Origin of the sequence: Streptomyces sp. NPDC057702 (genome assembly GCF_042799315.1) — a bacterium.
GTDB lineage: Bacteria > Actinomycetota > Actinomycetes > Streptomycetales > Streptomycetaceae > Streptomyces.
Genome location: NZ_JBHVJC010000043.1, coordinates 1 through 57,671 on the forward strand (window position 1 = coordinate 1; position 57,671 = coordinate 57,671).

44 protein-coding genes and 1 rRNA gene are annotated in these 57,671 nt (G+C 73.8%); 34 read left to right on the forward strand and 11 right to left on the reverse strand.

Going from position 1 to position 57,671, the window contains the following annotated elements:
* Both rrf and ACFVFR_RS27225 read left to right on the forward strand, forming a co-directional pair.
* Nucleotides 1-92 (forward strand): 5S ribosomal RNA (gene rrf, locus ACFVFR_RS27220); the annotation flags it as partial.
* 1,687 nt (nt 93-1,779) lie between these two features.
* Nucleotides 1,780-2,805, forward strand: coding sequence for a hypothetical protein (locus ACFVFR_RS27225; RefSeq protein ID WP_383706431.1), 1,026 nt, complete (start codon nt 1,780-1,782; stop codon nt 2,803-2,805).
* A gap of 76 nt (nt 2,806-2,881) precedes the next feature.
* Here ACFVFR_RS27225 and ACFVFR_RS27230 read toward each other — a convergent pair whose 3' ends face one another.
* The gene (locus tag ACFVFR_RS27230; protein WP_383706349.1) at nt 2,882-4,237 is read right to left on the reverse strand and encodes a DUF1015 family protein; all 1,356 of its coding nucleotides are present in this window, start codon (nt 4,235-4,237) and stop codon (nt 2,882-2,884) included.
* A 78-nt stretch (nt 4,238-4,315) separates the two neighbouring features.
* Here ACFVFR_RS27230 and ACFVFR_RS27235 point away from each other — a divergent pair, with 78 nt between their 5' ends.
* Nucleotides 4,316-5,416, forward strand: a complete 1,101-nt coding sequence (locus ACFVFR_RS27235) for an HAD hydrolase-like protein (RefSeq protein ID WP_383706351.1) — start codon at nt 4,316-4,318, stop codon at nt 5,414-5,416.
* A 149-nt stretch (nt 5,417-5,565) separates the two neighbouring features.
* Here ACFVFR_RS27235 and ACFVFR_RS27240 read toward each other — a convergent pair whose 3' ends face one another.
* Nucleotides 5,566-6,504 carry a siderophore-interacting protein gene (locus ACFVFR_RS27240; RefSeq protein ID WP_383706353.1) on the reverse strand — a complete coding sequence of 313 codons (939 nt, stop codon included), beginning with the start codon at nt 6,502-6,504 and terminating at the stop codon, nt 5,566-5,568.
* A gap of 693 nt (nt 6,505-7,197) precedes the next feature.
* On the opposite strand from ACFVFR_RS27240, the gene ACFVFR_RS27245 reads away from it, so the two are divergent.
* A complete protein-coding gene (locus ACFVFR_RS27245) occupies nt 7,198-7,944 on the forward strand; it encodes a hypothetical protein (protein WP_383706355.1) in 747 nt (248 codons plus the stop codon).
* Nucleotides 7,945-8,063: 119 nt separating this feature from the next.
* Entirely contained in the window at nt 8,064-9,065 is a 1,002-nt protein-coding gene (locus ACFVFR_RS27250; RefSeq protein ID WP_383706357.1) for an ABC transporter ATP-binding protein, read from the forward strand.
* Between the two features lie 481 nt (nt 9,066-9,546).
* On the opposite strand, the gene ACFVFR_RS27255 is transcribed toward ACFVFR_RS27250, so the two are convergent.
* Nucleotides 9,547-9,894 carry an SCP2 sterol-binding domain-containing protein gene (locus ACFVFR_RS27255; RefSeq protein ID WP_383706359.1) on the reverse strand — a complete coding sequence of 116 codons (348 nt, stop codon included), beginning with the start codon at nt 9,892-9,894 and terminating at the stop codon, nt 9,547-9,549.
* A gap of 74 nt (nt 9,895-9,968) precedes the next feature.
* Here ACFVFR_RS27255 and ACFVFR_RS27260 point away from each other — a divergent pair, with 74 nt between their 5' ends.
* The 6 genes from ACFVFR_RS27260 (at nt 9,969) to ACFVFR_RS27285 (ending at nt 19,999) form a co-directional block, all read left to right on the forward strand.
* A complete protein-coding gene (locus ACFVFR_RS27260; RefSeq protein ID WP_383706361.1) occupies nt 9,969-10,577 on the forward strand; it encodes a hypothetical protein in 609 nt (202 codons plus the stop codon).
* Between the two features lie 13 nt (nt 10,578-10,590).
* The gene (locus ACFVFR_RS27265) at nt 10,591-11,514 is read left to right on the forward strand and encodes a TlyA family RNA methyltransferase (protein ID WP_383706433.1); all 924 of its coding nucleotides are present in this window, start codon (nt 10,591-10,593) and stop codon (nt 11,512-11,514) included.
* A gap of 107 nt (nt 11,515-11,621) precedes the next feature.
* Nucleotides 11,622-12,500: an NAD kinase gene (locus tag ACFVFR_RS27270; RefSeq protein WP_383706435.1), complete on the forward strand. Its 879-nt coding sequence runs from the start codon at nt 11,622-11,624 to the stop codon at nt 12,498-12,500.
* Between the two features lie 380 nt (nt 12,501-12,880).
* Nucleotides 12,881-14,629 carry a DNA repair protein RecN gene (gene recN, locus ACFVFR_RS27275; protein WP_383706363.1) on the forward strand — a complete coding sequence of 583 codons (1,749 nt, stop codon included), beginning with the start codon at nt 12,881-12,883 and terminating at the stop codon, nt 14,627-14,629.
* 934 nt (nt 14,630-15,563) lie between these two features.
* Nucleotides 15,564-16,685 carry a glycosyltransferase family 4 protein gene (locus tag ACFVFR_RS27280; protein WP_383706365.1) on the forward strand — a complete coding sequence of 374 codons (1,122 nt, stop codon included), beginning with the start codon at nt 15,564-15,566 and terminating at the stop codon, nt 16,683-16,685.
* Nucleotides 16,686-18,217: 1,532 nt separating this feature from the next.
* Nucleotides 18,218-19,999: an NAD(P)/FAD-dependent oxidoreductase gene (locus ACFVFR_RS27285; protein ID WP_383706367.1), complete on the forward strand. Its 1,782-nt coding sequence runs from the start codon at nt 18,218-18,220 to the stop codon at nt 19,997-19,999.
* A gap of 179 nt (nt 20,000-20,178) precedes the next feature.
* Here ACFVFR_RS27285 and ACFVFR_RS27290 read toward each other — a convergent pair whose 3' ends face one another.
* Both ACFVFR_RS27290 and ACFVFR_RS27295 read right to left on the reverse strand, forming a co-directional pair.
* Complete coding sequence (locus ACFVFR_RS27290; RefSeq protein WP_383706369.1) at nt 20,179-21,864, reverse strand: PucR family transcriptional regulator; 1,686 nt, start codon at nt 21,862-21,864, stop codon at nt 20,179-20,181.
* 10 nt (nt 21,865-21,874) lie between these two features.
* A complete protein-coding gene (locus ACFVFR_RS27295) occupies nt 21,875-23,677 on the reverse strand; it encodes a glycoside hydrolase family 15 protein (RefSeq protein WP_383706437.1) in 1,803 nt (600 codons plus the stop codon).
* Nucleotides 23,678-24,193: 516 nt separating this feature from the next.
* Here ACFVFR_RS27295 and ACFVFR_RS27300 point away from each other — a divergent pair.
* The 11 genes from ACFVFR_RS27300 to ACFVFR_RS27350 all read left to right on the forward strand — a co-directional run bounded on the left by ACFVFR_RS27300 (nt 24,194) and on the right by ACFVFR_RS27350 (nt 37,681).
* Nucleotides 24,194-25,858 carry a CTP synthase gene (locus ACFVFR_RS27300; protein WP_383706371.1) on the forward strand — a complete coding sequence of 555 codons (1,665 nt, stop codon included), beginning with the start codon at nt 24,194-24,196 and terminating at the stop codon, nt 25,856-25,858.
* Between the two features lie 184 nt (nt 25,859-26,042).
* Nucleotides 26,043-26,669, forward strand: a complete 627-nt coding sequence (locus ACFVFR_RS27305; protein ID WP_383706373.1) for an NUDIX domain-containing protein — start codon at nt 26,043-26,045, stop codon at nt 26,667-26,669.
* 86 nt (nt 26,670-26,755) lie between these two features.
* Nucleotides 26,756-27,238 (forward strand): RrF2 family transcriptional regulator, encoded by a 483-nt coding sequence (locus ACFVFR_RS27310; RefSeq protein WP_383706375.1) that lies wholly within the window; start codon nt 26,756-26,758, stop codon nt 27,236-27,238.
* 75 nt (nt 27,239-27,313) lie between these two features.
* Nucleotides 27,314-27,772, forward strand: coding sequence for a carboxymuconolactone decarboxylase family protein (locus tag ACFVFR_RS27315; protein WP_383706377.1), 459 nt, complete (start codon nt 27,314-27,316; stop codon nt 27,770-27,772).
* A gap of 692 nt (nt 27,773-28,464) precedes the next feature.
* The gene (locus tag ACFVFR_RS27320; protein ID WP_383706379.1) at nt 28,465-30,465 is read left to right on the forward strand and encodes a tetratricopeptide repeat protein; all 2,001 of its coding nucleotides are present in this window, start codon (nt 28,465-28,467) and stop codon (nt 30,463-30,465) included.
* A gap of 131 nt (nt 30,466-30,596) precedes the next feature.
* On the forward strand, nt 30,597-31,712 hold the full coding sequence (gene ald / locus ACFVFR_RS27325) for an alanine dehydrogenase (RefSeq protein ID WP_383706438.1): 1,116 nt from the start codon (nt 30,597-30,599) through the stop codon (nt 31,710-31,712).
* Between the two features lie 383 nt (nt 31,713-32,095).
* Nucleotides 32,096-33,214: a ParA family protein gene (locus ACFVFR_RS27330; protein ID WP_383706381.1), complete on the forward strand. Its 1,119-nt coding sequence runs from the start codon at nt 32,096-32,098 to the stop codon at nt 33,212-33,214.
* Nucleotides 33,199-33,783: a hypothetical protein gene (locus tag ACFVFR_RS27335; protein ID WP_383706383.1), complete on the forward strand. Its 585-nt coding sequence runs from the start codon at nt 33,199-33,201 to the stop codon at nt 33,781-33,783. Before ACFVFR_RS27330 ends, ACFVFR_RS27335 begins: the two co-directional genes overlap by 16 nt.
* 678 nt (nt 33,784-34,461) lie before the next feature.
* The gene (locus tag ACFVFR_RS27340) at nt 34,462-35,610 is read left to right on the forward strand and encodes a segregation and condensation protein A (protein ID WP_383706385.1); all 1,149 of its coding nucleotides are present in this window, start codon (nt 34,462-34,464) and stop codon (nt 35,608-35,610) included.
* A gap of 374 nt (nt 35,611-35,984) precedes the next feature.
* On the forward strand, nt 35,985-36,563 hold the full coding sequence (gene scpB, locus ACFVFR_RS27345; RefSeq protein ID WP_383706440.1) for an SMC-Scp complex subunit ScpB: 579 nt from the start codon (nt 35,985-35,987) through the stop codon (nt 36,561-36,563).
* Complete coding sequence (locus ACFVFR_RS27350) at nt 36,563-37,681, forward strand: pseudouridine synthase (protein ID WP_383706387.1); 1,119 nt, start codon at nt 36,563-36,565, stop codon at nt 37,679-37,681. Before scpB ends, ACFVFR_RS27350 begins: the two co-directional genes overlap by 1 nt.
* Before the next feature lie 55 nt (nt 37,682-37,736).
* On the opposite strand, the gene ACFVFR_RS27355 is transcribed toward ACFVFR_RS27350, so the two are convergent.
* The gene (locus ACFVFR_RS27355; protein ID WP_383706389.1) at nt 37,737-38,099 is read right to left on the reverse strand and encodes a DUF952 domain-containing protein; all 363 of its coding nucleotides are present in this window, start codon (nt 38,097-38,099) and stop codon (nt 37,737-37,739) included.
* Nucleotides 38,100-38,333: 234 nt separating this feature from the next.
* On the opposite strand from ACFVFR_RS27355, the gene ACFVFR_RS27360 reads away from it, so the two are divergent.
* The 4 genes from ACFVFR_RS27360 to der all read left to right on the forward strand — a co-directional run bounded on the left by ACFVFR_RS27360 (nt 38,334) and on the right by der (nt 42,486).
* Nucleotides 38,334-39,416, forward strand: coding sequence for a prephenate dehydrogenase (locus ACFVFR_RS27360; protein ID WP_383706391.1), 1,083 nt, complete (start codon nt 38,334-38,336; stop codon nt 39,414-39,416).
* A gap of 136 nt (nt 39,417-39,552) precedes the next feature.
* Nucleotides 39,553-40,269 carry a (d)CMP kinase gene (cmk, locus tag ACFVFR_RS27365; protein WP_383706442.1) on the forward strand — a complete coding sequence of 239 codons (717 nt, stop codon included), beginning with the start codon at nt 39,553-39,555 and terminating at the stop codon, nt 40,267-40,269.
* A 77-nt stretch (nt 40,270-40,346) separates the two neighbouring features.
* On the forward strand, nt 40,347-40,967 hold the full coding sequence (locus ACFVFR_RS27370; RefSeq protein WP_383706444.1) for a lysophospholipid acyltransferase family protein: 621 nt from the start codon (nt 40,347-40,349) through the stop codon (nt 40,965-40,967).
* 58 nt (nt 40,968-41,025) lie between these two features.
* Nucleotides 41,026-42,486: a ribosome biogenesis GTPase Der gene (gene der / locus ACFVFR_RS27375; RefSeq protein ID WP_383706393.1), complete on the forward strand. Its 1,461-nt coding sequence runs from the start codon at nt 41,026-41,028 to the stop codon at nt 42,484-42,486.
* Nucleotides 42,487-42,573: 87 nt separating this feature from the next.
* Here the strand turns inward: der and ACFVFR_RS27380 are convergent, their stop codons facing one another.
* Nucleotides 42,574-42,900, reverse strand: coding sequence for a hypothetical protein (locus ACFVFR_RS27380; protein ID WP_383706395.1), 327 nt, complete (start codon nt 42,898-42,900; stop codon nt 42,574-42,576).
* A 242-nt stretch (nt 42,901-43,142) separates the two neighbouring features.
* The gene (locus tag ACFVFR_RS27385) at nt 43,143-43,925 is read right to left on the reverse strand and encodes a hypothetical protein (protein WP_383706397.1); all 783 of its coding nucleotides are present in this window, start codon (nt 43,923-43,925) and stop codon (nt 43,143-43,145) included.
* Between the two features lie 614 nt (nt 43,926-44,539).
* Between ACFVFR_RS27385 and ACFVFR_RS27390 the strand changes: the two genes are divergently transcribed.
* The 4 genes from ACFVFR_RS27390 (at nt 44,540) to ACFVFR_RS27405 (ending at nt 48,108) form a co-directional block, all read left to right on the forward strand.
* On the forward strand, nt 44,540-45,790 hold the full coding sequence (locus ACFVFR_RS27390; RefSeq protein WP_383706399.1) for a glycosyltransferase family 4 protein: 1,251 nt from the start codon (nt 44,540-44,542) through the stop codon (nt 45,788-45,790).
* Nucleotides 45,787-46,698, forward strand: a complete 912-nt coding sequence (locus ACFVFR_RS27395) for a hypothetical protein (RefSeq protein ID WP_383706401.1) — start codon at nt 45,787-45,789, stop codon at nt 46,696-46,698. Before ACFVFR_RS27390 ends, ACFVFR_RS27395 begins: the two co-directional genes overlap by 4 nt.
* A 111-nt stretch (nt 46,699-46,809) precedes the next feature.
* Nucleotides 46,810-46,980, forward strand: coding sequence for a hydrophobic protein (locus ACFVFR_RS27400; RefSeq protein WP_383706403.1), 171 nt, complete (start codon nt 46,810-46,812; stop codon nt 46,978-46,980).
* Between the two features lie 126 nt (nt 46,981-47,106).
* Nucleotides 47,107-48,108 carry a helix-turn-helix transcriptional regulator gene (locus ACFVFR_RS27405; RefSeq protein ID WP_383706405.1) on the forward strand — a complete coding sequence of 334 codons (1,002 nt, stop codon included), beginning with the start codon at nt 47,107-47,109 and terminating at the stop codon, nt 48,106-48,108.
* On the opposite strand, the gene ctaD is transcribed toward ACFVFR_RS27405, so the two are convergent.
* Nucleotides 48,068-49,762 (reverse strand): cytochrome c oxidase subunit I, encoded by a 1,695-nt coding sequence (gene ctaD / locus ACFVFR_RS27410; protein ID WP_383706407.1) that lies wholly within the window; start codon nt 49,760-49,762, stop codon nt 48,068-48,070. The two genes, ACFVFR_RS27405 and ctaD, sit on opposite strands and share 41 nt — an antisense overlap.
* 559 nt (nt 49,763-50,321) lie before the next feature.
* Here ctaD and ACFVFR_RS27415 point away from each other — a divergent pair.
* Complete coding sequence (locus ACFVFR_RS27415) at nt 50,322-50,537, forward strand: proteinase inhibitor I78 (protein ID WP_383706409.1); 216 nt, start codon at nt 50,322-50,324, stop codon at nt 50,535-50,537.
* Nucleotides 50,538-50,638: 101 nt separating this feature from the next.
* On the opposite strand, the gene ACFVFR_RS27420 is transcribed toward ACFVFR_RS27415, so the two are convergent.
* Nucleotides 50,639-51,658 carry a phosphatase PAP2 family protein gene (locus ACFVFR_RS27420; RefSeq protein WP_383706411.1) on the reverse strand — a complete coding sequence of 340 codons (1,020 nt, stop codon included), beginning with the start codon at nt 51,656-51,658 and terminating at the stop codon, nt 50,639-50,641.
* Nucleotides 51,659-52,287: 629 nt separating this feature from the next.
* On the opposite strand from ACFVFR_RS27420, the gene ACFVFR_RS27425 reads away from it, so the two are divergent.
* A complete protein-coding gene (locus tag ACFVFR_RS27425; protein ID WP_383706413.1) occupies nt 52,288-54,042 on the forward strand; it encodes an MFS transporter in 1,755 nt (584 codons plus the stop codon).
* 200 nt (nt 54,043-54,242) lie between these two features.
* Nucleotides 54,243-55,430: an acyl-CoA dehydrogenase family protein gene (locus ACFVFR_RS27430; protein WP_383706415.1), complete on the forward strand. Its 1,188-nt coding sequence runs from the start codon at nt 54,243-54,245 to the stop codon at nt 55,428-55,430.
* A 229-nt stretch (nt 55,431-55,659) separates the two neighbouring features.
* Here ACFVFR_RS27430 and ACFVFR_RS27435 read toward each other — a convergent pair whose 3' ends face one another.
* Nucleotides 55,660-56,094 (reverse strand): cell division protein SepF, encoded by a 435-nt coding sequence (locus ACFVFR_RS27435; RefSeq protein ID WP_383706417.1) that lies wholly within the window; start codon nt 56,092-56,094, stop codon nt 55,660-55,662.
* Nucleotides 56,095-56,324: 230 nt separating this feature from the next.
* Here ACFVFR_RS27435 and ACFVFR_RS27440 point away from each other — a divergent pair, with 230 nt between their 5' ends.
* Nucleotides 56,325-57,647, forward strand: coding sequence for a DUF5685 family protein (locus ACFVFR_RS27440; RefSeq protein WP_383706419.1), 1,323 nt, complete (start codon nt 56,325-56,327; stop codon nt 57,645-57,647).
* The last annotated feature ends 24 nt before the right edge of the window (nt 57,648-57,671 follow it).

The window sequence follows — 57,671 nt, forward strand, 5'->3', positions numbered from 1 at the left end:
CGCCCGGTCTCATTCCGAACCCGGAAGCTAAGCCTTTCAGCGCCGATGGTACTGCAGGGGGGACCCTGTGGGAGAGTAGGACGCCGCCGAACAATCTTTAGAGGACCCTTGGTCCCAGCGTTCATGCTGGGACCAAGGGTCCTTTTGTTTTGCCCGAAGCGCGCTGCTCAGGTTGGTGCGCGAGAATGACCGCAGTACCCAAAGACAGGAGTCACGCCGATGTCCACCAACTCTCCCGACGATCGATCGGATCGCGGACCGCACCGACGGGATGGCGGAGAGCGACGGGATTCCCGTGGCTCTGGCGGGCCGCGTCGTGACGACCGATGGAGCGGACCACGGCGAGACGATGACCGCGGTGGGCGTCCCGGTGGTGGTGGTTTTGGGCGGCGTGATGAGCGGCCGTCGTTCCGTCGGGATGACCGGGACGGGCGGGGGCGTGACGATCGGCCGCGTGGCCCGCGTTCGGATGACCGCGACCGTGGCCCCCGTCGCGACGATGACCGTGGACCCCGACGTGATGACCGCGACCGTGGCCCGCGTCGCGACGACGACCGAGGCGCCTACCGCCGCGACAACGACCGAGGCAACGACCGAGGTGGCGACCGTGGCGGGTACGGAGCCGGGCGCCGCGACGACCGACACAGCGGCGGAAGCGGATACCAACGCCGCGACGACCGACCCACCAACCGACCCACCACCGGCCACGACCGCCGCGACGACCGCGACCGCGGGCCGCGTCGCGACGACGACCGGGGCGGGTTCCGTCGCGAGGGCGGTCGGGACGGCTTCCGGCGCGAAGACAGCCGTGGTGGCTTCGGGCGTGACGGCGACCGTCGTGGGTTCCGTCGCGATGACGATCGGAGCGGCTTCCGACGGGATCGGGGTGACGATCGCGGTGGGTTCCGCCGCGACGACCGGGGCGGTTCTCCGCGCGGGGACGACCGGGGCGGCTTCCGTCGGGACGACCGGGGCGCCCAGCGTGGGGACGACCGGGGCGGGTTCCGTCGGGACGAGAACCGCGGTGGGTTCTCGCGGGATGACAACCGTGGTGGGTTCCGTCGGGACGATGATCGGGGCGGATTCCGTCGGGACGACCGTGGCGGGCCGCAGCGCGGCGACGACCGGGGTGGGTTCCGTCGGGATCGGGACGAGCGCGGTGGTGGTTTTGGGCGGCGTGATGAGCGGCCGTCGTTCCGTCGGGATGACCGGGACGGGCGGGGGCGTGACGATCGGCCGCGTGGCCCGCGTTCGGATGACCGCGACCGTGGCCCCCGTCGCGACGATGACCGTGGACCCCGACGTGATGACCGCGACCGTGGCCCGCGTCGCGACGACGACCGAGGCGCCTACCGCCGCGACAACGACCGAGGCAACGACCGAGGTGGCGACCGTGGCGGGTACGGAGCCGGGCGCCGCGACGACCGACACAGCGGCGGAAGCGGATACCAACGCCGCGACGACCGACCCACCAACCGACCCACCACCGGCCACGACCGCCGCGACGACCGGTCCGGTGGCGGCTACGGCCGGCGCGATGACCGGTCCAGCGGTGGCTACGAGCGGCGGGACGGGCGTTCCGGCGGTGGCTACGGGCGGTACCGGGACGGCGATCGTCCGGGTGGTGCGCACGGGCGGCGGGACGACCGGTCCGGTGACGGGCACGGCCGGCGCGATGACCGGGGCGGATTCGGCGGACGCCGGGATGACCGGGAGCGGGAGCCCGTACGTCGGCTGCCGATCCCGGACGAGGTGACCGGCGACGAGATCGACAAGAGCGTGCGGCAGGAGCTGATGAGCCTGCCGAAGACGCTCGCCGAGGACGTGGCGCGCAATCTCGTCATGGTCGCGCGGCTGCTGGACGACGACCCGGAGCAGGCGTACGCCTACGCGCGGATCGCGCTGCGGCTGGCCTCGCGCGTGGCCGCCGTACGGGAGGCGGCCGGCTTCGCGTCGTACGCGGTCGGGAAGTACGCGGAGGCGCTGGCCGAGTTCCGGACCGCGCGTCGGATGACCGGTTCGGCCGAGCTGTGGCCGGTCATGGCCGACTGCGAGCGCGGGATGGGGCGGCCGGAGCGGGCGCTGGCGATGGCTGGTGAACCCGAGGTGCAGAAGCTGGACCGGGCCGGGCAGGTGGAGATGCGGCTGGTCGCGGCCGGCGCGCGGCGCGACATGGGCCAGGCCGACGCCGCCGTGGTGACCTTGCAGAGCCCCGAGCTCGCGTCCTCCGCCATACACCCGTGGACCGCGCGGCTGCGGTACGCGTACGCCGACGCGCTGCTCTCGGTCGAGCGTCGGGACGAGGCGCGCGAGTGGTTCGCGAAGGCGCTGGAGGCGGACCAGGGCGGTACGACCGACGCGTCGGACCGGCTCGCGGAGCTGGACGGTGTGGAGTTCGTCGACGCGCTGGAGGGCGAGGACGACGAGGTGCCCGGCGCGGCCGTGGAGCGGGGCCCGGACCGGGACGCCGTCGAGCGGGACGACGACACCGAGGTGAGCGACGAGGCCGCCGCCGGTGACGTGGACGACGCGGAGCTGGACACGGAGCCCGCGCGGGACGAGTCGGCGGGCGCCGCCGACCGGGACGGTGTCGACCACGACGGTGACGTCGTGGCGGACGCGGACGCTGGTGACGTCGAGACCGCGTCGGACAGCCAGGCGCGGGAGGCGGACGACGTGGCCGGTGACGGTGCGCCGGCCGGGCAGGACGACACGGCGCGGGACGCTGGGGCGCCGGAGGGGCCGGAGAACACGGGCACGACGGACGGCGAGGACGCCGGCACGCGGCGGTCCGACGACGCCTGACCGTTCACGTGGCGGCCGGCCACCACGCCGAAGGGCGGAACCCGTATCGGGTTCCGCCCTTCGGCGTATGGGGAGGTCAGCCCAGTTCGAGGCTGCGAAGGACCAGGCCGGTCGCGGGCTTGGGACCGAACGAGGTGGACTTGTGCGGCATGGCGACGCCCTGCTGGGCGAGGTCGCGTACGACGTCTTCCGCGACAGGGTTCATCAGGACGGCGGTGCCACCGTGGCGCTGTGTCTGCTGGACGGCGGCGGAGGCGTCGTGGATGTATCCGATGTTCTCGGGGTTGTCCGGTACCTGCCAGATGCGATCCAGGAGCACCGAGTGCAGCACCGTCGCGTCGAGGGTGCGCCACGCCTCGGGACGGTGGCGCGGTACGGACGCGTCGAGGAGCGTGGGATCAGGGCGGTCCAGGAGGTGGAAGCCGCCGTCGCCGGCCAGTAGGAAGGCGTTGTCCGGGGCGCCGGCCCGCGTGGCTTCCCGGCGCGCCGTGGCCAGGGCCGCCAGAGCGGTGGATAGCGGGCCGTCGACGGGGCGGGTCCGGAAGGCGGTCGCGGCGGCGGCGAGGGCGTCGGCGACGGGCAGCCGTCGCAGCAGCCGGTGGATGGCGCGCACCCGCAGCGGGTAGCGAACGTTGTCCACGAGCAGCACCAGGCCGAAGTCCCACGGCCCCGGGTCGTGGTGCTCGGCCCGTAGCCGCAGGTAGGTGGCCCAGCGGTGATGGCCGTCGGCGATGAGCGCCTGGCGGCGGGCCAGGTCGGCGGCGGCCTCGGCGATCTCGGCCGGGTCGGTGAGCCGCCACAGCCGGTGGGCGACGCCGTCCTCGGTGGTGGTGGCGAGCAGGGGCGGGCGGCGTACGGCGCGCTCGATGACCGCGCTCGCGCCGCTCGTCGCCGCCGGGGCACCGCCCGCGACCGGCGCGTTGGGCGCGCCGTCGTCCGTCGGGTCGGGGTGGTCGCCCTGGTAGGAGAGCAGCAGGGGTTCCAGGTGGGCGGCGGTGGCGCGCATCAGGTCGGCACGGTCCTCGACGACGTGCGGCATCACGTTCTCGTGGGGGAGGACGACGCCCTCCTCCGGCGGGCTCAGTCGCAGGGCGCCGATCAGTCCGCGTTGCAGCAGCCCCGCGTCGCGCTGTTCGTAGACGTACAGCGCGGGGTCCGGGTCTGGGGTCAGCACCCCCTCCGCCTGCCAGCGGCGCAGCGTCCGCGCGGCCTGTGCGTGGCGGGCCGTGGGCTCCCCGGTCTGCGGGAGGATCAGGCGGACGATGTTGTACGGGTCGGCCGTCTCCAGGTGGCGCAGGCCGTCCGGCCGGACGACGACGTCGTAGGGCGGCGAGGTAACGGCGGCAAGGCTGCTGACTCGCTCGGAGGCGTACCGCAGACCACGGAACGGGGCGAGCTGAAGACCTTGCCTGACAGGTCCTGAAATGCTCATTGGGGAATGCTATGCCGCGACACGGGATGCGCGATGATCGGGTGACAAACGTATGAGTCTATGAGGAGCGACGAGTCCATGAGCGAGAGCGTCCGTACTCGGCCGGGTGTCAGCGCGCGTCCCCTACACGAGGCGTACGACACCGCACTCCTCGACCTGGACGGGGTCGTCTACGCGGGCGGCGAGGCCGTCGTGCACGCGGTGGCGTCGCTGGAGACCGCGCGGGCGGCGGGCATGCACCTGGCCTACGTCACCAACAACGCGCTGCGCACCCCGCAGACCGTGGCCGAGCACCTGACCAGCCTGGGCGTGCCCGCGCGGCCCGAGGACGTCATCACCTCGGCACAGGCGGTCGCGCGGCTGATCGCCGAGGAGGTGCCGGCGGGCGCGCGGGTGCTGGCCATCGGGGGCGAGGGGCTGCGGGTGGCGCTGCGCGAGCGCGGGCTGGTGCCGGTGGACTCCGCCGACGAGGACATCGCGGCCGTGGCCCAGGGGCACGGCGGGCCACAGCAGCCGTGGGACCGGCTGATGGAGGCGGGGTACGCGGTGGCGCGCGGGGTGCCGTGGTTCGCCTCCAACACCGACCTGACCATTCCCACGGCCCGTGGCATCGCGCCGGGCAACGGTGCGGCGGTGGAGGTCGTGCGGCTGGCCACGGGCGGGGTGCCGCGCGTCGCGGGCAAGCCGCAGCCGCCCATGCACCGGGAGACCATCCTGCGCACCGGCGCCGAGCACCCGCTGGTCGTCGGCGACCGGCTGGACACGGACATCGAGGGCGCGCACGTCGGTGGCGTGGACTCGCTGCTGGTGCTGACCGGGGTGACCACCGCGGCGCAGCTGTTGGCCGCCGAGCCCGAGCACCGGCCGACGTTCGTCGCGGCCGATCTGCGCGGGATGCTCACCCCCCATCCGGAGGTGCGGTCACAGGGCGCGGCGTTCACGTGCGGGGGCTGGAGCGCGCGCGTGCGGGGCGCGGAGGCGGAGATCGAGGGCGCGGGCGACCCGCTGGACGGGTTGCGGGCGCTGTGCGCCGCGAGCTGGAGCGCGGCCGACGCGGAGCGCGGGCGCGGCGGGGCGCCCCGCCGCGCGGGCGGCGCCGGCCCCGGGCTGAGCGCGGCCCAGCGGGGCAACGACCTGATCAACGCGGGCAAGGCGCTGGCGAAGCTGGGTCTGGCCTGAGCCCGGGGTCACCGGGACTGGCCTGGGCCTGGGGCCACCCGGTTTCGGGCGCGCCCGGCCGGTGACTTCCGGGGCCCGGCCGGTGGGGCGGGTGGTGCCCGCCGGGCCCGCCCCGGGCGGGCCCGGGGCGGGTGTGTGACGGGTGGGGCTCAGGCGTTCTCGTCGCCCTGGCCCGTCCCTTCGGCGGCCTCGGCCGCCTCCTGCTCCAGAAGCTGGTCCTCGGTGGCTCCCAGCCGCCAGTAGCCGGTGAACTTGACCGCCTTGCGGTCGAACCCGCGCTCGCCGACCAGGTGGCGCCGGAGTGCGCGTACGGTGCTGGACTCGCCGGCGATCCAGGCGTACGGGGTGCCGTCGGGCAGCTTGGCCGCGCGGACCGCGTCCAGGGTGCGCCGGCCGTGGGCGGGCGCGTCCAGGTCGGTCGGCGTGGTCGGCGGGAGCTCGTCCCGGACGAGCCAGGTGATGTCCGCGTCGGCCTTCGTCGGCAGCGCCTGGCGGTCCTCGGCGTGCTGGACCTCGATCCACACCTTGGCCGGGGTGCCGGGGGGCAGCCAGGTCAGGATGCTGGCCACGGCCGGCAGCGCCGTCTCGTCCGCCGTGATCAGCGTCCAGGTGGTGGCCGGTCGCGGGGTGCCCTGGGCGGTCGTGGCCGGGACGTCGCCGAGCCCGGGCGGCTGGAAGTCCACGCCGCCGTTGTCCTCGGCGGTCGGGCCGAGCAGGGTCGCCCGGTCGCCGGGGCGCGCGGCGGCGGCCCAGCGGGAGGCGGGCCCGGTGTCGCCGTGCAGCGCGAAGTCGATGTCGACCTCGTCGGGGTCGCGGCGGTGTTCACGCACGGTGTAGGTGCGCATGATGCCGCGTACGGCCGGGTCCATCGCGCGCCACTCGGGGTACCACGACAGGTCGGTGGAGCGCGGCACCACCGGCGCGTCCTGGCCCGGCTGCGGCAGGAAGAGCTTGAGCCGTTGGTCGCGTCCGCCGTTGACGAACGGCGCCAGCTCCTCGCCGCCGAAGGTGATCCGCACGAAGCTGGGGCTCAGGCGCTGGGCCCGGACGACCCGCAGGTCAAAGAAGCTGTATGGCGTGTTCGCCATGCTGGTCCCTTCGGTCATGGAGGCGGGGTTGCCTGGGCGTCAGGTGCTGGGGCACGGGCGTGGTGCGCGGGCGCGGGCGGCGCGCCGCTGTCCGGATTCGGGGGCGCCGCCGGGGCGGAAGTCGGCGGCGTGGCCGAGGTGGGGCGTACGTGGGGGGAGCGGCGCGGGTTCGGCGGCGCCCGCGGGTGTGGACCCGGGCTCGGGCCCGCACGCGGATCTGTGGGCGGGTCTGTGCGGAGGCCCGGGTGCGGAGTCGTGGCTCAGGTCGGGTGCGCGCCGGGTGCGGGGCCGGTCGGTGAGGCGCCGCGTGGGCGTGCCGCGTGGTTCCCGCGCGTCGCGGCACGCGTCCGTGCGACCCCGTCCGCTCCGGTCGCGGCGCGGGCCCCCGGCGGGGCGTTCACCGGTGGCGGGGCGTGGGTCGGTGGCCGGGAGGCGGCGTCGGGAGGGGAGCGGGCCACGGGGGTGGGCCATGGGCGTGCCGTCCTCTCGTGCGCTGGGCCGGGTTCCGCCGCGCCGGCCGGGGCCTCGTTCGACGGGTGCGTGGCCGACGGGTGCCGGCCGGGCTGGGTAGGGTCGTGCCTGGTGAGAGGCCTGTTCGGCGCGACAGGGGACGCCAAACGAGGGTTAGGTTAACCTAACCTAATTGTGGGCGGCAGACCCGGTCGCCCCGTCGCCCCGAAGGTGGAGTCCCGCGTGACCGTGGTGAGCCCCGTGACGGCCGCGGTGCCCGCCGGCCTGTCGCCCCGCCGTGGCGTGGCGCGGACCACCGCACCCGTCACCGCGCCCGCACCGCCGCTGACCACGCCGACGGCCCGTGGCGTCGCCCGGCCCGGCCGCGCGACGCCGGCTCGCGCGCGGCACGCCACCGCGCGCCGCTGCCGCGCCACCACGGGCACGCTGGCCCGCGACGGGGCGCTGCCGCGCACCCTACGCGGCCCGCGCCCGCTGCTCAGCGCCGGCCTCGACCTGGTCGACGTGGCGTCGCGAACCCCCTCCCACGAACCGTCGGCCGATCCCGGCCGCCCTGGGGGCGACGGCAGCGCCCCGGTCGCCGCCGCACGCGCCGTCAGCTCGCTCGACGGGGCCGCGCGTACCGGCCGCGCCCGGTTCGCGTACCGGGGAGCGATGGCCCGAGGCGCCCGACCGACCCGGGGCGCCGGCCGGGCCGTGGCGCGTGCGCGCGGCGCGGCGACCGTGGTCCGCGCCCCGATCGCCACCGCGCCGCCTCCCTCGTACCCGGCCCGCCGCGAACCCCGGGCGTCGGGCCCGGGCCGGTCGCCCGCCGCCCGCCCGGGGACGGCCTCGCCGGTGCCGGCAGACTGGGGTACGCGGTGTGCGCTCGGCGCGCACCGGCCCCCGGCGGGCCCGCCCGCCGGGGTGTTCCGCGTCGGCCGCCCGCCGTGGCCGCTGGTCGCGGAGCGCCGGGCGGGCCGCGTGTGACGGGCGCGGGGCGCGCGCGGGCGCCCGGCGGGACCAGCGGCCCCGACCGCGACGCGAGTATCGGCATCGACGACGACAAGGACACCGAACGGACCGTGGCTACCTCTCCTGAATCCCCCGTGGCATCCTCCGCGCCCCAGCGGCTCACCGGGCAGGACCTCACCCTGGCCTACGACCGGCGCACCGTCGCCGAGCACCTGTCCGTGTCGATCCCCGACCACTCGTTCACGGTCGTGGTCGGGCCCAACGCCTGTGGCAAGTCCACGCTGCTGCGCGCCCTGTCGCGGATGCTCAAGCCGACGGCGGGGTCGGTGCTGCTCGACGGGCAGGCCATCTCGTCCCTGCCGGCGAAGAAGGTGGCCAGGACACTGGGGCTGCTGCCGCAGTCCTCCATCGCGCCGGACGGCATCACCGTCGCCGACCTGGTCGCCCGGGGCCGCTATCCGCACCAGGGGCTGCTGCGGCAGTGGTCGGAGACCGACGAGCGCATCGTCGACGAGTCGATGGCGGCCACCGGTGTCACCGAACTGGCAGGTCGCTTTGTCGACGAACTCTCCGGTGGGCAGCGGCAGCGAGTGTGGATCGCCATGGCCATCGCCCAGCAGACGCCACTGCTGCTGCTCGACGAGCCGACCACCTACCTCGACATCCAGCACCAGATCGACGTGCTCGACCTCTGCGCCGACCTGCACGAGGAGCAGGGGCGCACGCTGGTCGCCGTCCTGCACGACCTCAACCACGCGGCGCGCTACGCCACACACCTGATCGCCATGCGGGACGGCGAGATCGTCGCCGAGGGCGAGCCGAGCGACATCGTCACCGCCGAACTGGTGGAGCGGGTCTTCGGCCTGCGCTGCCAGGTGATCGAGGACCCGGAGAGCGGCACACCGCTGGTGGTCCCCGCCGCCCGACGCCCGCGCCAGCGGAGCGCCGCCGCCGAGGCCACGGGGGCCACGGCCGGGGAAGCCGCCTCGACCGGGTCGGCGACCATCGGGGCGACCGTCCCCGGCCAGCCGGGCGGAACGAAGAGCGCCCCCACCGACGCGCCGGCCGACACCCCGCCCGCCGACCAGCCCGCCGCCGACCGCGTACCGGCCGGCGATCCCACGGCCGGGCGCTGATCGGGCGAGCGGGGAGGGCGAGGAACACCGGGAGGGCCGCAGGCGGCGAGCGGGCGCGCCGACGCGCGTCACCGTGCGCGGCGTCCTGGGGCCGGCGTGGCGGCCTGGCCTGGGTGGGGCGCCGCACGGCGGGGGCGCGTGCCGGGCTCGTATGGCGGGGTCTTCGTGGGTGGGTGCGCGTCCCGCGTGCGGCTGGCGGGCTGATGGCCGCGTGCGCGGTGCGGGCGGGCTCCGGCGCGGGGGTCCGGTGCCGGTCCGCTTCCGCGCGTCGGGGGTCCGGGGTGGTGTGGGCCGGGGGCCGTACGTGGCGCTCGGGGGTGTGTGCGGGACCTCGGCGTTGTCGTGGGCGGCGAGGTGGGTCGCCGCGGGGCTGGTCACACCGGCATGGTCTCGGGTCGGTGGCGCGTGCTCGCCTTCCGCGTGGGGTTGGCCTCGACGTTCTCGCGGGTGGCTGGGGCGGCGTCGGCCGGTGGTGGGGGCGTTACGTCAGGGCGCGCAGGCGTAGCAGGTCGCGGGGGCCGGCTCTGACGCGGAGCCGGCCGCTGGCCCAGGCGCGGGTGAGGGGGAGCCGGCCGTCCACCAGGGCGAGCAGGTCGTCGCTGGTCGTCGTGAGCCGGATCGCCGCGGGTGCGCGCGGTGGCCCGGTCAGCGGCCTGACGTCGGTCAGGCGACCCTCGCTCAGCCGGCCGGCGAACGTCACGTCGAGGTCGGTGAGGTGACAGCTCAGCGAGCGGTCGACCTCGGCGGCCCGGCGGACGCCGCCGTCCGCTTCGGCGAGGCGGTCCGCCAGCCGCTCCAGTGCCCGTTGGCACTCGTGCCTGGTCGCCATCGACGTCGACCGTACCCGAGCGGCGCCCAGCGGGCCGCCGTGGTGACGGCGCGTCGCACGGTAGCGTCGGGGCCATGGATCAGCCGATGTCCAGCGCGCCCACTCCACCGGCGCGGCCCCCCGCCAGCGAAGCGGTCGTACCCCACCCCGGCGGAGCCGCCGCCCCAGCAGGCCCCACCCCGCAGGCCCGGACCGCCGAGCGCCCCGGCGCCGACCCGCCTGCCGGGCCCGCCCCCGGCGCCGAGTCAGCCGCCGGGTCGGCTGCCGCCCCCGCCGTGCCCGCCCCCGCCGTGCCCGGCTCGGTCGTGTCGCGGGCGGAGCCGGGGGAGGGCGCCCAGGGGCCGGACCTGGCGCGGGCCGGGTTGGTCGAGCCCGCCCCCTCGCGATCGGGCGTGGCGGAGTCGGAGCCCGTCGGGCCCGCCCTCCCGCGACCGGCGGAGTCGGCGTCGGAGTCGGCCGAGGCCGCTGCCCCACTCGGTGTGGTCCGTACCCCGACGGGCGTCTCCGAGGTGGACGCCGGGCTGCGGCGGCTCGGTGACCTCGACCACCTGCCCGTCGACGGTCACCGCGAGGTGTACGAGGATGTACACCGGGGCCTGCGCGACGTGCTCGACGCACTCGACCAGCGCCCCGGGCCGGGTCGTCTCGTACCGGCGCCATCCCCGCACGACCACAGGAGCTGAACCGCACGTGGCAGTGAGCCGTCCACGCCGTAACCGACTCGACGCGGAGCTGGTCCGCCGCGAGCTGGCGCGCTCGCGCGAGCACGCGAGCCAGCTCATCGCGGCGCGCCGGGTGACCGTCGGCGGGGCGACCGCGACCAAACCCGCCACCCAGGTCGAGACGAGCGCGGCCGTGGTCGTCAGCCAGGACGACAGCGACCCGGACTACGTCTCGCGCGGCGGGCACAAGCTGGCCGGCGCGCTTTTCGCGTTCAGCGACGAGTACCGCGCCCGCACGGCCCCCGACCGGCCATCCGGCCACCAGCCGGCCGCTCCCGGCCAGCCGCTGGTCGCCGACCCGCCGCCAGCCGGTGACGGTGGCGCGGCGCGTGGGCTGCGGGTGGCCGGCCGCCGCGCGTTGGACGCCGGCGCCTCCACGGGCGGCTTCACGGACGTGCTGCTGCGCGCCGGGGCGGCGCGGGTGGTCGCCGTCGACGTGGGGTACGGGCAGCTCGCCTGGTCGCTGCGTAGCGACGAGCGGGTGGTCGTGCGGGACCGGACGAATGTGCGCGAACTGACGTTGGAACAGCTCGACGACCAGCCCGTGGACCTGGTGGTGGGCGACCTGTCGTTCATCCCGCTGGGCCTGGTCCTGCCCGCGCTGGTGCGCTGCTCGGCGCCCGACGCCGACCTGGTGCTGATGGTCAAGCCCCAGTTCGAGATCGGCAAGGAGCGGTTGGGCAGCGGCGGCGTCGTACGGAGCGCGGAGCTGCGCGCCGAGACGGTGCGCACGGTGGCCGCCCGGGCGGCGGACCTCGGGCTCGGGGTGCTGGGCGTGACGGCCAGCCCGCTGCCGGGCCCGTCGGGCAATGTCGAGTACTTTCTGTGGCTTCGCGCCGGGGCGCCCGCTCTGGACCCGGCGGATGTTGACCGTGCAGTGGCGGAAGGGCCTCGGTGACCACTTCAGAAGCAGCAGCGCACGAGCCGCTGGCCGGCGCGTCCACGCACCCGGCCACGGAGACGGCCGCGCGGACCGCGCCGCCGCCCGAGGCGGGGGAGCGCACCGTGTTCCTGCTCGCGCACACCGGCCGGCCCGCCGCTGTCCGCAGCGCCGAGCTCGTCGTCCAGGGCCTGTTGCGCAACGGCATCGGCGTGCGGGTGCTGGCGGCCGAGGCCGCGGACCTGCCGCTGCCCTCGCGGGTGGAGCGGGTGGACGCCACGCCACGGGTGCTCGACGGCTGTGAACTGCTCATCGTGCTCGGCGGCGACGGCACGCTGCTGCGCGGCGCGGAGTTCGCGCGCACCTCGGGCGTGCCCATGCTCGGGGTCAACCTGGGGCGGGTGGGCTTCCTGGCCGAGGCCGAGCGGGACGACCTGGACCAGGTCGTCGAGCGGGTGGTCACGCGCGCGTACGAGGTCGAGGAGCGGATGACGCTCGACGTGCTCGTCCGCAACGACGGCCACATCGTGCACACCGACTGGGCGCTGAACGAGGCGTCGGTCGAGAAGGCCGCCAGGGAGCGACTGCTTGAGGTCGTCACGGAGGTGGACGGTCGCCCCGTCACCGGGTTCGGCGGCGACGGCGTGGTGTGCGCCACTCCGACCGGCTCGACGGCCTACGCCTTCTCGGCGGGCGGCCCCGTGGTGTGGCCGGAGGTGGAGGCGCTGCTGATGGTGCCGATCAGCGCGCACGCCTTGTTCGCCAAGCCGTTGGTGACCGCGCCCGATTCGGTGCTGGCCGTGGAGGTGCAGCCACGGACCCCGCACGGCGTGCTGTGGTGCGACGGGCGGCGCACCGTGGAACTGCCGGCGGGGGCGCGGGTCGAGGTGCGGCGCGGCGCGGTGCCGGTACGTCTGGCCCGGCTGCACCACGCCTCGTTCACCGACCGGCTGGTCGCCAAGTTCGCCCTGCCGGTGGCCGGCTGGCGCGGCGCCCCGCACTGACCGGCTCCCCGACGCCCCGACGCTCGCGTGGCGGGCGACGTGCCCCGGCCCGGTGCGTACGCGCCCGCCCGCGTCCGTACGCGCGCCCGTACGCACGCTCGTCCGTGGTGCCCCGCCGCCCCACGGCGGGGCACGCGGCCCGTGGGGCGTCGGGTGCGCGCGCACCGCTTCGCCGATCGGTGTGTCGGGCCACTACGCTCGGCTCAAGCCGGAGGCGGGCGGGAGGGGGCGCGAAGCGCTCGCTACCCTCCTCGGTGGACAGAACGACGCGAGCGGGAGTGTGGAGCAGACTCCCCAAAATCTCCCCAGAGGGGCAAGTGAGCACTCGCCGAGAGGAAAACACGCAGGTCATAGCGGGTGCGCGCCCGCATCTCGAGGAGATGCGGATTCAGTCGCTCGGGGTGATCGACGACGCCGTCGTCGCGCTGTCACCCGGATTCACCGCGGTGACCGGCGAGACCGGAGCCGGCAAGACCATGGTGGTCACCAGCCTCGGTCTGCTGCTCGGCGGTCGGGCCGACGCCGCCCTGGTCCGCATCGGCCACAAGTCGGCGGTGGTGGAGGGCCGGATCGTCGTCGCCGACCGGGGGGCGGTCGCCGACCGGGTCCAGGAGGCCGGCGCCGACATCGACGAGGGCACCTTGCTGATCAGCCGCACCGTCTCCGCCGAGGGCCGCTCGCGCGCCCACGTCGGCGGCCGGTCGGTGCCGGTCGGGCTGCTGGGTGAACTCGCCGACGAACTGGTGGCCGTGCACGGCCAGACCGACCAGCAGGGCCTGCTCAAGCCGGCCCGACAGCGACAGGCGCTCGACCGGTACGCGGGAGAGGCGGTCACCGCGCCCCTGGCGGCGTACACGGTCGCCTACCGCAGGTCGCGTGCCGTCGCGGCCGAGCTGACCGAGCTGACCACCCGCGCCCGGGAGCGGGCGCAGGAGGCCGACATGCTGCGGTTCGGCCTGGAGGAGATCGCCGCCGTCGAGCCGCGCCCGGGCGAGGACGTCGAGCTGGCCGCCGAATCGGAGCGGCTGGGCCACGCCGAGGCCCTGGCCTCCGCCGCGAGCCTGGCGCACACCGCGCTGGCCGGTGACCCGGAGGACCCCGAGGGCGTCGACGCGGCCACCCTGATCGCCGGCGCCCACCGCGCCGTGGAGGCCGTACGCTCCCATGACCCCGCGCTGGCCGCGCTCGCCGACCGGCTCGGCGAGATCGGCATCCTGGCCTCCGACGTGGCGGGCGAACTCGCCGGATACGCGGACCACCTGGACGCCGATCCGCTGCGGCTGGCGGCCGTGGAGGAACGGCGGGCCGCTCTGGCCCAGCTCACCCGGAAGTACGGCGCGGACATCGCCGAGGTGCTGGCCTGGTCCGAGACGAGCGCGGCCCGGCTGGGCGAACTTGAGGGCGATGACGACCGGATCGACGAGCTGGCGGCCGAGCACGAGGCGCTGCGCGCCGAACTCGGCGCGCGGGCTCAGGAGTTGACCGAGGCCAGGAACGCGGCGGCCAAGCGGTTCGCCGACGCGGTCACCGGCGAGCTGGCCGAGCTGGCCATGCCGCACGCCCGGGTGACCTTCGCGATCCACCAGAGCGAGGTCGGCGACCCGGGCGAGGGCGTCGAGGTGGACGGTCGGGCGGTCGCCTTCGGGCCGCACGGCGCCGACGAGGTCGAACTACTGCTGGCCCCGCACCCCGGCGCACCGCCCAGGCCCATCGCCAAGGGCGCCTCCGGGGGCGAGCTCTCGCGCGTGATGCTGGCCGTCGAGGTCGTCTTCGCCGGCTCCGACCCCGTGCCGACCTACCTCTTCGACGAGGTGGACGCGGGCGTCGGCGGCAAGGCCGCCGTGGAGGTCGGCCGACGGCTGGCCAAGCTCGCCGAGTCGGCGCAGGTCGTCGTGGTGACCCACCTGCCGCAGGTGGCGGCCTTCGCGGACCGGCACCTGGTGGTCGAGAAGACCCACGACGGGTCCGTGACCCGCAGCGGCGTCCAGGTGATGGAGGGCGAGGACCGGGTCCGCGAACTCTCCCGCATGCTCGCCGGTCAGGATTCGCGACTGGCCCGGGCACACGCGGAAGAACTCCTCGAAACCGCCCGCGCGGCGGCCCGCACCACACGCGGAGCGACCGGCTGACCCGTCCAGCGCCGACCCCGCCCCGCTCCCCGTCGGGGCGGGGCACGCGGCGACCCCGGTCACGCGGCGGGGCCGCTGGTTGGGCGGAACCAGCCGCCCGCCACGCGACGCTCCCCGGCCGTGCTCCGGTGCCGTCCGGCCATACGACGCCCGCGATCGCGCCCCGCGCCAGCCCCAGCGGCGCGTTTCGACCGGGGCGGCGGGTCCGCGGGGTACGTCGCGGCTCGGCCGTGCGGAGTGGGGGCAGGGCCGGGCGGGCGCGGGGACCACGCCTACGGCGACACGCCGCGCCCCTGCCGTACGCCATGCCCCTTCCGCACGCCGTGGCCGGCACACCGTGCCTCCTCGTACGCCCTGGCCGGCACGCGGCGTTCCCGTTCGTGTGCCGTGGCTGGCGGGCGGATCGTGCCCGGTCACACGGGGTGCTGCTCGGGCGGCGAAGGCGGGGCGTGCTTTGGGTGGTGCGGGTCGGACGGAGGTCTGGCGGCGGCCGAGGCGGGGAGCGGGTGGTGACGCCGGGGGCGTCGGTGGATGTGGCGGTCCGGGGCGGTCGGGGTGCCCGCCACGGACGCGAACTCGCTCGTGTGAGTGAATCCGGCACGGCCCGTACGGCACGCGTGAGCAAAAAGGCGGAAACAGTGGTGCCGCGTCGCCGCCCACTGCTGGCATCCTGAGCGCGGCACGTGCCACACGCGCATGCCCACCGCTTCACCCTCGCCCCACCCCGCAACGCTCCCACGCTCACCCCCGCTCCGCGTCCGAACCCCCGTCCGAAACGACGCTGGCCCGGCCCCCGTGTCGTCAGCGTGCTACGCGCATCACTCACCCTAAATCGCCCTAATCCGCCCCCGGTGGGGCCCGCCCCACCACCGCCCGCCCCCGCCACCCCGCCGTGCCGTCCAGGCCCCGCCGCCGACCGAGGAGCCATGCCCGCGTGAGTCGTATCGTGAGCAGCCCCCCGGCACCCGCGACCGGCCCCGGGGCACCGCACGTGGTGCAGGTGCTCGGGCGGGCGGCGTCCGAGAGTGGCGCCCAGGTCAGATCGCTGACGGCCGGACTGGTCGCACGGGGTCTTCGGGTGACCGTGTGCGGACCGCGCTCCGCCGAGTCGGCGCACGGATTCCGGGCGGCCGGGGCGCGGTTCGTCCCCGTGGAGCCGCACGCCGACGCGGCGGCCCTGGCCACGTTGCGGGCCGTGTGCGCGGACGCGGGCGTCGTCCACGCCCACGGCACCGGGGCCGGCCTCCTCGCCTCGTTCGCCGGCCACGGGGGCGCCGCCCCCCTGGTGGTCACATGGCGGGCACGGCCCCCCGAGCGCGGCCCGCGCGCCCGGCTGCGGATGATGGCGGAGCGGCGCGTGGCGCGCGCCGCCCGCGTCGTCCTCGGCGCCTCGTCCGATCTGCTGGACCAGGCGCGCCAGCGTGGCGCCCGGGATGCCCGGCTCGCGCCGATCGCGGTTCCGGCACCGCCCGCGCCGCCGCTGGAGGAGGACCCGCGTCAGCGCAAGGCGCGAGCCGAACTCGGCGCCGTCGAGCGACCGTTACTCTTCGCCGCCGGCCCGCTCCTGGAGCGGGAGGGGTACGACGTGCTGCTGGACGCGGCCTGGGCCTGGCGTTCCCACGAACCCGCGCCCCTGCTGGTCATCGCGGGGGAGGGGCCGGACCGCGCCCGGCTGCGGCACCGGATCGAGGCCGAGGGGCTGCCCGTGCGGCTGCTCGGACATCGGGAGGATGTGGCTGACCTGCTGGCGGCGGCGGACGTGGCGGTGCTGCCGAGCCGCTGGGCGGCGGGCGGGCGACTGGCGCACGAGGCGCTGCGCGCGGGCGTTCCGCTGGTGGCGACGGCGGTCGGTGGCGTGCCCGAACTCGTGGGGGAGGCCGCTGAGCTGGTCCCCAGCGGCGACGCGCGGGCGCTGGCCCGCGCCGTCCTGGGGTTGCTGGCCGACCCCGACCGCCGCCGGCACCTGGTCGCGGCCGGGCGCGCGCGGGCCACGGAGTGGCCGACCGAGGACGACGCGGTCGCCCACGCGCTCGGCGTCTACGACGAGCTGGCCTGACGCCACTCCGCCCGGACCGCCACGCCGCGCGCCGCCGCGCCCGCCGTACGGGCCCACCCGTCGCGGTGGACGGGCGGCGCCCCGCGGAGCCCGCTCCCGCCCTCGGGCGCGCCGGCCCGCCCCGGACGCGCGGCCACCGGCCCGGCGCGCCCAGGGCGTCTCGCGTCGCCCTCCGCTCCGGTCGGTGCCGAGGCGTACACGGCGCCCGTCGTGCTCGGGTCCGCCGTCCGCGGTGGGCAGCCGGACGACTTCGGGGAGTGGGGAGTGAATGGGGGAAGGGCGCGCTTTACCGGTAAACGCTTTACCGGGCGCGCGTCCGCTGTCGGACCCCGGTCGGGGCACGTGAGGGCGTCTGCGATCGTATGGAGGAATGGGCTCCGCACGATACCGCCCAGCGAGATGCCTTGCGGGGGCAATTTCTTGCGTCCTTGCCGACCGAAGGGGAATTCCGTCGCCCGTCGACAATGCGTGAGTGTGGTGAAAGATTCCGCTTTACGGGATTACGGGTGGTGCGGTCGCAGTGCTGCGGGGCGCGACGTCGATCGGTACGCGGCGCGTGCGGTCAGCTGGCAGGCCAGTAGGTCCGAAGTGGCTCTCCGCTTCTCCTGGTTGAGCCACGGGTGACGGGTGTCCTGTTGGTGCCGGAAATGGGGGTGTCAATTCCGCTCCACGCCGGCGGGGCAGATCTCCGGCGTGTGTTTTTCTTCTATACAGTGGGGATTGGGATCGTCGGAACACCGGGGATTGTGCGAATCGCCGCCGGGCGTACTTAATGTGTGAACGCGGTCCTCCCGTAGCGCGGGAAAGTGTGGTACCCATTTGTTGAGAAGAAATCCAATCGCCAATCCACCGAGAAGAAGCGTCCCGAAAACCCCAGTGTTGTTCTCGCCGTACGCCCCGGTCGCGATCCGGGTGAGAGGCCATCACCGCACCGCCCCTGACGTCAGTGCCGGCCCGCGACGCCGCGTGGTTCCGGCGCCCGGTCGCTGACGACCGCACGGCGCGGGTCGCTCGGCGTACGCGTGAGCACCCCAAGGGGCGGGCCCCTGTTCGCCGCCGGATCGTCGCCGCGTATCCGGCGTCGTGTGCTCCGGAGCCGTGACGGACGCCTGACTCCCACCCCGTTCCGCGACCCACGGCTCCCGGTGGGGCCAGGTCGCGGCCCCACCCCACCCCTGCCCCTGTCGACAGACCCCACCTTCCCCGCGTCCCGCCGCGCCCGGAACCCACCCGGCCGGTGTGCGACGTGCCCCTGGCCGGCCCACCCCCGTCCGCCGGGCTCCCCGGACGCCGTCCTGTCCCCGGAGCGGCGGCTCCGCGCCACGGCCAGCCCGGTGACCACGCTCGCCGGGCCGCCTCGGCCCTCGTGGCCGACGCGCCCATGTGGCGAGGGGAGGGGCCGGGCACGAGGGGAAGGCGCCCAGCACGACCGTTCCGCGACCCTCGCGGCCGACCGCCCCTCGGGCGACGTACTTCAGCACAACCCGTAGCACCGTACGAACAGTTGGAACCGTAAGAGAGGCGAGATCCGAATGAAGCCCTATTACGACGTGGTCATCATGGGTGGCGGGCCTGGTGGCTCGACCCTGGCGGCGCTGCTGATGAAGCAGGGAGGGTTGAGTGTCGCCGTGGTGGAGAAGGAGCACTTTCCCCGGGAGCACATCGGGGAGTCGTTCGCGCATCCGCTCATACCGGTGCTGGAGGAGAGCGGCGCCCTCGACAAGGTCATGGCCAGCGACTGCTGGGTCAAGAAGTACGGCGGGATCTACCACTGGCGCGGCGAGCAGCCGCACGTCGCGTACTTCGACCACGCCAACACCGTCCGGGACGGCGTGCACCGGTTCGCGATGCACGTCAACCGGGCTGAGTTCGACACCATTCTGCTCGATCACGCGGCGGAGACGGGTGCGGAGGTCTTCCAGGGCGCGCAGGTCTCCACGTGTGAGTTGCTGCCGGACGGCAGTGGTCGCGAGGTGGTCCTCAAGGACGGTCGGACCACGCGTACGAGCTGGTTCGTGGACGCCTCGGGGCGGCGGAACAGCATCGTGACGAACAAGAAGCGTGACTGGCTCTCGGGGTACCGCAACATCGCCATCTGGCAGCACTACCTCGGCGGCGAACGCGTCCAGACCCTGGAGGGGGAGTGGAACATCTTCCGGGACAAGGACATCTCGCCCATCGGGTGTTTCGCGTTCCGTGACGGCTGGTGCTGGTACATCCCGGTGCCCAAGATCCTCAACGGCGAGCGCGTGGTCACCCACTCGATCGGCATCGTCACCGACCCGGCCATCCTCAAGCGCTCGGGTTCCGACTACACCGACCCCGAGGTGTTCCTGCGCACCGTCAAGCAGGTCCCCGAACTGGGCAAGCTCATCCAGGACGTGCGGCCGGTCGGCGACCGGATGTTGACGGCCACCAACTACTCGATGATCAACGACCAGTTCGCCAGTCTCGACGAGCGCTGGATACTGCTGGGCGACGCGTCGTACTTCGTGGACCCCCTGTTCTCCTCGGGCGTGGCCTTCGCGACCAACCAGGCCGTGGCCACCGCGACCCTGCTGGGCCAGACGGCCGACCCGGACGTGGCCGAGCGGGACGTCCAGGGCATGTGGCGCGACTACGACACCGAGTGGCACGGCATGGCCGCCACCTTCGCGCTCTCCATCGACCAGTGGTACTACGCCATCGGCCAGAACAACCCCGACAGCATCTACTGGAACAGCCGCGGCAAGCCGGGGGCGTTCGGACTCGACCACGAGCAGACCTTCCACGCGCTGCTCAACACCGCCTTCACTCCCGACCTGCTCCAGATCCTCGCCGCCGGCGAGGGCATGGCGGGCCTGGACATCGACGGCCCCTTCATGAGCGAGTACGCCAAGGCGCACGCGCTGGACCTGAGCGCGGAGACCGAGGTGAGTCTGGCGGCCGGGGTCACGGTCACGGCCGGGCCGGGCTTGGATGTGCCCGGGTTCAAGGCGGCCATTCCGCCGGACCCGGATCTGATGAGTGCCGAGGAGCAGGCGGGGGCCGCGCAGTACTGGACCGACCCGGTGCGGTACGCGGACAGCACACCCTCCTCGCTGGGCCGCACGCTGCCCTGCCACCGCTTCTCCTTCCCGGACGACGCGGACCGCGCCCCCGTACGCGGCGTGGACACCTGGGACAGCGCGGCCGAGATCGCCGACCGACTCGGCAAGGGTCCGCTGAGGTGGCAGGACCTCATCCAGTCGCTGGACGGCGGCGGCCAGCGGTTCCTGCGCCGCCTGCTGCACGCCGGCATGCTCGACCTGAGCGGCGCGAGCAAGGCCGCCTAGCCGGCGACCCCTCCGGGCCCGCCCGCGCCGCGAGCCGCCCCGACGGCGGCCGCCGGCCCGGGCGGGCCCACCCCGCGCGCCCTCCTCGACGTCCGCGCGGCGGCCCCGAGCTAGGTGCGGGCCCACCCCGCGCGCCGCCCGGGGCCACCCGGCCGGGCCGCCGGAGCGGCGGTGGCGGGCTAGGGCAGGTGGCGGCGGGCCTGGAGGGCCAGGCTGAGGGCGAGCACGGTGCGTGGTTCGTCCAGGTCGGCGCCCAGCAGGCGGGTGACGCGGGCCAGCCGGTCGTAGAGGGTCTGCCGGTTCACGTGCAGGGCGCGTGCCGTCTCCGCCTTGCGGCCCGCGTGCGCCAGATACGCCTGAAGCGTCGGCAGCAGCGGCGGCCGGGCCGTCTGGTCGTGCAGCAGCAGCGGGCCGAGCATCCGGTGCGCGAAGGCCGCGAGGTCGCCGTGTTCACGCAGTCGCCACAGCAACAGGTCGACTTCCAGGCCGCGTACGTCGTGCCACGAGCGCTCCGGCAGGTCGCGGGCCGCGCTCACCGCCGACGCCGCGTGCCGCAGCTCCGCCCCGACGGCCTGCCAGTCACCCGCGAGGCCGACCACGATCACCGGCGGCCCCGAGCGGGCCGCGCGGTGGCCCAGGGCCGGCGCGCGCTCGGGCCAGGCCCGCTCCACGCCGGCCCGCAGCGCGTCCGCTACCCGCTCGGCGACCGCCGCCCGCTCCTCCGCCCCGCGCAGTCCCACCAGCAGCGGAACCCGCGCCTCCGGCAGTCGTACGCCCAGCAGCACCGGCGCCCCCACGGCGGCCAACTCCGCGCGCAACGCGGCGGCCAGCGCCGCCCAGTGGTCCCCGCCGTCGAGCGGGGCCGCGGTGGGCAAGCCCATGATCACCGGCAGGAGCGGGCCCTCGCCCGGTCGGAAGCCCAACACGCGGGCCTGCGCGGGGGCGTCCGCCGGCGCGATGCGCTCCTCGGCCAGATCGGTGAGGAAGTCGCCCCGGCCCCGCGCGGCGAGCTCCTCCTCCTGCCGGTCCTGGAGCAACACCAGGGCCAGCAGCGCGGCCGTGCGTTCGGCCGCGATCCGGTGCACCGGCCCGAGCGGCCCGGCCGTCGGCAGCACCACCAGGCGGGCCCGCACCGCGCCCGGTCCGGGGCCTCCGCCGGGTACCTCGACCAGCACGCTGCCGGCGGGCGGGTGCGGCGCCTGCTGCCCACGCGCCGTGTCGCCGGTGGCGCCGGGGCGTCGGGCACGCAGCCCGTCCCAGATCTGGAGCGGGTCGGCCAGCTGCGGCCTGCCCGTGGGGCCCGCCGCGTACAGCAGCCGCCCGTCCACGGTCTCCAGGAAGACCGGGTTGTCCGCGAACCGGGCGAACCGTCGCAGGATCTCCGGCACCCCGCCGCCGCGCAGCCGCACCTCCGTGCACTGTCGGTGCACCTCGTCGGCCTGACGCAGCAACGCGTAGTGCGCGTTGACCAGTTCGGTGTGGATCTCCTCGGTGACCGCCACGAACGGCACCTCGCGGTGGAGCTGGACCAGCGGCAGACCCAGCGAGCGGGCCGTGTCCACGACGGCGGCGGGCAACGCGGTGAACCGCGAGCCCAGCTCCACCACCAGCGCGGCGATGCCGCGCTCGGCCAACGTGCGGACGTAGGCGCGCTGTTCGGCCGCGCGGCGGCCCAGCCCGATCCCCGTCGTCAGCAGCAGCTCGCCCCCCTTGAGCAGGGTGGCGATACGCGGCGTCTCGCCCGCGTGCACCCAGCGCACCGGGCGGCCCAGCTCCTCGCTGGCGGTGAGGATCTCCGGCAGGCCGCGCCGCAGCGCGGGCAGCTCCAGCGCCCGCGCCACGGTGATGGTGCCGGGCTCGGACACCGCGCCGGGCTCAGCCGCCGTAGGCTCCGGAGGCCGTGAGCCGCAGCGCCGTGTCGATCAGCGGCACGTGGCTGAAGGCCTGCGGGAAGTTGCCCACCTGGCGCTTGAGCCTGGGGTCCCACTCCTCGGCGAGCAGGCCCAGGTCGTTGCGCAGGGCCAGCAGGCGCTCGAAGAGCTTGCGGGCCTCGTCCACCCGGCCGATCATGGCCAGGTCGTCGGCCATCCAGAACGAGCAGGCCAGGAAGGCGCCCTCGTCGCCGGGCAGGCCGTCCAGGTTGTCGTCGCCGCTGCTGGTCGGGTAGCGCATGATGAACCCGTCCGGGGTGGACAGTTCGCGCTGGATGGCCTCGATGGTGCCGATCACCCGCTTGTCGTCCGGCGGCAGGAAGCCCATCTGCGGGATGAGCAGCAGCGAGGCGTCCAGCTCCTTGGAGCCGTAGGACTGCGTGAAGGTGTTGCGCTCCTTGTCGTAACCCCGCTCGCACACGTCGCGGTGGATGGCGTCGCGCATCTCGCGCCAGCGCTCCAACGGGCCGTCCACGTCGCCCGCTTCGATGAGCTTGATGGTGCGGTCCACCGCGACCCAGGCCATCACCTTGGAGTGCACGAAGTGCCGGCGCGGGCCGCGCACCTCCCAGATGCCCTCGTCGGGCTCGTACCAGTGCTTCTCCAGGTAGCTGATCAGCTTGAGCTGGAGGACGCTGGCGTAGTCGTTGCGGGCCAGGCCCGTCATGTGCGCCAGGTGCAGGGCCTCGGTGACCTCGCCGTAGACGTCGAGCTGGAGCTGACCGGCCGCGCCGTTGCCCACCCGCACCGGCTGCGAGCCCTCGTACCCCGGAAGCCAGGGCAACTCGGTCTCGCCCAGCTCCCGTTCGCCCGCGATGCCGTACATGATCTGGAGGTTCTCCGGGTCGCCCGCCACCGCCCGCAGCAGCCACTCGCGCCAGGCCCGCGCCTCGTCGCGGTAGCCGGTGCGCAGCAGCGAGGACAGCGTGATGGCCGCGTCCCGCAGCCAGGTGAAGCGGTAGTCCCAGTTGCGTACGCCCCCGACCTCCTCGGGCAGCGAGGTCGTCGGCGCGGCGACGATGCCGCCGGTGGGCGCGTACGTCAGGGCCTTGAGCGTGATCAGCGAGCGGACCACGGCGTCCCGGTAGGGGCCGTGGTAGGTGCAGTGCTCCACCCACTCGCGCCAGAAGTCCTCGGTCGCCTCCAGCGCCGCCTCCGGCTCGGGCAGCGCGGGCGCCTCCCTGTGCGAGGGCTGCCAGCTGATCGTGAAGGCGATGCGCTCACCGGGCGAGACGGTGAAGTCGGAGTAGGTGGTCAGGTCCCTGCCGTAGGTCTCCGCGCTGGTGTCGTGCCACACCGAGTCGGGCCCGGCGACGGCCACCGTGCGTCCCTCCACCTTGCGCACCCACGGCACCACGCGGCCGTACGAGAAGCGCATACGCAGCTCGGAGCGCATCGGGACGCGCCCGCTGACGCCCTCCACGATGCGGATGAGCTGCGGCGCGCCGTCGCGCGGCGGCATGAAGTCGATGACGCGGACGGTGCCGCGCGGGGTGTCCCACTCCGATTCCAGGACCAGGGAGTCCCCGCGGTAGCGGCGCCGGTCGGCGTGCGGCGCGGCGGCGTCGGCCGGGTGGGCCGGGCCCAGTCGCCAGAAGCCGTGCTCCTCGGTGCCCAACAGCCCCGCGAAGATGGCGTGGGAGTCGAAGCGGGGCAGACACAGCCAGTCGGCACTGCCGTCCCGGTTGATCAAGGCGGCGGTCTGCATATCGCCAATGAGTGCGTAGTCTTCGATGCGCCCGGCCACGTGCATCCCCATTCGAACGGCCAACTCGCCCCGCAGGGCATCTTGCGGTCTTGCGGTTTTGGATCTTGGACGAGCTGGTGCTCCGGAGGCAAACGGGGTTTGGTGCCACACCGGTCGGCTCGCAGCGTGCGTCCGTGCAGGATACGTGCCACGGGCCTGATCCGTGGGAAGAGTCCCACATGGTGGCCGCTCCCTGGTGCGCCGATCGGGTGGTGAGGTATTGGGGGGTGCGGACACCGTGTGTGCGCCGTGTGCGCCCCTTGTCGAGGGCCGGGGCACTCGCGCAGGTCAGGGAGTTCCCGGACAGTCTGTTCCGGAAGCGGTGGCGGTGCCTTCGGGAGCGGCGACCCCGGCGCGCTGATAGCCTGGTATCCCGTGGAAACCGGTGGGAACCCCAGCGACATTTCGGGTGACCCCGGACCGCAGCGACGGCTTGGCCCGACTTCGGGACGCCGCCGGCCGCACCTCACCTCGCGATCCCACGGGAGCCCCCTCTTGGCACTGCCACCCACATCCATGACGACCAAGCACATCTTCGTCACCGGGGGTGTCGCCTCCTCCCTCGGCAAGGGGCTGACGGCCTCCAGTCTGGGTGCGCTGCTGAAGGCGCGGGGCCTGCGGGTCACCATGCAGAAGCTCGACCCCTACCTGAACGTCGACCCCGGCACGATGAACCCGTTCCAGCACGGCGAGGTCTTCGTCACCAACGACGGCGCCGAGACGGACCTGGACATCGGCCACTACGAGCGCTTCCTCGACGTCGACCTCGACGGCTCGGCCAACGTCACCACCGGCCAGGTCTACTCGCAGGTCATCGCCAAGGAGCGGCGCGGCGAGTACCTGGGCGACACCGTGCAGGTCATCCCGCACATCACCAACGAGATCAAGCACCGCATCCGGCGCATGGCCACCGACGACGTCGACGTGGTGATCACCGAGGTCGGCGGCACGGTCGGCGACATCGAGTCGCTCCCGTTCCTGGAGACCGTGCGCCAGGTGCGCCACGAGGTCGGTCGGGACAACGTCTTCGTCGTCCACATCTCGCTGCTGCCCTACATCGGCCCCTCCGGCGAGCTCAAGACCAAGCCCACCCAGCACTCGGTGGCGGCGCTGCGCAACATCGGCATCCAGCCGGACGCCATCGTGCTGCGCGCCGACCGGCACGTGCCCACCGCGATCAAGCGCAAGATCTCGCTGATGTGCGACGTGGACGAGGCGGCCGTGGTCGCGGCCATCGACGCCAAGTCGATCTACGACATCCCCAAGGTGCTGCACACCGAGGGCCTGGACGCCTACGTCGTCCGCAAGCTGGACCTGCCCTTCCGCGACGTCGACTGGACCACCTGGGACGACCTGCTGGACCGCGTGCACAACCCCGACCACGAGGTGACGGTCGCCCTGGTCGGCAAGTACATCGACCTGCCCGACGCCTACCTGTCGGTGACCGAGGCCATCCGCGCCGGCGGCTTCGCCAACAAGGCGCGCGTCAAGGTCAAGTGGGTCACCTCCGACGACTGCACCAGCCAGGCCGGCGCCCACAAGGAGCTCGGCGACGTGGACGCGGTCGTCATCCCCGGCGGCTTCGGCGAGCGCGGCGTCAACGGCAAGGTCGGCGCCATCCGCTACGCCCGCGAGGCCGGCATCCCGCTGCTCGGCCTGTGCCTGGGCCTGCAGTGCATCGTCGTGGAGGCCGCGCGCAACCTGGCCGGCATCGGCGGCGCCAACTCCACCGAGTTCGAGCCCGCCGCCACCGACCCGGTCATCTCCACCATGGCCGAGCAGCTCGACATCGTCGCCGGCGAGGGCGACATGGGCGGCACCATGCGCCTTGGCATGTACCCGGCCAAGCTCGCCGAGGGTTCCATCGTCCGCGAGGTCTACGCCGACCAGCCCTACGTCGAGGAGCGGCACCGGCACCGCTACGAGGTCAACAACGCCTACCGGGCCGAGCTGGAGAAGAAGGCCGGAGTCGTCTTCTCCGGCACCTCGCCCGACAACAAGCTGGTCGAGTACGTCGAGTACCCGCGCGAGGTCCACCCCTACCTGGTCGGCACCCAGGCCCACCCGGAGCTGCGTTCGCGCCCCACCCGCCCGCACCCGCTCTTCGCCGGCCTGGTCAAGGCCGCCGTCGAGCGCCAGCGGGCCACGGCCGAGCAGCCGGCCCCGGAGGTCGAGGGCTAGAGCGCCTCGTCACCACGCCGCGCCCGACCGATACGGTTGCCGGGGTACGCGCCTGTCAGCGGGCTCGTACCCCGGTGGCGTACCCGGGCGACGGGCCCGACCGGCCCGCTCGTGCCACCGGCCGCTTCGCCAGGGCCCGTACGGCCCGTACCGCACAGCACCGCCAGCTCAGGAAGGCGTACAGATGGGCATCAGGGACACCGCCGAGGAATGGCGGGTCGTGGCGACCCGCACGCCGTTCGCCGGCGTCAAGACCAGCGTCCGCTCGGACGAGGTCGTCATGCCCGACGGGGCCACCGCCGTCCGCGACTACCAGGTCCACCCCGGTTCGGTGGCCGTCCTCGCCCTCGACGACGAGGACCGCGTCCTGGTCCTGCGCCAGTACCGGCACCCGGTGCGTCAGCGCCTGTGGGAGATCCCGGCCGGCCTGCTCGACGTGCCCGGCGAGAACCCGCTGCACGCGGCCCAGCGCGAGCTGTACGAGGAGGCGCACGTCAAGGCCGAGGACTGGCGGGTGCTGACCGACATCTACACCACGCCCGGCGGCTGCGACGAGTCCGTACGGATCTTCCTGGCGCGGCAGATCTCGGACGTCGAGGGCGAGCGCTTCGAGGTCTCCGGCGAGGAGGCCGACATGGAGTTCGCCCGCGTCCCGGCCACCGAGCTGGCCCGCGGCGCCCTCGCCGGCGACCTGCACAACAACGCGCTCGTGGTCGGCGTGCTCGCGCTGCTCGCCGCGCGGGCCGGCGACGGACTGGACGCGCTGCGCCCCGCCGACGCGCCCTGGCCGGCCCGCCCGTTCGACGCCTGAGGGGCACCGGGGCCGCCCGGTGGCGATCACCGGGCGGCCCCGGCCTCGCGGTTGATTCTGCTGATCCTGGATGTTTAATATCGAGTATGCAGATGAGTGAGGGTGTCGAGTGGGCCCTGCACAGCTGCCTCAACCTCGCCTGGGCGGAGCACCAAGCCGTGCCGGCGCGGAAGCTGGCGGCGTTCTACGACCTGCCGCCGGCGTATCTGAACCGGCAGCTGCAGGCGCTGGCGCGGGCCGGCATCGTCACGTCGACCTCCGGGCCGCGTGGCGGCTTCCGGCTCGCGCGGGCGCCGGAGCGGATCACTCTCCTCGACGTCGTGGTCGCGATCGAAGGCGGACGGGACGCCTTCCGATGCCAGCAGATCATGCGCGACGGGCCCGGCGGTCGTTCGGAGGTCGACTACCGCGAGCACTGCCTGGTCTCCCAGGCGATGAGTCGGGCCGAGTTGGCCTGGCGGCGGGAGCTCGCCGCCCAGACGCTCGCCGACATCAAGGGCTCGGTCGAGGACAAGCACCCCGACGCGCCACGGATGGCGCGGAACCGCCTGGCCCAACCCGTCAACTGAACCCCGGTGAGCCGTGGGTTCGTTTGACGCGACCCATAACCTGAACATTATTTGTTCAGAAACGAAAGGATCGAGATGCGGCAACCTCGCATGGCGAACGTGTACAAGGCCGCCAAGGGCGGCTACCAGGCCCTGTCCGCGATGGAGGAGTTCCTCCACGACAGCCCTGTCGCCGACGACGTACTGGAACTGGTCCGCCTGCGCGTCAGCCAGATCAACGGCTGTGCGGTCTGTGTCGACCTGCACGCACACCGGGCCAGCGGCGCGGGCGAGACCAACGAACGGCTGTGGGCGGTCGCCGCGTGGCGGGACACCCCGTTCTTCACCGACCAGGAACGCGCCGCGCTGGCGCTCGCGGAGGCGGTCACGCGGATAGCGGACGACTCCGAGGGCGTGTCCGACGAGGTGTGGGACACCGCCGCCAGCCACTTCGCCCCGGACGCGCTCGCCGCCCTCGTGATGGCCATCGCGTCGGTGAACGCCTGGAACCGTGTGAACGTCGCCGCCGGGCTGGTGGCCGGCTCCTTCCGGTAGGGGCCCGACCCGCCCCGGGGACCCCCCGGGACGAGGGGCGCCCGCGTCGGCGGGTGCCCCGCCCGGCGCCCCGGGCGCCGGGCCCGACGGGCCCCGGGCGGCGTCACCCTGACGGCTCGACAGGAGGCCGCGACGACCTCGCGAGGGGCCGTGCCCCGCCGTCGATCCGATCAGGTGACGTCGCGGGCCCGCCGCCCGCCGGGGCCGCCCGCCGCACGGGGAGCGGTGAACTACGCTCGTCTCGCCCGGCCGCGCCCGCGTCGGGCGCATGCGCAGGACTGGGTCTCCCCGCGCGCGACGGGGAATAAGGAGCGTGGCCCGTGGCGGAGCAGGCGGCGGACGACACCCGGGGCGACGTCCCGCCGGAGGAGCCGGAGACACCACGGTCACCGGCGCCGCCCGGGAGCATACGAACCCCGAGGCCCGACCCCGCCCCGACCACCGAGGAGCCGCCCCCCGCACCGGCCCGCCCGCCGGCGGTCGGGCCCGCGTCGGACGCGCCCGGGGCGCCCACGGCGGACCCGTCCGCGCCCAAGGCGACCGCGTCCCAGCCGTCCGCACCGGCCGCCGGGCCCGCCGGCGGACCACCGAGCCGCTTCACCGGGCGCCGCGCCGAGCTGGCCTCGCTGCGCGCCGACATCGACCGGACCGGCCTCGACACCCTGGCCGGCCGCAAGGCCCCACGGAGCCGGGTGCTGCTCATCGCGGGCCGACCGGGCTCGGGCCGTACGGCGCTCGCCGAGGCGTTCGTCGCCCGCGTCGCCGACCGCTACCCCAGCGGCGTGCTGCGCGCCGGGCTGACCACGCCCGACGGTGTCGCCGTGCCCGTGGCGCGGGCCGCCCGCGACCTGCTCAGCGCGCTCGGCGTGCACGCGCCGCCGGGCGCCGACGAGGACGAGCTGACCGAGGCGCTGCGCGCCGCCCTCGCCGGGCGGCGCGCACTGCTGCTCCTGGACGACGCCGACAGCGCCGAACAGGTCGACGCCCTGGTACCCGACGCGCCCGACTGCCTGGTCCTGGTGGTCAGCCAGGGCCCGCTGACCGGGGTGCCCGACGTGCGCCCGTGCACCGTGGGCGGCCTGGACGGCCCGGCCGCCACCGCACTGCTCACCCAGTACGCCGGGCCCACCCGGATCACCGTCGACCCGGTCGCGGCCCGCTCCGTCGTCGAGGAGTGCGGCGCCCAGCCCGCCGCCCTCGCCCTGGTCGGCGGCTGGCTCGCGGCCCACCCCATGGCCTCGGTCTCCGACGCCCTGACGCGCCTGCGCGAGCTGCCGGCCGACGCCGCGACCGAACAGTCGGGGCGCCCGCTGGCCCGCGCCCTGCACCTGGCCCACGCCGCACTGCCCCCGCGCGCGGCCCACCTGCTGCGACTGCTCGCGCTGGCCCCCGGCGGCTGGGCCGACGCCCACACCGCCTCGGCCCTCGCCGGCTGCTCCGTCCAGAGCGCGCGCGAGACGCTGGCCGACTTCCTGGACCACGGGCTGCTGCGCCCGCTGCCCCCCGAGGGCGCCGCGCGCACGGGCGCCACGGACGTGATGCCGCGGCGCTACCAGGTCCCCGGCTGTCTGATGCCCGGCCTGACCGCGCTGGTCCGTGAGCACGAGCGGGCCGCCGAGCTGGAGCTGGCCCGGGCCCGGATGCTGGAGCGTTCCGTACGGCTGCTGCGCTCGGCCCATCTGGCCGCGGCCCCCGACGACGAGGCCAAGGAGCGGCAGAGCGCCGAGCTGCCCGCCACGCTGCGCTTCCCCGACCGGGCCGAGGCCGCCCGGTGGCTGGGCTCGCGGCGGCCCGCGCTGCTGGCCGCCGCCCGGCTGGCGGCCGGCGACGGCGGTCTCGACACGCTGGCCAGGCGCCTGCTGTCGGCGCTGACCCACGCGCTGGCCGCGCACCGGGGCCCCGTGGGCGCCGCGCCCGAGCTGTACGAGCTGCACACGTTGGCGCTGGAGGTGGCCGAGCGCCGGGACCTGCCGCTGGAGCGGGCGGCGGCGCTGCTCAACCTCGGCGACCTGGACGCGCGGGCCCAGCGCGCCGACGCGGCCCTGGCCCGCTACCGGGGGGCGCTCAAGGCCGCGCGGGTGGCCGACGACGCGTACTCCGTCGGGCGCTCCCTGGAGTCCATCGGCGCCACCTACCAGGGGCTGGGGGACTGGGACCGCGCCGCCGACTGGTACCGGCGGGCCCTGGAGCTGCGTCTGCCCCGGCGCGAGCTGGGCGACCAGGCGCGGCTGTACGGGCGGCTGGGCACGGTGCACGCCTGCGCCGGCCGCTGGAGCGAGGGCCTGCGCGGCTGGCGGGCCTCGGCGGCGGCGTACCGCAGGTCCGGCGACCGGGCCGGGTACGCGCGGGCGCTGAGCGAGGTGGCGCGGGTGCTGGAGTACGCGGGGCGCCCGCGCGAGGCGGCGCGGACCTGCCAGGAGGCGCTGGAGCACGCGCAGGGGACGCGGGACGCGCGGGTGCTGGTGGCGGTGCGGCTGCGGTTCGCGGACATTCTGGGCCGGCTCGGCGACCACGCGGGCGCGCGGGCGCAGCGGCGGGAGGTCGATCGCTTCCTGGGAGTGCGAAATCCGCACAGCCTACCGGTAGCCGCTCAAGCCGTACCGGAGGCCGAAGCGGAGGACGCTGGAGAACCCATCTCAAGCGACACGCCAGACTCGACCTGCGAAACCAGCGGCACTTCCCGGCAGGTTTGATGCAATGCAAGGCTAGACAGCGCGACATCCTTCATTAGACTGGGATTACGGCGACCGCCACGGTCGTTTCCGGTATGCACGCGCATGACCGATTTTGCCCGGAAAACCCAGAGTCAAGGACCGTGATCGACGTGAAGGTCGGCATCCCCCGCGAGGTCAAGAACAACGAGTTCCGGGTGGCCATCACCCCCGCTGGCGTGCACGAGCTCGTGCGCCATGGCCACCAGGTCTTCATCGAGCAGGGCGCCGGCCTGGGCTCCTCGATCACGGACGAGGAGTACACCGGCGCCGGTGCGAGCATCCTCGGCACCGCCGACGAGGTGTGGGCCACCGCCGACCTGCTGCTCAAGGTCAAGGAGCCGATCGCGGAGGAGTACCACCGTCTCCGCAAGGACCAGACGCTCTTCACCTACCTGCACCTGGCCGCCTCCCGCGAGTGCACGGACGCCCTGCTGGAGTCCGGCACCACCGCCATCGCGTACGAGACCGTGGAGACCGCGGGTCGCCAGCTCCCGCTGCTGGCCCCGATGTCCGAGGTCGCCGGGCGTATCGCCCCGCAGGTCGGCGCCTACCACCTGATGCGCTCGGCCGGCGGCCGTGGCGTGCTGCCGGGCGGCGTTCCCGGCGTGCAGGCCGGCAAGGCCGTCGTCATCGGCGGCGGCGTCTCCGGCTGGAACGCCACGCAGATCGCGGTCGGCATGGGCTTCCACGTCACCCTGCTCGACAAGGACATCAACAAGCTGCGCGAGGCCGACAAGGTCTTCGGCACCAAGGTGCAGACGATCGCCTCCAACGCGTACGAGCTGGAGCGCGCGGTCCTCGACGCCGACCTGGTGATCGGCGCCGTCCTCATCCCGGGCGCCAAGGCCCCGAAGCTCGTCACCAACGAGCTCGTCTCCCGGATGAAGCCCGGAAGTGTACTTGTCGACATTGCGATCGACCAGGGTGGCTGCTTCGAGGACTCGCACCCCACGACGCACGCCGAGCCGACCTTCCCGGTCCACAACTCGGTCTTCTACTGCGTCGCCAACATGCCCGGCGCGGTGCCCAACACCTCCACCCACGCGCTCACCAACGCCACGCTGCCCTACATCGTGGAGCTGGCCAACCGTGGCTGGCGCGAGGCGCTCCAGCGCGACCCCGCGCTCGCCAAGGGCCTCAACACGCATAAGGGCCAGGTCGTTTACGGCCCGGTCGCCGAGGCGCACGGCCTCGCCGCCGTCGAACTGAGCACCCTGCTCGGCTAGATCGGCACCGAACACAGCAACACCGCACCCGTGGCCGGGCCTTGTCGAGCGGCGAGGTCCGGCCACGTGTGTGCGCGGCGCGCCCGGGGAACCACGCGATCCGGTGCCGTGTCAACTTGCCTTGAACACAACTTTTTAGCCGCTATGGGCGGCTGCGAATCCTCGATGCGGAGCCCCATCCACCCTTGACATCCGGGTGTTCCCTTGCCGACACATCGGGCCTGGTCCGGCGGATTGTGTTGCTGCGAACCGCCGACACGCCATAGAGTCGCCAATCGTCGGCATGGTGTCACGCTGACCAATCGAGAAGTTTCCTGGTCACCAAGGAGGTAGGACGACTTGTGGTTGAGTCGACATTTTCTCCCGGGGGTGGTCAACCAGGAATGGGTGCGCGGGGCCAGAGTCCCTCGGAGCAACGGGCTGTCGGCTCCGTTGCGGTCCACACCTTCGCTGCCCACCAGAGCATGACGAGAGCCCACCAGAGCATGGACGGCCAACACGTGAACGCCATGGCCGGCGAGCAGGGCGGAACCGACCCCGCGACCTTCGCCGACTACGACGCAATGCCCGAAGGGCGCTTCTACGACCCCGACGCCGAGTACGAGCCCGATCCCGAGTACGCGGCCACCCTCGCGCCCGACGCGGCCCGTCAGCGCCGCGAGCGCATCGGCCCCACGGGACGCCCGCTGCCGTACTTCCCGATCCCGGGACCGCTCACCGAGCACGGCCCCGCGAAGATCATCGCGATGTGCAACCAGAAGGGCGGGGTGGGCAAGACCACCTCGACCATCAACCTGGGCGCCGCGCTCGCGGAGTACGGCCGTCGCGTGCTGCTCGTGGACTTCGACCCGCAGGGCGCCCTGTCGGTCGGCCTCGGCGTGAACCCGATGGAGCTCGACCTCACCGTCTACAACCTGCTCATGGAGCGGGGCATGTCGGCCGACGAGGTGCTCCTGAAGACGGCCGTGCCCAACATGGACCTGCTGCCGAGCAATATCGACTTGTCGGCGGCCGAGGTGCAGCTGGTCAGTGAGGTGGCCCGCGAGTCCACCCTCCAGCGGGCACTCAAGCCCCTGCTGGCCGACTACGACTACATCGTCATCGACTGCCAGCCCTCGCTCGGCCTGCTGACCGTGAACGCGCTCACCGCCGCGCACAAGGTCATCGTCCCGCTGGAGTGCGAGTTCTTCGCGCTGCGCGGCGTGGCGCTGCTCACCGAGACGATCGAGAAGGTCCAGGAGCGGCTCAACCCCGACCTGGAGCTGGACGGCATCCTCGCCACGATGTACGACTCCCGCACGGTGCACAGCCGTGAGGTGCTCGCGCGCGTCGTCGAGGCGTTCGACGACCACGTCTACCACACGGTCATCGGCCGCACCGTGCGCTTCCCCGAGACGACGGTCGCCGGCGAGCCGATCACCACGTACGCGTCCAACTCCGTCGGTGCCGCCGCCTATCGCCAGCTTGCCAGGGAGGTGCTCGCCCGGTGTCCCGCCGAGTGAGTCTGCCCGGCGCCGACGAGCTGTTCCGCACCACCGGAGGCACCGCCCTGCAGGCGTCCTCACCGCGCCGCCAGGCCGGCGGCGAGGAGCGGGTAGCGCCCGCCGACAGCCGGGGCCGGGTGCCGGCCCCGGCGTCCGAGGGGGACGCCGAGGCGGCCCGACGCGCGACGGAGTCCGACGAGCGGACCGGTGGGGCCGCGCACGAGGGGCGGGACGAGCGCGAGAATGGCCAGGAGCCGTCCGGCGAGCGCCGTACGGCGGCCACCTCCGACCGGCCCAAGGGACGCCAGGCACAGGACGGCCCGACCCCGCCCGCGCAGGCGCGCCGTCGCGGCCGGGCCTCGGGGCGCCGGCCCAGCGGCCGGGAACGGCACGACGAGAAGATCACGGTCTACGTCTCCGCCGAGGAGCTCATGGACCTGGAGCACGCGCGCCTGGTGCTGCGCGGCGAACACGGCCTGGCCGTGGACCGGGGGCGCATCGTCCGCGAGGCGGTCGCGGTCGTCCTCGCCGACCTGGAGTCACGCGGCGACGCGAGCATCCTCGTACGCCGACTGCGCGGTCGCTGACCGGCGCGCAGATCCCGCACATCGCAGGGTGACGGCGGTAACCTGCCCGCTCGTACGGGCCTTTTGCCCGCCCCCGCACCTTGGAACCCCATGCCCCCGAACGACGACCCCACCCCGGCCACCCCGCCCCGCACCCCACGCCGGAGCCTTGGCCGGGGTCCGGGCGCGCGTGCGGGCAGCCCCGCGACGCCACTGACCCCCGGGTTCGCCGAGCCGGCGCCGGAGGGCGTGGGAGGACGGGCCGACCCTCCCGGTCCGGCCAGTCCGTACGCGGGCGCCGAGGAGGCCACCGCACCCCCGCACGAGGCGCCCGAGGCCCACCACCCCGCCCCGACGGCCCCGCGCGCCCCCCTGCCCACCGGGCGTCGTGTCCGCGACGAGCCGGCGGAGCCGGAAGCCGAAGCGGAGTCCGACCCGGAAGAGCGCGACGAGGGCGAGCCGGGCCCCACCGGGCCCGCCGCGCGGGAGGCCGCCGAGGGCGAGCCGAGCGATACCGGGCCCGGCGAAGGAGAGCCCGACACGGGCGGTTCGGGTGGGGCGCGAGGGGGCGGGCGCGGAGCTGACGCGGGCGCGTCGACAGCGAGTGAGTCCGATGCGCGGGAGCCCGACGCGGGCCGGCCGGCCGGGAGCGAGTCCGGCGCGGCAGGGCCCGGCGCGGGGGAGCCCGCCGGAGTCGAGGTGGCTCGCACGCGGCCGGCGGCGGGGGAGTCCGCCGGAGCCGAGCCGGTCGTGGACGACGGCCGGTTCACGGTGCGGTTGGCCAACTTCGAGGGGCCCTTCGACCTGCTGCTCCAGCTCATCTCCAAGCACAAGCTGGATGTCACGGAAGTCGCGCTCTCGCAGGTCACCGACGAGTTCATGGCCCACATCCGGGCCATGGGGCCGGACTGGGACCTGGACCAGACGACCGAGTTCCTGGTCGTGGCCGCGACGTTGCTCGACCTCAAGGCGGCCCGGCTGCTGCCGTCGGCCGAGGTCGAGGACGAGGCCGACCTGGCGCTCCTCGAAGCCCGGGACCTGCTGTTCGCGCGGCTGCTCCAGTACCGCGCCTACAAGCGCATCGCGGACATCTTCCAGGAGCGGCTCGACGACGAGGCGCGGCGCTATCCGCGCACCGTCGGTCTGGAGGCGCACCACGCCGAGCTGCTGCCGGAGGTGGTGATCCGGATAGGGGCCGAGGGGTTCGCGAAGCTGGCCGTGAAGGCCATGCAGCCCAGGGCCAAGCCGCAGGTCTACGTGGACCACATCCACGCGCCGCTGGTCAGCGTCCGCGAGCAGGCCGAGGTCGTCATCGCCCGGCTGCGCGAGCTGGGCGCCACCGACTTCCAGACCCTGACCGACGACGCCCCCGACACCCTCACGATCGTGGCCCGCTTCCTGGCCCTCCTGGAGCTCTACCGCGAGCGGGCCGTCACCCTGGACCAGGACGAGGCGCTCGGCACGCTCCGGGTCCGCTGGACCGGGACGCGAGGCGAACGGCCGCGCGTCACCGACGAGTTCGACCAGGAACCCGGCGAGCGCGCCCGGGACGAAGCGGCGCGCGCGGACGCGGTGCGGAGCGGCGCGGCGCGGGACGAAGCGGCACGGGAGGAGCGGGACGCGACGGTACGGGCCGACGCGACGCGGGAAGTGACCGACCCGGTCCCGCGACCGGACCCGACCGTCCGGAGCGCTCAGGCCGACCCGGCCGGCCCGAGCGGCCCGACGGACCAGACCGAGGCGGCGGCCGTGAGGCGGCACACCGGCCCGGGCGCCGGTGACCTGGGCGTGGCCGATCCGGAGCCGGGCGAGCCCGGCGGGGACAGCGAGTGGAGGGCGCGGCGATGACCGAGCGGGACGAGGCGCGGGACCCCCGGACGGCGGCCGAGCCACCACCCCCCGCCGGCCGGCCGGCCGACGCGACGGACGGGGTTCAGGCGCGCCCGGTGGACGCGGCCGGGGCGTACGTACCGACGGCGGACGCGCCCACGGGGGACGTACCGACGGCGAACGTTCCCGCGACGGACGCGCCACGCGACCCGTACGCGGCCGACGCGCGCCCGGCCGGCCCGTACGCGGCGGACACTCCGATCCCGCCACTCCCGGCCCCCGGCCCCGACGACACATCCGACGCTGGCCCCGACCCCGACGACGCCTCCGACGCCGTCGGCGGTGAGGGTGCGGCCGGGCTCGCGCTGCGGCCAGCGTTGGAGGCCGTCCTGATGGTGGTGGACGAGCCCGCCACCGAGGAACACCTGGCCAAGGTGCTGGGGCGGCCCCGGCGGGCGGTGGCCGACGCGGTGCGGGAGCTGGCCGACGAGTACACCCGGCAGGGGCGCGGCTTCGAACTGCGCCTGGTGGCGGGCGGCTGGCGGTTCTACAGCCGGCCCGCGTACGCGGCGGCCGTCGAGGGGTTCGTGCTCGACGGGCAACAGGCCAGGCTCACCCAGGCCGCGTTGGAGACACTGGCCGTCGTCGCGTACCGTCAACCGGTCAGCCGTTCGCGCGTCTCCGCCGTACGCGGGGTGAACTGTGACGGCGTGATGCGGACCCTCCTCCAGCGCGGTCTGGTGGCGGAGGCGGGCACGGAACCCGAAACAGGTGCGATCCTGTACAGGACGACGAACTACTTTCTGGAGCGGATGGGCCTGCGTGGCCTGGACGAGCTGCCCGAGCTGGCACCGTTCCTGCCGGAGGTGGACGCCGTCGAGGCGGACTCGCTCGAAGGGGTCCCCTCGTTCGACCCGGACGCACCGGACGACGCAGACACCACGACGGCCCACTCGACTACGGAACCTTGATGCGAAGCAGCGACAGGAACAGCGGCGGCAACCGGAACCCCCGGAGCGGGGGTGGCGGTCGGCGCGACGACAAGCCACGACGCTCGGGCACGCCCCGGCCCGAGGAGCGCCGCTACGACGTCGGCAGCACGGGTCAGTCGGGCTCGAACCGGCCGGGCGGCGTCGACGGCGGTAAGGGCGCGTCCAAGGGCGGCCCGAAGGCGGGCGGTCGGGGCGGTGCCGCCGCCGGTCGCGGTGGCCAGTCGGCGGGCGGCCGGGGCGGCGCGGCCGGGCGGCCGGGCGGTCGGGGTCGCACGGTGCCGGCCCGTCCCCGCGAGCTGGACGCGCAGATCGAGGAGCGCAACCGGGCCCGGCACGACAAGCCGCAGGTCAAGCTGCCCAAGACGTTCGGCGACCAGGAGGGCGAGCGGCTGCAGAAGGTCCTCGCGCGGGCCGGTATGGGCTCGCGGCGCGCCTGCGAGGAGCTGATCGAGCAGTCCAGGGTCGAGGTCAACGGCGAGATCGTCACCGAGCAGGGGCTGCGCGTGGACCCCGCCAAGGACGAGATCAAGGTGGACGGCCTGACCGTGGCCACCCAGTCCTACCTGTTCTTCGCCCTCAACAAGCCCGCCGGTGTCGTCGCCACCATGGAGGACCCGGACGGCCGCCAGTGCCTGGGCGACTACGTCACCAACCGTGAGACCCGGCTCTTCCACGTCGGGCGTCTCGACACGGAGACCGAGGGCATCATCCTGCTCACCAACCACGGCGAGCTGGCACACCGCCTGACCCACCCGCGCTACGGCGTGAAGAAGACCTACCTCGCCGCGATCCAGGGCCCCATCCCGCGCGACCTCGGCAAGCGGCTGAAGAGCGGCGTCGAACTGGAGGACGGGTACGCCCGCGCCGACCACTTCAAGGTCGTCGAGAACGTGGGCCGCAACTACCTGGTCGAGGTCACCCTGCACGAGGGCCGCAAGCACATCGTGCGCCGCATGCTGTCCGAGGCGGGCTTTCCGGTCGACAAGCTGGTCCGGACGGGCTTCGGGCCCATCGCGCTCGGTGACCAGAAGTCCGGGTGGCTGCGGCGGATGACGAACACGGAGGTCGGGATGTTGATGCGCGAGGTGGACCTCTAGGCCCGAGACGGCCCGGCCCGGGCCCGAGGCGGCCCGGGCCCCGGGCCGGGGCCCGTCACGACCAGGGCCCGAGCGAGAGCGCGCGGCCCGTGTCGTCCCGCTGGACCTCCATCATGCCGGCCACCGCCGCGCGGTTGATGTGGCCGTACACGTGCGGGAACCGGGTCACCCCGGTCACCCCGGGCGGCGGCTCGGGGTCGGCCTCCTCCCAACGGACCAGGACGTCGAGCTTGTCCTCCTCGATGAGCAGCACCATCAGCGGGCCGACGACGTACCGGAAGCGCGCGGTGGCCACGGCCAGCGTCGTGGCCTCGTCGGGCGAGCAGTGCACGAACCCGTCGTCGGCGAGCGAGCGCGGGGCGTACGGGCGGTCGGGCGCGGTCAGCCAGTCGTCCAGGGGAACCACGTGGAAGATCATGCGGAACGTTCTACCGGAACCAGGACGCTTCGTACCTCCCGCGCCCTGCATCGCGACCGACCACACCCGCTTGCCCACCGACCCGAGCCCGGGGCGCGCCGGCCGCGTCCGCCCGTGGACCGGCCCGTCTCGGCTGGTGGGCGGCCGGGCCGGCGGCCGGCCGGCGCTGGCTAGGGTGGCGGGGAAGCGGTCGGTGACCACGCCAGCCCACAGCCCGCAGAAGGACACCACCTCGTGAGAACCGCCCTCGTCATCGGCACCGGCCTCATCGGCACCTCCGCCGCGCTCGCGCTGGCCGGGCGTGGCGTCCATGTCCACCTCGCCGACCACGACCCGGCGCAGGCCCGTACCGCCGCCGCGCTGGGCGCGGGCAGCGACACCGAGCCCGAGGGGCCGGTGGACCTGGTCGTCGTGGCCGTGCCGCCCGCGCACGTGGCCACCACCCTCGCCGACGCCATGCGGCGCGGGCTGGCGCGCGGCTACCTGGACGTCGCCAGCGTCAAGGGCGGCCCGCGCCGCGAGCTGGAGCGGGCCGGCCTGGACCTCACCCACTACCTGGGCACCCACCCCATGTCGGGCCGCGAACGGTCGGGCCCGCTGGCCGCGAGCGCCGATCTCTTCGAGGGCCGCCCGTGGGTGCTCACCCCCGCTCGGGACACCGACACCGAGGTGTTGAACCTCGCCCTGGAACTGGTCGCCCTGTGCCACGCCGTGCCCGTGGTGATGGACGCCGACGCGCACGACCGCGCCGTGGCGCTGGTCTCGCACACCCCCCAGCTGGTCTCCAGCATGGTCGCGGCCCGGCTGCGGGACGCCGACGAGACGGCCGTGCGGCTGTGCGGGCAGGGCATCCGGGACGTGACCAGGATCGCCGCGTCCGACCCGGCCATGTGGATCGACATCCTCTCCGCCAACCCGGGACCGGTCGCCGACGTGCTGGCCGAGCTGGCCGACGACCTGGCCGAGACCGTACGGGCGCTGCGCGCGCTGGAGACCGCCGAGGGGCCCCGGCGCGAGGAGGGCGCGGCCGGCATCGCCGACGTGCTGCGCCGTGGCAACGCGGGCCGGGTACGGGTGCCGGGCAAGCACGGGGCCGCGCCCGCCGCGTACGACACGGTCACGGTGCTCATCGGGGACCAGCCGGGCGAGCTGGCCAAGATCTTCGCCGATGCGGACCGGGCCGGCGTCAACATCGAGGACGTCCGCATCGAGCACGCCACCGGCCAGCAGGCGGGCCGCATCCAACTGGTGGTCGAGCCGCACGCGGTGCAGCCGCTGACGGTCGCCCTGCGCGAGCACGGCTGGCCGCTGCGCTAGCGCACGGGCGCCCGCCGGGCGGTGGCCGGGGCTCGGCTGCACGGGATGGTCATTCCAACCAGTAACCTTGTCCGAGACTTCTCGTTTCGCGATCGCTCCGCGTACGCCCCGTAGTAACGCCCCGTGCATGAGGAAGGTGTCTGTCACCGTGGAAACCGCCGCCCGGACCGCACCGGCAGCAGTCATTGTCGGCATCGACGGCCCCTCCGGCACGGGCAAGTCCAGCACCTCCAAGGCGGTGGCCGCCAAGCTCGGGCTGCGCTACCTGGACACCGGGGCCCAGTACCGGGCCATCACCTGGTGGATGCTGAGCAACGGCATCGACGTCAGCGACGCGGCGGCCGTCGCCGAGGCCGCGGGCAAGCCGGGCATCGTCTCCGGCACCGACCCGGCCGCCCCGACCATCACCGTCGACGGCGTCGACGCCGCGGGTCCCATCCGTACCGTCGAGGTCACCGGGGCCGTGAGCGCCGTCAGCGCCGTCCCCGAGATCCGCGCCCGGCTGACCGACCTGCAGCGCGCCATCGCTGCCGAGGCGCCGCGCGGCATCGTCGTCGAGGGGCGTGACATCGGCACCACGGTGCTGCCGGACGCCGACCTCAAGATCTTCCTCACCGCTTCGGAGGCGGCCCGCGCCGCCCGCCGCAGTGGCGAGCTGGGCGGCACGAACGCCTCGGACCTGGCCGCCACGCAGGCGGCGCTCGCCAAGCGGGACGCGGCCGACTCGGGCCGCAAGACCTCGCCGCTGGCCAAGGCCGCCGACGCCGTCGAGGTGGACACCACCGAGCTGACCCTGGAGCAGGTCATCGAGTGCGTCGTCACCCTCATCGAAGACAAGCAGCAGGCCACGTGAGCACGACCGCCACGGAGCGGCGTCGGGAGCCGAGCGGACCGGGTGCCGCGGTCGGCCGCCGGATCGGCATCGGCCTCATGAACACGTTGTGGCGCCCGCGGGTGCTGGGCGCCTGGCGGGTGCCCGCCGCCGGCCCGGTCATCCTCGCGGTCAACCACGCGCACGGCGTCGACGGTCCGATGCTCATGGGCACCGCGCCCCGGCCGGTGCACTTCCTGATCAAGAAGGAAGCGTTCGTCGGGCCGCTCGACCCGTTCCTGCGCTCCATCGGCCAGCTCAAGGTGGACCGGGACACCGTGGACCGGGCGGCGATCACCGACGCGCTCGGCGTGCTGCGGCGCGGCGGCGTGCTGGGCATCTTCCCGGAGGGCACCCGGGGCGAGGGCGACTTCGCCGCGCTCCGCGCGGGCCTGGCCTACTTCGCGGTGCGCGGGGCCGCGCCCATCGTGCCGGTGGCGGTGCTGGGCACCAGCGAGCGACGCGGCCGGGCCATAGCGGCCCTGCCACCGCTGCGGTCCCGGATCGACGTGGTCTTCGGCCAGGCGTTCAGCGCCACCGGGGACGCCACCGCCGGCGCCAGTGACCAGGGGGCGCCGCGCGGCCGGGCCACCCGGGCGGCCCTGGACGCGGCGACCGTGCGCATCCAGGCGCGGCTGAGCGAGCACCTGGCCGCGGCCAGGCGGCTCACCGGCCGCTAGACAGACGTGAGCGGCGGGCCGTAAGGGCCCGCCGCCGAGGGACGACGAGGAACACTTCATGAACGACCAGATCCACACCGGCGACGAGCACGGTGAGCTTGGCGACGCCGAGTACGCGGACTTCATGGAGCTCGCCGCGCAGGAGGGCTTCGACCCCGAGGACGTCGAGAGCGAGATCGCGGCGGCCGGCCACGGCCCGCTGCCCGTCCTGGCCGTCGTCGGCCGCCCCAATGTCGGCAAGTCGACCCTGGTCAACCGCATCCTCGGGCGCCGCGAGGCGGTCGTGGAGGACCGTCCGGGCGTGACCCGGGACCGGGTGACGTACGAGGCCGAGTGGGCCGGCCGGCGCTTCAAGGTGGTCGACACCGGCGGCTGGGAGCAGGACGTCCTGGGTATCGACGCCTCGGTGGCCGCGCAGGCCGAGTTCGCGATGGAGGCCGCCGACGCGGTCGTCTTCGTCGTGGACTCCTCCGTCGGCGCCACCGACACCGACGAGGCCGTGGTCAAGCTGCTGCGCCGGGCCGGGAAGCCCGTCGTGCTGTGCGCCAACAAGGTGGACGGACCCTCGGCCGAGGCGGACGCCGCGGCCCTGTGGTCGCTGGGCCTCGGCGAGCCGCACCCGGTCTCCGCGCTGCACGGGCGCGGCACCGGCGACATGCTGGACGCCGCCCTGGACGCGCTGCCCGAGGCGCCCGCCCAGACCTTCGGCCAGGTCCTCGGCGGCCCGCGCCGCATCGCGCTCATCGGCCGTCCCAACGTCGGCAAGTCCTCCATGCTCAACAAGGTCGCCGGCGAGGAGCGGGTGGTCGTCAACGAGCAGGCCGGCACCACCCGTGACCCCGTCGACGAGCTGATCGAGCTCGGTGGCAAGACCTGGAAGTTCATCGACACGGCCGGCATCCGCCGCCGCGTGCACCTCCAGGAGGGCGCCGACTACTACGCCTCGCTGCGTACGGCCGCCGCGCTGGAGAAGGCGGAGGTCGCGGTCGTCCTCATCGACGCCAGCGAGTCCATCAGCGTGCAGGACCAGCGGATCATCACGATGGCCGTGGAAGCCGGGCGGGCCCTGGTCATCGCGTACAACAAGTGGGACACGCTCGACGAGGAGCGCCGCTACTATCTGGAGCGGGAGATCGAGCGGGACCTGGTGCAGATCCCGTGGGCGCAGCGGGTGAACGTCTCGGCGCGCACCGGGCGGCACATGGAGAAGCTGGTCCCGGCGATCGAGACGGCCATCGCCGGCTGGGAGACCCGGGTGCCCACCGGGCGGCTGAACGCCTTCCTCGGCGAGATCGTCGCCTCCCACCCGCACCCGATCCGTGGTGGCAAGCAGCCGCGCATCCTCTTCGGTACGCAGGCGGGCACCAAGCCCCCGCGCTTCGTCCTGTTCGCCTCCGGCTTCCTGGAGGCCGGCTACCGCCGCTTCGTCGAGCGCCGCCTCCGTGAGGAGTTCGGCTTCGCCGGCAGCCCGATCCACATCTCGGTGCGGGTGCGGGAGAAGCGCGGGCGCAAGAAGTAGCGGCCCGGGGCCGAGCCCCGGACCGCCCGCGCGAGCCGATACGTCGGCCCCGGCCGCCGCCGCGTCGCACCGACGCGGCGGCGGAGCTCACAGACCGTGCCGCCTGCTGTCCCGGGGCGCGGGGGGCAGCGCCGCGGGCAGGCCGGTGCGCTGGTGGCGGCCGGGGCCCGACCAGGCGCCGCCGTCCCAGGTGCCGGTGCGCTCCCAGCCGCCCGGCCGCTCCCACGCGTCCCGCCGCTCGCGGTGACCGAACGCCGTGAACCCCAGGTCCTCCTCGCCCGAGCGGTCCCCCGGCAGGGCCCGGAAGGACCTGCGGTACTCCGCGTACAGGGCGTCGAAGATGGGCGTGGCCGACGCGGTGGGCTGCTGCTGTGGCCGCGCGTGGGCGGCCACGCCCTCGTGGGGAGGGCGCATGCCGGGGATCGGGGTCTGGTAGGGGTCGCGGGGGGCGGGCTCGTATGTGTGCACATAAGCGCCAACGACCCGGTCGCCCGACGGATGCGGGGAGTGTGGTGAATGCGCGCTCAGTGAGGCGTATGGGGGAGTGTGTCCGAAGTGTGCGCGGGCAGGTCCCCGCCCCGGCGTCGGAACGCCGGGGCCGTACGGGGCGGTACCGGGCAGCCCCGAGCCCTGGCCCCGCGGGGGCGCGGCCCGCATCACGTGCCCGCGAGCGGCATCGCGGCGCCGACCAGAGTCCCACGCGCCGCGGCCCGCTCCAGGGCCTCGCGGAGCAGGTCCTCGCGCGGCTGCTGGCCGATGACGCCGGCCGGAGCCGCGTAGACGAACACGGTGTTGGACTTGTTGACCGCCGCCCGCCACCCCTCGGTGACGTGCAGCGGCTGGTGGGCCTGCCACCACGCGGTGGAGGCGGCGCCGTCGACACCGGGCGACAGGACGGCGTGCAGCTGCCCCATGGCCAGCAGCACCGACCAGCCCGCGTTCCGCTCCGGGCGCCGCTCCAGGTCGGTGACCGGCCGAAAGCCCTGCTCGGTGAGGAGCGGCAGGAAGTCGTCCGCCTGGCTGTCCGAGCCGGGCCGCACGATGGGGCCCGTCGGTTCGACCACGAGCGCCGGGTGCACGTCGCCGTCGAGCAGGATGAGTCCGCTGGTCACACCGAGCACCGCCTGGCGCGGGTCGCTCTTGGTGAGCGCGTCGGCGTCCTCACCCGCGGTGATGGACCGCACGGCACCCTGCAGCTGCTCCTCGGAGACCGTCACCACCTGCGAGGGGATGCAGGAGGCGTGGGCGAAGGCGAGGACGGCGGTCTCCTCGCCGACGAAGAGCACCGTGCTGGTGGGCTCCTGGGCGGCGTCGCCGGGCGTGCGGCATGAGGTGCAGTCGTAGTTTCCCGGGGTGTTGTCGCCGACGAGCAGCCGTTCGGCTTCGTCGTCGCCGATCTCGGCGCGTACGTCGTCGCTGACGTCGAGCATGCGCGGCACGGGGGGCTCCTCGTATTCGTCTTCATGTGCCGGGTGGTCCCCCGGCTCGTAAAGAGCACAACGGGGGACCGGTGGGAGGGGTCACGCCGGTCGCGAAGCGGAAACGCGCCGTACCCGGGGTCCCCTGAGTGCTCGTGCGGGCCGTTCGCGCGGCGTGCGGGTCGGCTCCGCCGCTGGCGGGCGGCGGCCGGGCGCGTGGTGGCGCGCGACGGCGGGGGCGGCCGGATTCCGCCCCCGCCCGGCACGGAGGGCCCGCCGGGCGGACCCGCGCGGTGGCGCGCCGGCCCCCGGGCGGGCACTCTGGGACAGCGAGCTACGGGCCGCGCCCACCACCGGGCGTCCGGCCCGGGTCCGAGGCCGGTGGGCGGGCCACACGCCGCCCCGCCTGGTCCGACCCGGTGACGCGGGGCAGCGCGGCGTCACGGGGCGGGCCCCGCCGAGCGGCCATGATGATCACTCGCCTGGGAAAGTTCCCCGGGTCCGCTACCGATTTCACATCGCTTGGAGAACAAGATGGTGTGCGGGGCCAACCCGGCGGCCGTTTTCACGGTCTTACCCAGAAGTTAAGGCGGGCGAGGGACTGCCCGCGGGGAGCCGTGGGATTACGGGGACGGATGCGCATCTCATTCCTGATTCACAACGCGTACGGGATCGGCGGGACGATCCGCACCACGTACAACACCGCCCGCACGCTGGCGGAACAACACGACGTGGAGATCGTCTCCGTCTTCCGCCACCGTGACGAGCCGGTCTTCGACCCCGGCTCCCGGGTGACGTTGCGGCATCTGGTGGACATCCGGAAGAACAGCCCCGACTACGAGGGCGACGATCCGCGCTACAGCCGGCCCGCCCGCGTGTTCCCCACCTCCGAGGGCCGGTACAAGCAGTACAGCGAGCTGACGGACGTACGCGTCGCCGACCACCTGGCCACGCTGGAGGCGGACGTGGTCGTCGGCACCCGGCCCGGACTCAACTGTCACATCGCCCGCGAGGCGCGGCGGGGCGTGCTGCGCGTGGGGCAGGAGCACCTCACTCTCAGCACGCACTCGCGTGCGCTGAAGAAGACGCTGCGCGGCCTCTACCCGCGCCTGGACGCGGTCACCACGGTCACCGAGGCCGACGCCCGCACCTACCGACGCCAGATGCGCCTGCCCGGCGTGCGCGTCGAGGCGGTGCCCAACAGCGTGCCCCAGCCCGACATCACCCCGGCCGACGGCAACGGCAAGTGGGTCGTGGCGGCCGGGCGGCTGGCCCCGGTCAAGCGGTACGACCTGCTGATCAAGGCGTTCGCCAAGGTCGTCGCGCGGCGCCCGGACTGGCGCCTGCGGATCTACGGCGGCGGCGCGGAGCGGGACAAGCTGCGGGCCCTGATCGACCGCCTCGGGCTCTACAACCACGTCTACCTGATGGGCCCCGCCAACCCGCTGGACCCCGAGTGGGCCAAGGGTTCGATCGCCGCCGTGACCTCCAGCCTGGAGTCCTTCGGCATGACCATCGTCGAGGCGATGCGCTGCGGCCTGCCGGTGGTCTCCACCGACTGCCCGCACGGCCCCGGCGAGATCATCACCGACGGCGTGGACGGCCGCCTGGTGCCCACCGGCGACGTCGGCGCGATCGCCGGCGCCCTCCTCGACCTGATCAACGACGACGAACTGCGGCAGCGCATGGGCGGCGCCGCGCTCGCGAACTCGGCCCGCTTCGACCCCTCCCAGGTCGCCGGCCGGTACGAGGCGCTCTTCAGTGACCTGGTGTCGCGCGGCGGACTGCGCGGCTCGCTCCACCGCACGCGAGGCGCCCTGCTCAGTGGCGTGTACGCGACCACGGACGTCGGACGTCTGGCGTTCAGAAAGGCACGTGCCGCATGACGACCCCCTCTGCACAACTGCCCACGCCCGCCTCCCGGCCCGAGGCGAGCGCGCCACCGCGCGCGGACAGCGTCGCCGACTCCGCGGGCGGGCTCACCTTCGACGTCGCCGACCCGGCGACGCCCGACCCCACCGACTGGAGCGCCGCGCTCGTGCTCCGCCTGCGGGGCGACGAGGCGGGCACCGAGGAGGTACGGCTGCCGCTGTCGCCGGCCGGCGGGGGACGCCTGCGGGCCGTGCTGCCCAGCACCGTCGCGCTGCCCGAGGGCCGCTGGGACGTGTACGTGGCCTTCGGCGAGGAGAGGCCGCGACGGCTGATGCCCGGCGTCAACGACCTGCGCTCCCTGGTGGACCGCCGGCCGGGCCCGAGCCTGTCGCCGCTGGCCGTGCGCATCCCCTACACCACCAAGCACGGCAACCTCTCGCTGCGGAGCTGGCTGCGGGCGCCGCACGCGGAGGCCGGCGAGCTGCGGGTGGAGGAGGGCACGCTGACCGCGCACGGCCGCCTCTACCGCGTGGAGCGCCCGCTGGCCTGGCTGACCGGCGCGGTGGTACGCGCCAGGCTGCGCCGCGACCCCTCCCGCACGCACACCGTCCCGGTCACCGCGGACTGCGCCGACTTCGGCTTCACGCTGGCCTACGCCGAGCTGGCCGCGCACTGGGACGGCGGCCAGGACGTGTGGGACCTGTGGCTGGCGCGGGCGGACGCGGCCGAGGGCGCCGGTGACGCGGCCGGCGAGGAGACCGTCGAGCAGGTACGTATCGCGCGCATCCTGGACGACGTCGTGGACAAGAAGCCGATCTTCGCCTATCCGGCGATGACGGTGACCGCCGCGCGCGGCGCGGTCCGCGTCGCCCCGTACTACACGGCGGACAACGACCTGTCCGTGCGCATCGAAGGGGCCTAGCCCAGCGGTCGGTACCCGCGGCACTGTGGCCGGGGACACGTCGCCGCCGGGCGGACTGGCTGGCATGGTCCGCGCCGACCAGGGCATTCGGATGTCCTGGAGGTGTGACCTATGGTTCCTGTCCTACTCGTGCTGCTGCTGGCCCTGGTCCTGTTCGGTGCCGGCTTCGCGGTCAAGGTGTTGTGGTGGATCGCCATCGCCGTGTTGGTCATCTGGCTGCTCGGTTTCCTCCTGCGCTCCACCTCGGCCGGCGGACGCCGCTCACGCTGGTACCGATGGTGAGTCGGGTGACGGCCCCCGGGCGCCCCTGAGGCGCCACCGGGCACGGCGCTGACCGGCCCGTGCCCCGCCGGCGACGCCAGCCCTCGCGGACTACAGCTGTCCGCGAGGGCTGGCACACTGCCGCACATGCTCGAAACCTCGGCCCGACTCCTGCGCCTGCTCTCCCTGCTGCAGACCCACGGCGGCCTCGCCTCGACGGACCGGTACGCCGCCGGCGGCGCACGGCGTAGCTGGTCGGGCGCCGAACTGGCCGATCGCCTGGGCGTGACGCCGCGTACCGTACGCCGCGACATCGACCGGCTGCGCGAACTCGGCTACCCGGTGCACTCCGTGTCCGGCACCGCCGGCGGCTACCAGCTCGGCGCGGGCGCCGAGCTGCCGCCACTGCTGCTCGACGACGACGAGGCGGTGGCCGTCGCGGTCGGACTGCGGATGGCGCCGAACGGCGTGGAAGGCATCGAGGAGAGCACGGTGCGCGCCCTGGCCAAGCTGGAACAGGTACTTCCGGAGCGGCTGCGCCGCCGCGTCTCCGCCCTGAACACGTACACGGTGCCGATGCGCGGCACGCCGGGGCAGGACGCCATCGACCCGCGCGTCCTGACCGAGCTGGCGCACGCCTGCCGGGACCGGGAGCGGGTCCGCTTCGAGTACCGCGACCACCAGGGCGGCATCAGCCGCCGCACGACCGAGCCCTATCGCCTGGTGTGCTCGCGGGCGCGTTGGTACCTGGTGGCCTGGGACCTCGACCGCGCCGACTGGCGCACCTTCCGCGCCGACCGCATCACGCCCAGGCCGCCGCACGGCCCACGCTTCGAGCACCGCGAGCCGCCCGCCGACGACCTGGCCGACTACGTCTCGCGCGGCGTCTCGACGGCGGCGTACGCCCATCGCGCCACCGTGCTGCTGCGGGCGCCGGCCGAGCGCGCGGCCGAGCACATATCGCCGACGGCCGGAGTGCTGGAGGCGGTGGACGAGGACACGTGCCTGCTGCACACCGGGGCGCACACGCTGGACGTGCTGGCGCTGCACGTGGTGTTGCTGGGCTTCGACTTCGAGGTCCGCGAGCCGGCTGAGCTGCGCGAGCACATCAGACGGATTCGCGACCGCCTCGATCGGGCTCTGGGGTGATACTCGGCTCCTCCAGCGGCACCACCCGTGGGTGGTGCAGGTCGAAAGCGGGTGACTCGGAGCGGATACGGGGCAGCGCGAGGAAGTTGTGGCGCGGTGGCGGGCAGGAGGTCGCCCACTCCAGCGAGCGGCCGAACCCCCACGGGTCGTCCACCTCGACCCGCTCCCCGTAGCGCGCGGTGCGCCACACGTTGTAGAGGAACGGCAGCGTGGACAGGCCGAGCAGGAAGGCGCCGACGGTGGAGAGCGTGTTGAGCGCGGTGAACCCGTCGGCCGCCAGGTAGTCCGCGTACCGCCGGGGCATGCCCTCCACACCCAGCCAGTGGTGCACCAGGAACGTGGTGTGGAAACCCACGAACAGGGTCCAGAAGTGCACGCGCCCCAGCCGCTCGTCCAGCATCGTGCCGGTGAACTTGGGCCACCAGAAGTAGAAGCCGGCGAACGTCGCGAAGACGACCGTGCCGAAGACCACGTAGTGGAAGTGGCCCACCACGAAGTAGCTGTCGGTGACGTGGAAGTCCAGCGGCGGCGAGGCCAGGATGACGCCGGTCAGGCCGCCGAACAGGAAGCTGACCAGGAAGCCCACGGCCCACAGCATCGGCGTCTCGAAGGAGATCGAGCCCTGCCACATGGTGCCGATCCAGTTGAAGAACTTCACCCCGGTCGGTACCGCGATCAGGAAGGACATGAAGGAGAAGAAGGGCAGCAGCACCGCGCCGGTGGCGAACATGTGATGGGCCCAGACGACCACGGACAGCCCCGTGATGGCCATCGTCGCGCCGATCAGCATCACGTAGCCGAAGATCGGCTTGCGCGAGAAGACCGGGATGATCTCCGTGATGATGCCGAAGAACGGCAGCGCGATGATGTAGACCTCCGGGTGACCGAAGAACCAGAACAGGTGCTGCCACAGGATCGCCCCGCCGAACTCGGCCTCGAAGACCACCGACCCGAACCGCCGGTCCGCCTCCAGACACAGCAGCGCGGCGGCCAGCACGGGGAAGGCGATGATCACCAGGATCGAGGTGAAGAGCACGTTCCAGGTGAACACGGGCATACGGAACATCGTCATGCCGGGCGCGCGCATCCCGATGATGGTGGTCAGGAAGTTGACCGAGCCCAGGATCGTGCCGAAGCCCGACAGCGCCAGACCCATGATCCACAGGTCGGCGCCGATGCCGGGGGAGCGGGTGGTGCTGTTGAGCGGCGCGTAGGCGAACCAGCCGAAGTCGGCCGCGCCGCCCGGCACCAGCAGCCCGCTGACCACCATGAGCCCGCCGAAGAGGAACAGCCAGTACGAGAACATGTTCAGCCGGGGGAAGGCGACGTCCGGCGAGCCGATCTGGAGCGGCATGATCTCGTTGGCGAAGCCCGCGAAGGTCGGCGTCGCGAACAGCAGCAGCATGATCGTGCCGTGCAGGGTGAACGCCTGGTTGAACTGTTCGTTGGAGACCAGCTGCAACCCCGGGCGTGCCAGCTCGGCGCGCATCACCAGCGCCAGTAACCCGCCGACCAGGAAGAAGGCGAACGAGGTGATGAGGTAGAGGTGACCGATCTTCTTGTGGTCGGTGGTGGTGAGCCAGTCCACGATCACCCGGCCGGGCTGTCGCTCCCGTACCGGCCCGGCAGCCGCCTGAGCGGTCTCCGTCCCCATGCCTGCTCCCTCCGGGCGTCTGCTCCGCCGGGCTTCGGGTACCCGCCATGATGCGGGGCGCGCGGCGCGTTGCCGGGGCTGCGACACGCGTACGACAGGCCGTTTCGCCCCCTTCTGCCCCGTCCGTGAACCGCGAAAGCCGGCCGGTGCGGGAGCGTTGTCGGGCTTGTCTGGTGTGTCTGTCATGTGGGCGTCAGTGGGAGAAGTCGATACGTACGACTATGGCCAAACCTGTGTGCGAACGGCCAGATCAATGTGGCGGAATTGTGTGCTCCCTGTGTGATGCGGTATGCATTTCCGTTCGCTGGGGAATTCCGCTACCCGAAGTCCACACGGGCCCGCGTGTTGAAGCCCTTTTCGGGCGCCAAAGCGAGTTATTGACGAGAACTCCGCCACGTCATCCGGCGGGGAACGGAAGGTCCTTACGGGTGACGTGGGTTACGGCAAACCGGGCCCCGTTTTCTGTGACACAAGTGTGACCAGTGACGGACCCGCGAGCGATGTCCCGGTGCTGGGACCCGCCTTCCGTCGCCCGCCCGAGCCCCCTACGGTGGCTGGCATGGCACCTCTACCCAAACCCCCGGCCGAACCGGCCGACGACCTTGACTCCTACGTCGGACTCACCGGCGAGGCCGCCGAACGGCAGGCCAGGGAGCGCGGCTGGACCACCGTCAGGTCGCTGCCGAAGGGCGCGATCATCACCATGGAGTACCTGGGCGGCCGACTGAATTTCACCGTTGACGACGGCGTCGTCGAGCGCTGCTGGAAGGGCTGAGTCGCCCCCGTCGGACACGGCGAAGGCCCCGCCGCTCCGGAGAGCGGCGGGGCCTCGACCGACGTGGGACCCGCTGGCGTGCGCGCCGATCGGGCGAGCCCTCAGCCGCCGCCGCGACCGCGCGGGGCGCCGGCCGAACCCAGCGGCGCGCCGCGCGCCCGGTCCGCGTGCGGTGGGCGGCGGCTGCCGGTCGGCGTGACCGGGGTGCGCTCGGAGCGCGCGGTGTGCGGGCGGGCGGGGTGGTGCGGCCAGCCCTCCGGGGCCCGCGCCGCCCCACCGGCGCGACCGGCCAGCGGCAGCCGCTCGCGCGTGTGGTGCTCCTCGTCCGAGGCGTTCCGCGAGGTGCTCAGGGCCGTGCTGGCCAGCACGGAGGCCGGCTGCGGGGTGAAGAGCGAGCCCGCGCGCAGGCGGGTCCAGGCGATGCGCAGCATCATCTCCGCCCAGGCCATCGGCGCCTCGAACAGGGGGAGCGCCAGCAGGATCAGCAGCCCCGCGGCCCAGCCGAGCAGCACGTCGCTGACCCAGTGCGTGCCGAGGTAGACCGTGGTCATGCCCACGCCGAAGGTGACCACCGAGGCGATCACGGAGGCGACCCTGCGCGCCCCGGGCGTCGTCGCCAGATAGGCCAACACGCCCCAGGTGACCACGGCGTTCGCGGTGTGACCGGAAGGAAATATATCGCCGTCGGCCCACATCTCGTTCGAGCCGACCACGGTGGCGTAGTGCGGACCGAGCCGGCCCATCCCCAACTTCGCCGCACCCACGGTCGCGTTCAGCAGCAGCAGCGAGGTGCCCAGCAGCAGCAGCGGACGCGGGGTGCGCTGGCGCCAGCAGCACCAGCCGAGCCAGGCGGTCACCAACACGGCCGTGGGTCCGCGCTGACCGAGCACCACGAAGTAGTCCAGGAAGGTGTGGAATTCCGGCCACTGCTTGTACGGCCGGAACAACATGACTTGCCAGTCGAGCTTCACCAGCCAGGAGGTGGTGAGCACGCCGACCACCGTGGCCACGTAGACCGCGAGAGTGGACCCCAGCAGCCAGCCGCGCGTCCGCGTCATGCGCGGTCGCGCGAGTTTGGCTGGGCGCTCCTCCGCCTGAGGAAGCTTGTCATCGGTACGCACTCAATCGACATTACATTGCGTGACAGGTGACATCGGTCGATCACGTCTCTTTGTGATGACGATGTGATGTGGAGAGGGTCTCGTTCTCGGCATTGCTGTTCACGATTTCACGGAATGCCGGGAGCCCTTGTCTATTTCTCGTGGCGCTTCGCATCGGGATGGAGCGGAACCCGTTTATTCTATTAGCGCGCCCCTGTTTATCGCTGATTGGCCGTACCGTTCCCCGCCGTTTCCCGACTGGTCGCCCTCCGGCGGCCGTGTCGGCCGAGGTCGTGGTGATCGCCCCGGTCGCCGCCCCCGGTCGCCGATCGGGCCCCGGAGTGTGTCCGCTCTCACGCGATCACATCCGGCCATCGTGCGTGTGGCCGACCCCCGCCGCCCGCCAGCCGCCCCGGCCCCGTGGCGACGGCGCCGGTCGATGGTTGGAGCGAAAGCGGCGTAAGCCTCAAAAGGTGTGATGAGGGCGGGGGTTCGAGGGAGGCCGAGGTACGCGTGGCAACGGGGGACTCGCGTACGCTGACGTCTCACTCGCCCGACCCGCAGGGCCACCGGACCGCCTTCCTGACGTCATGCCGACGTCATGTCCCGCGCCGGCCCGCGCCGCGAGCGCACCACAGGGAGGTACCTCTATGACCGGGACGACCACGACCGGCGATCGGCGGTCAGCGGGCGTTTCCCGGTTCGGACCCGGTGCCGCGCGCTGGCGCGAGGCGAGCGGCGGCGGAGACCGTTGGCTCGTACTCGTCGTGTTGTGCGTGAGTCTGCTGCTGGTCGCCGTGGACGCGACCGTGCTGCACGTCGCGGTCCCGGCCGTCAGCGAGGATCTGCGCCCCGGCTCCATGGAGCTGCTGTGGATCGTGGACGCCTATCCGCTGGTGTGCGCCTCCCTGCTGATCCTCTTCGGCACCCTCGGTGACCGGGTGGGCCGCCGGCGCGTGCTGCTGCTGGGGTACGCGCTCTTCGGGCTGGCCTCCGCGCTGGCCGCGCTGGCCAGCACGCCGCAGGTGCTGATCGTGGCGCGGGCCCTGCTCGGCGTGGGCGGAGCGATGATCATGCCAGCCACCCTGTCGATCCTGCGCCAGGTCTTCCCCGACCGGCGCGAGCGCGCCGTCGCCATCGGTGTCTGGAGCGCGGTCGCGGCGGTCGGCGCCGCTGCCGGACCGCTGGTCGGTGGGTTCCTGCTGGAGCACTTCTGGTGGGGCTCGGTCTTCCTGATCAACATCCCGCTGATGGTCGCCGCCCTGCCCGTCGGTCGCTGGCTGCTGCCGGAGTCCACCGGCGACGGCGACGGGCCCTGGGACGTGCTCGGCGCGCTGATGGCGGCGTTCGGCCTGTTCGGCGCGGTTCTCGGGGTCAAGCGGATGGGCAACGGCCAGGGCCTGGTCGAGTTCGGGACCGCCGCCCCGACGCTGCTGGGCGGGGCGCTGCTGGTGCTCTTCGTCCGCCGCCAGCGACGGCGGAGCAACCCGCTGGTGGACCTGACCCTGTTCGCCCGGCCGGCCTTCGGCACCGCCGTGGGCTGTGTCGTCCTGGCGATGCTGGCCCTGGTCGGACTGGAACTGATAGCCGCCCAGTACCTGCAACTCGTCCTCGGGCTCACCCCGCTGGAGACCGGGTTGCGGCTGCTGCCGCTCACCTTCGCCGCCATGGCCGCCGGCCTCGTGGGCTCGCGGATGTTGCACCGGCTCGGCCCGCGCACCATGGTCGCCCTCGGCTTCGTGACCACCGCCGGCGCCGTGTCGCTGCTGACCGCCATGGGGCAGCACGATCGCCCGGCCGTCCTGGTCTGCGGCTTCGTCCTGCTCGGCTTCGGCCTGGAGACCACCCTGTTCGGCGCGTACGAGTCGATGCTCAGCGAGGCGCCGGCCCGTTGTGCGGGCGGCGCCGCCGCCATCGGCGAGACCTCCTACCAGCTCGGCGCGGGCCTGGGCATCGCGCTCCTGGGCAGCGTGATGAACGCCGCCTACGCTCCCCGGGTCGCCGCGACACCGGGCATACCCGAGGAATCCGCCCGGGCCGCCAGCCACTCCCTCGGCGAGGCGTACGAGGTCGCGGGCGGTCTCGGCGGTCCGGCCGGGGCGAGCCTGCGGGCGGCTGCCCGCGACTCCTTCGTCACCGGCCTGCACGTCACGCTGCTGGTCAGCGCCGGCCTGTTGCTGCTCGGCGCGCTCGCCGCGCTGTACCTGCCCCGCACCATGGACGTCGCCGATGCCCCCACCGACGAGCGCACCGCGAGCCCGGCCGCGCCGCCGACAACGATCCCCGCCAGCGGTGACGGGCCATCGGTGCCGCACCGCCGCCAGCACCCCGCGGCACCGGGTGCGGGCGCCGGCCTCGCACCACCCGCCGACCCGGCCCAGGCCGCCTCGCCCGCGCACCGCTGACCGGGCCGCGTCGATCCGCAACTCCGCGCGACACACGGCCGAGCGGCAGGCGCGTCGCCGCCGTCTCGGGGGCTGGACGCCGTCTCGTACCCGGAAGTAGCGTCAGGTGCCACGGGATGATCACCCCGGTCGCCGAGGCGGTACGGGCCCCGGCCGCCGGACCCGGACACAGACCCGCACCCGAGCCGGAGGCTGTTTTCATGTCCGCGCGCACCTTGCCACCGTTCGACCCAACCGACCCGCTGGGCATCGACGACCTCCTCGCGCCCGAGGACCTCGCGGTGCGCGACACCGTCCGCCGGTGGGCCTCGGACCGTGTCCTGCCCCACATCGCCGACTGGTACGAGCGCGGCGAGCTGCCCGACATCCGCGAGCTGGCCCGGGAGCTGGGCGCCATCGGCGCGCTCGGCATGTCACTTCAGGGCTACGGCTGCGCGGGCGCGAGCGCGGTGCAGTACGGACTGGCCTGCCTGGAGCTGGAGGCGGCCGACTCCGGTATCCGTTCCCTGGTCTCGGTGCAGGGTTCGCTGGCCATGTACGCCATCCACCGCTTCGGCTCCGAAGAGCAGAAGCAGCGGTGGCTGCCGGCGATGGCGGCGGGCGAGGCGATCGGCTGCTTCGGTCTGACCGAGCCCGACCACGGCTCCGATCCGGCGGGCATGCGCACCACGGCCCGGCGCGAGGGCTCCGACTGGGTGCTCACCGGCCGCAAGATGTGGATCACCAACGGTTCGGTCTCCGCCGTCGCCGTCGTGTGGGCCCAGACCGACGAGGGCATCCGCGGCTTCGTCGTCCCCACCGACACACCCGGATTCTCCGCACCCGAGATCCACCACAAGTGGTCCCTGCGCGCCTCGGTCACCAGCGAACTGGTCCTGGACCAGGTGCGGCTGCCGGCCGACGCGGTACTCCCCGAGGTCACCGGGCTGCGCGGCCCGCTGAGCTGTCTGAGCCACGCGCGCTACGGCATCGTCTGGGGCGCGATGGGCGCCGCGCGCTCTTCCTTTCACGCGGCCCTGGACTACGCGACGACCCGCGAGCAGTTCGGCAAGGCCATCGGCGGCTTCCAGCTCACCCAGGCCAAGCTCGCCGACATGGCGGTGGAACTCCACAAGGGCGTTCTGTTGGCGCACCACCTCGGTCGCCGGATGGACGCCGGGCGGCTCCGGCCGGAGCAGGTCAGCTTCGGCAAGCTCAACAACGTACGGGAAGCGATCGAGATCTGCCGTACGGCCCGCACCATCCTCGGGGCGAACGGCATCTCGCTGGAGTACCCGGTGATGCGGCACGCCACCAACCTGGAGTCCGTCCTGACGTACGAGGGCACGGTGGAGATGCACCAGCTGGTGCTGGGTAAGGCCCTCACCGGGCTCGATGCCTTTCGGTGACGGACGCCGTGTTGACGGGCCCCGTGGTGACGGACGCCGTAAAAACGGCGGCTGTGGTGACCGGAGTCGCGGCGACGGGGGCCGCGACGTCGAGGCTGGTGGTGACGGCGCCCCGCGATGTCGGGGCCGACGGTGACACGGGGCCGCTGGGTCGGGGCCGGGCGCTGGGCGAGGCGCCGGGGGCCGGACCCGGCCCGGCGGCGTGCGCTGGTCCGCGCACGCCGCCAGGTCAGCTCTGGTTGAAGAAGCCGCTGTTGCCGCGGCGGGCCTCGCCGCTGACGACCTGGTAGTCGGGCGGCGTGAGCAGGAACACACGGGTGGCCACGCGCTCGATGGAGCCGCGCAGTCCGAAGGTGAGCCCGGCCGCGAAGTCCACGACGCGCTTGGCGTCGGCGGGCTCCATGGCGGTGAGGTTCACGATGACCGGGATGCCCTCGCGGAAGAGTTCGCCAATACCCCGCGCGTCCCGGAAGCCGTCCGGGGTGACCGTGGCGATGCGCGAGCCCTGGTCCTGCGCGGCCTGGTCGGCGACCCGCACCCGCGGGTCGGTCGCCCAGGCGTCGCCGGGCTCGGGGCCTTCGGAGTAGTCGTCATCGTAGTAGCGCTCATCATCGCTGTCGTCGACGAGGCCAAGCCAGGCACTCGCCTTGCGCACCGATCCCATGGACGCCTCCTCTCACATGCGGTGGGTACTGTCCGCTCCTCTATGGTCGGCCATCATGTAGATGATGTGCCAAGCGGATTGCCGCCGCACAGGGGATTCGTGACGGTACTGGTGCACAACGCCTGCCCAGAAATCAGAGTTCCTCCCATGCAAGGGGCCTGACGGCATGGTAGTTAGACTCGCCGGCTAAATGAGTGACGCCACGCGGCGTACGGGGGAACGGGGAAGCTTTGTTTGGGATTGTCCGACCATGTCGGCACCGCTTGTCGGATCGTCTTCGCACGGACTGGATGGCCCACATGTGTGGCCTGTGTCTGGCGCTGCGGGCCGATCACGGGCAGTTCGCCCGGGTGGCCACCAACTATGACGGATTGATCATCTCCGTCCTGGTGGAGGCCCAGTCGCCGGACGCCGAGCGCGCGGCCGGGCGTCGCAACGCCGGGCCGTGTCCGCTCCGCGGGATGCGTACCGCGCCCGTCGCGCGGGGGGAGGGCGCGCGCTTGGCCGCGGCCGTGTCGCTGGTCCTGGCGTCGGCCAAGGTCAGGGATCACATCGCGGACGGCGACGGCGTGCTGGCCCGCCGCCCGGTGGCCGCAGCGGCCCGCCGGGTGGCCACCCGCTGGGACCGGGCGGGCGCGCTCACCGGCTCCGACCTCGGCTTCGACACGGCCGTCCTGGTGGACGCGGTGGACCGGCAGACGGGCATCGAGGCGCTCGCCGTTCACGGCACTCCGCTGCTGACCATCACCGAACCGACCGAGACGGCGACCGCGGCGGCCTTCGCGCACACCGCGGACCTGGCCGGCCGGCCGGGCAACCGAGCGCCGCTCGCGGAGGTGGGACGGCTCTTCGGGCGCCTCGCCCACCTGCTCGACGCGGTGGAGGACCTGGACGAGGACGCGCGCACCGGCGCGTGGAACCCGCTGTTGGCCACCGGCGCGTCGCTGACCGAGGCGCGGCGGCTGTGCGACGACGCGGTGCACGGCGTGCGGCTGGCCCTCAAGGACGTGGAGTTCACCGACGGCAAGCTGGCGCACGTCCTGCTCGCACACGAGCTGCGGTACTCCGTGGACCGGGCGTTCGGGTCGAGCTGTGCGCATCCGACGGGCCAGCACCCGGGCCAGCACGGCCCCGGCGCCCAACAGCCGCACGGCAACCCGTACGCCCAGCCCCACGGCGCGCCGCCGGCGCGGGGTGACGGTCCGTTCGCTCCGTACGGCGTGCTGAACGCGCCCCACGGCGCCGGTGGCGCGCCCCAGCCGTTGCACCCGGGGCCCGGCCACGGCGGGTCGGACGGCGACTGGTTCGGCGGTGGCGGAGGCGGGGGTGGCGGCGACGGCCACGGCTCGCCCGGCCGTCCGCCGCGCCGGCGCTCCCTGGTTCCCGGCTGTGCGGTCTGGCTCGGCCTGTGCTGCACCTGCCAGCTGTGCTGTCGCGAGGAGTACCACGACCCGTGGAGCGGCGACAGCCGTGGTGGCTGGTGCCACAAGTGCGAGTGCTGTGAGTGCTGTGAATGTTGCGAGTGCTGTGAGTGTTGCGACTGCGGCTGCTGAGGCGGCGAGGCGGGCGGTCGGGGC

Coding starts and splice junctions, on each gene's coding strand:
- ACFVFR_RS27400 (WP_383706403.1), top strand. CDS start 46,810: ATGGTTCCTGTCCTACTCGTGCTGCTGCTGGCCCTGGTCCTGTTCGGT.
- ACFVFR_RS27260 (WP_383706361.1), top strand. CDS start 9,969: ATGGATCAGCCGATGTCCAGCGCGCCCACTCCACCGGCGCGGCCCCCC.
- ACFVFR_RS27350 (WP_383706387.1), top strand. CDS start 36,563: ATGCGAAGCAGCGACAGGAACAGCGGCGGCAACCGGAACCCCCGGAGC.
- ACFVFR_RS27230 (WP_383706349.1), bottom strand. CDS start 4,237: ATGAGCATTTCAGGACCTGTCAGGCAAGGTCTTCAGCTCGCCCCGTTC.
- recN (WP_383706363.1), top strand. CDS start 12,881: ATGCGGATTCAGTCGCTCGGGGTGATCGACGACGCCGTCGTCGCGCTG.
- ACFVFR_RS27315 (WP_383706377.1), top strand. CDS start 27,314: ATGCGGCAACCTCGCATGGCGAACGTGTACAAGGCCGCCAAGGGCGGC.
- ACFVFR_RS27390 (WP_383706399.1), top strand. CDS start 44,540: ATGCGCATCTCATTCCTGATTCACAACGCGTACGGGATCGGCGGGACG.
- ACFVFR_RS27235 (WP_383706351.1), top strand. CDS start 4,316: ATGAGCGAGAGCGTCCGTACTCGGCCGGGTGTCAGCGCGCGTCCCCTA.
- ACFVFR_RS27355 (WP_383706389.1), bottom strand. CDS start 38,099: ATGATCTTCCACGTGGTTCCCCTGGACGACTGGCTGACCGCGCCCGAC.
- ACFVFR_RS27330 (WP_383706381.1), top strand. CDS start 32,096: ATGGGTGCGCGGGGCCAGAGTCCCTCGGAGCAACGGGCTGTCGGCTCC.
- ACFVFR_RS27285 (WP_383706367.1), top strand. CDS start 18,218: ATGAAGCCCTATTACGACGTGGTCATCATGGGTGGCGGGCCTGGTGGC.
- scpB (WP_383706440.1), top strand. CDS start 35,985: ATGGTGGTGGACGAGCCCGCCACCGAGGAACACCTGGCCAAGGTGCTG.
- ACFVFR_RS27395 (WP_383706401.1), top strand. CDS start 45,787: ATGACGACCCCCTCTGCACAACTGCCCACGCCCGCCTCCCGGCCCGAG.
- ctaD (WP_383706407.1), bottom strand. CDS start 49,762: ATGGGGACGGAGACCGCTCAGGCGGCTGCCGGGCCGGTACGGGAGCGA.
- ACFVFR_RS27415 (WP_383706409.1), top strand. CDS start 50,322: ATGGCACCTCTACCCAAACCCCCGGCCGAACCGGCCGACGACCTTGAC.
- ACFVFR_RS27370 (WP_383706444.1), top strand. CDS start 40,347: ATGAACACGTTGTGGCGCCCGCGGGTGCTGGGCGCCTGGCGGGTGCCC.
- ACFVFR_RS27425 (WP_383706413.1), top strand. CDS start 52,288: ATGACCGGGACGACCACGACCGGCGATCGGCGGTCAGCGGGCGTTTCC.
- ACFVFR_RS27380 (WP_383706395.1), bottom strand. CDS start 42,900: ATGCGCCCTCCCCACGAGGGCGTGGCCGCCCACGCGCGGCCACAGCAG.
- der (WP_383706393.1), top strand. CDS start 41,026: ATGAACGACCAGATCCACACCGGCGACGAGCACGGTGAGCTTGGCGAC.
- ACFVFR_RS27255 (WP_383706359.1), bottom strand. CDS start 9,894: ATGGCGACCAGGCACGAGTGCCAACGGGCACTGGAGCGGCTGGCGGAC.
- ACFVFR_RS27240 (WP_383706353.1), bottom strand. CDS start 6,504: ATGGCGAACACGCCATACAGCTTCTTTGACCTGCGGGTCGTCCGGGCC.
- ACFVFR_RS27300 (WP_383706371.1), top strand. CDS start 24,194: ATGACGACCAAGCACATCTTCGTCACCGGGGGTGTCGCCTCCTCCCTC.
- ACFVFR_RS27405 (WP_383706405.1), top strand. CDS start 47,107: ATGCTCGAAACCTCGGCCCGACTCCTGCGCCTGCTCTCCCTGCTGCAG.
- ACFVFR_RS27430 (WP_383706415.1), top strand. CDS start 54,243: ATGTCCGCGCGCACCTTGCCACCGTTCGACCCAACCGACCCGCTGGGC.
- ACFVFR_RS27310 (WP_383706375.1), top strand. CDS start 26,756: ATGCAGATGAGTGAGGGTGTCGAGTGGGCCCTGCACAGCTGCCTCAAC.
- ACFVFR_RS27305 (WP_383706373.1), top strand. CDS start 26,043: ATGGGCATCAGGGACACCGCCGAGGAATGGCGGGTCGTGGCGACCCGC.
- ACFVFR_RS27435 (WP_383706417.1), bottom strand. CDS start 56,094: ATGGGATCGGTGCGCAAGGCGAGTGCCTGGCTTGGCCTCGTCGACGAC.